The following is a 56935-nucleotide window of genomic DNA, read 5'->3' on the forward strand; positions in this document are numbered from 1 at the left end:
CTGGAAAACATCTCGCGTCATATCGAGAACGGCGTGCCGCGCATGAAGGCCGCGTTCCTCGGCGCGCGCGAAGTCGGCTTCACGGTGATGTCGATCAGCATCTCGCTCGTCGCCGTCTTTCTGCCGATTCTGCTGATGGGCGGCATCGTCGGACGGCTGTTCCGCGAATTCGCGCTGACGCTGTCGCTCGCAATCGGCGTGTCGCTGATCGTCTCGCTCACGCTCACGCCCATGATGTGCTCGCGCCTCTTGCGCGAGCCGCACGAACAGAAAGAGGAAGGCCGCTTCGGGCGCTGGCTCGAACGCGGCTTTGCGTCGATGCAGCGCGGCTACGAACGCACGCTCGGCTGGGCGCTGCTGCATCCGCGGCTGATCCTGATGGTGCTGCTCGCGACCATCGGCCTCAATGTGTGGCTCTACATCATCGTGCCCAAGGGCTTCTTTCCGCAGCAGGACACGGGGCGGCTGATCGGCGGCATTCAGGCGGACCAGAGCACGTCGTTCCAGGCGATGAAAGGCAAGTTCTCGCAAATGATGGACATCGTCGGCAAGAATCCGGCGGTGGATAGCGTGGTCGGTTTCACCGGCGGCCGGCAGACCAATTCGGGCTTCATGTTCGTCTCGCTGAAGCCCAAGAGCGAGCGCAAGATTTCCGCCGATCAGGTGATCCAGCAACTGCGCGCGCCGCTCGGCGACGTGGCGGGCGCGCGCACGTTCCTCCAAGCGGTGCAGGACATTCGCGTGGGCGGACGGCAGTCGAATGCGCAATACCAGTTCACGCTGCTCGCCGATTCCACGCCCGACCTGTACCTGTGGGGACCGAAGCTGACTGAGGCGCTACAAGCGCGCAAGGAACTGGCCGACGTCAACTCCGACCAGCAGCAAGGCGGCCTGGAAGCGATGGTGACGATCGACCGCGCGAGCGCCGCGCGCCTCGGCATCAAGCCCGCGCAGATCGACAACACGCTGTACGACGCGTTCGGCCAGCGCCAGGTGTCGACCATCTACAACCCGCTCAACCAGTATCACGTTGTGATGGAAGTCGCGCCGAAGTACTGGCAAAGCCCGGACATGCTCAAGCAGGTCTATATCAGCACGTCCGGCGGCAGCGCGAGCGGCGCGCAGACCACCAACGCGCCGGCCGGAACCGTGACGAAGGAGACCACGTCCACCTCGTCGTCCACTAGCGCTTCGGCGGGCGGCACGGCGGGCACGACTGCATCGAGCGCCGCCTCCATTGCCGCGGATTCCGCGCGCAACCAGGCGATCAACTCGATTGCGACGAGCGGCAAGTCGAGCGCATCGTCGGGCGCAGCGGTGTCCACATCGAAGGAAACGATGGTGCCGTTGTCGGCCATTGCGAGCTTCGGGCCCGGCAACACGCCGCTCTCGGTGAATCACCAGAGCCAGTTCGTCGCGTCGACCATCTCGTTCAATCTGCCGCCCGGCGTGTCGCTTTCCACGGCGACCGACGCGATTTACCAGACCATGGCCGAGATCGGCATGCCGGCGACGATACACGGCAGTTTCCAGGGCACCGCGCAGGCGTTCCAGCAGTCCATGTCGGATCAGCCGATCCTGATTCTGGCCGCGCTCGCCGCCGTGTATATCGTGCTCGGCATTCTTGTATGAGAGCTATTATCCACCCGCTCACATTCTTGTCGACGCTGCCCTCGGCGGGCGTCGCGCTTGCTCGCGCTGCTGCTCTTTCAGACGACTTCAGCATCATCGCGTTGATCGGCGTGATTCTGCTGATCGGCATCGTCAAGAAAAACGCGATCATGATGGTGGACTTCGCGATCGAAGCGTCGCGCCACGGCCGCTCGTCGAGCGACGCGATTCGCGAGGCGTGCCTGTTGCGCTTTCGCCCGATCATGATGACGACCTTCGCCGCGATGCTCGGCGCGTTGCCGCTCGCGTTTGGACGCGGCGAAGGCGCGGAGTTGCGCGCGCCGCTCGGCATTGCGATTGTCGGCGGGCTCATCATGAGCCAGATGCTCACGCTCTACACCACGCCGGTGGTCTACCTTTATATGGACCGGATTCGCGTGCGGTGGGAGTCGAGGAAGGCGCGCAGAGGCGGTGTCGCACCGTCTGCGTGAGGTTCTTGCATGGGATGCGCGGCGGGCTTTGAAGCCGGGCAACGCTAAAGCTTCTGCTCCATCGCGAGCAGAAAAATGCGCTGCCATTGCTTTGCCTGCCGCTCGTTCTGCATCGGCAGCAGCCATATGCCGTGAGCGGCGTCCTTCACCTTCAGCGCGAGTTGCCATTGCGTTTCGCGGCGCTCGACATCGGCGCCAAGCAGATCCGCGAAGATATACGCGCCGTGCTCGGCGCCGACGCGAATCTCGCAGAAGCGCTGACCCGAGGCGAGCCGCACCGAGCCCCAACTGCCGTCGAGCAAGTGCGTCCAGTTGCCGTCATGAATATTCGGCGCGACTTCCTTACGGCGGCGCAGCCAGTACGCAAGCGCGGCCATCAGCAGCAACGCTACAAGCACGGCGACGCCCACGGCCACCGCCGTCCCCGCCGCCGCTTGTAACGCGTCGAACGCACGCACGGCGCCATACACGAGCGCGATCAGCGCAAGTAGTGCAATCAGAATCGGCATCGCGAACTCTCGACAAAAATCCTTATTGCTTGTGCGCCGCGGCCCAATCCTTCACGGCCTTCAACGTGTTCTCGACATGCTTTTCGGGCGAAAGGCTCGTGTATTCGTAGATGATCTTGCCGTCCGGCGCGATCACGTACGACACGCGATTGGCCATCGAGCTATGCATCGGCAGGCCCGCGTCGTAGGCGCCGATCACCTTCGACTCCGCGTCCGCCGCCACCGGGAATTTGCTGCGGCACTCGCTGACGGAGAACTTCGTCAACGTGTCGATGTTGTCGTGCGACACGCCGATCACCGTCGCGCCGTATTTGCTGTATTCGTCGACGGCCTCGGCGAATTCATGCGCCTCGATCGTGCAGCCCTTCGTGAAAGCCGCCGGGTAGAAGTACAGCACCACCGGTCCTTTCTTGAGCTGGTCGGCGAGCGAATACGTGTACGTCTTGCCGCCGAGCGACGCCTGCGCGGTGAACTGCGGCGCGGTGTCGCCGGGCTTGAGCGTCGCGCCCGCGGTCAACGACCAGGCGGCGCATGCCACCGACACGGCAGCGGCCAGCACGGCAGGCAGGAGTTTTCGTTTCATCGGCTGATCCTTTGAGCGTTGCGTTGATGCACGGCGTCTCCCTCGCAAAGGAGTCCGTCGGCCTTGTGCTCTATTGGACCACGTACGCAAAAAACACGCGCGGAACGCAGCGCCGCATGCAGCAATCGGCGCAGATCAAAGAATCAGGGGCAAAGAATCAGGCGGCTTCCTGCACATGCGCGCCGAACCACGCGGCCGCCGACAGATTCAGCTCGGCCAGTATCTCCGGCGTGAGCGCGGCGAATTCCGGCGGCGCATCCGCCGAGCGCGCGATCGACGCCGCGTCGGCGCCCTCGCCGGCCGCCTCCGCGATACGCAACAGCATGCCGAGCGGCCCGCGCAGTTCGACGATCGCCTCGCGGATCTGCGCCGCGAGACCGAGCTTCTCGAGCACGGCCTTCGGCGTCGTGCCGAGCAGCACATGCACGAGCGAAAAGATGCCGGTCATGAACGCGGCGTCGGCGAATTCGTCGTCGGCGGGACGCATCCAGCTTGCCGCCAGCTCCATGAAGCGCGAGCGCGTGGCCGCCAGTTGCACGAGCGGATCGGCGCGCCACGGCAGATCGCCGCTGTCCGCGTAAAGCAGCAGTTGCGCCCAGCGCGCGATCTGCCGCGTGCCGGTCGCGATGATCGCCTCGCGCAACGACGCGATATTGCGCCCGAGACCAAACGCGCTCGAATTGACGAGCCGCAGCAGTTGCACGACCACGCTCGGATTCAGCTTCAGTTCGGCTTCGAGTTCGACGATGCCCGCATCGCGTGAAAGCAGCGCGAGCAGACGCAGCAGGCCCGGCCGCGGCGAGCGGTTGCGCGGCGCGGCCAGCACTTGCGGCCGCGCGAAAAAATAACCCTGGAACAGATCGAAGCCGAGCTCGCGGGCGAGCGCGAAGTCTTCGCGCGTCTCCACTTTCTCCGCGATCAGCGTCTTGCCCTGGCCGCGCATCGCGGCCGCAAGCTCGGGCAAATGCGCGCGCTCGGTCTGCAAAAAGTCGATCTTGACGATGTCCGCATGCGGCAGCATCGCGAGCAGTTCGTCGGACAGCGCGGTCACGTCGTCGAGCGCGACCTGGAAGCCGCCGCGCCGCAGCTCGCCGAGCCGGCGGCCGAGTTGCGCGTCGAACTGAACGGTTTCGAGGATCTCGAGCACGAAGCGCTCGGGCGGCATCACATGCACGATGTCGTCGAACAGCATGGTCCGGTCGATGTTCACGAAGCCGCGATGCGGGCCGAGCACGGCCGGCACGCCGATTCCGCCGAGCGCGCGCGCCACCACCTGCGCGGTCGCCTGCGCGTCGTTGGTCACCTCGGCGTAATTGTGGGCGCCGGCCCGGAACAGCAGCTCGTACGCGTTGAGCGCGCCCTGGCGATCGAGGATCGGCTGCCGGCCCAGATAAACGAACTGCGGGGCGGCAGCCGCGTCGGGATCGTCGCCGGACGCGTCGCGCACCTCGATGCGCCGGGCGGAGGCCCTGACCAGATGTAGTTCAGACATGGATCGTCGATGCAGCTTTCGAAGGACTGCACGGCAGCGGCGCGCGCCACCGCACAGGGGGTTTGCCGTATTAACGGACGTGAGGCAACTGCACTTTAACGGAATCGGCGGTTGGGAATTGCCGCCGCGCGCAGTCTCGTCCCTTACGGGATGTTTTTCTCGCGCAAGCACTAAAGATTCCAGGGCGCAGGCCGTTATCTAGTCCTGATGGGGCGGCCTGATAGTTTTTCACCGCCCTCACCTGGCGGACCGTCAAACCGCTCCGCCCGCAGACGAACACAGGTTGCCAGCGACAAACATGGAAGCGAACAGGATCACCGCGCCCCGCCGGGGCTCCTTGCGCACGGTCGTCGACCGGCTTCTGGCGCTTGGCCGGCGCGTCGAACAGAAGCCGCAATCCAGGCCGCAAGCCCGACCGCAAGCCGAGCCGCCCGCCGCGCTGCACTTCGAGCACGTGGTCGGCGCCGTGGACCTGCTGGCGCACGTGGACAGCGACCTGCGCTTTATCTATGTGTCCGACGCGAGCCTGCGCTTTATCGGCTATCACCGCGAGTATCTGGAGACGATCACGCTGCATGAGCTGGTTGCGCAGGCCGACGTCGCACGGCTCGACGCGCTGCTGGTCCGTGCCTCAGCCTCGGGCAATGTCGAGAAGGCGACGCTCGGGCTCATCAAGTCGCTGACCTATCCGATCACCGTCGAGCTGCGCGTGGTGCGCAACAGCCATAACGGCATCGACGGCTTTGCGATCGCCGGCTTCGACGTGTCCGCGTGGCGCGCGAGCGAGGAGCGCCTGATCCAGGCGCTGCATCTGGACCGGCTGACCAATCTCGCCAACCAGTCGGCGCTGATTCCCGCGCTGCTCGAGGCGCAACAGCAGGCCGACGCGCACGGCACGCCCGCCGCGCTGCTGCTGCTCGACATCGACGATTATCAGCGCGTGAACCGTGCGCTCGGCTACGACGCCGGCGACGACATGCTGCGCGACACGGCGCGGCGCATCCTGAACATGACGGGACCGAACGAGACGGTCGCGCGCGTGGCCAGCGACGAGTTCGCGATTCTCGTGAAGCCCGCCGCGAACCGCACCGACGCCGCGGCCGCCGCCGAAGCGCTGGCGCGGCGTCTGTTGACCGCGATCCAGCAGCCGTATGTCTTCAGCGGCCAGCAGGTGCATCTGTCCGCGAGCATCGGCATTGCGCTCTATCCGGACGTGCGTCACGCCAACGACACCGCCGCGCACGACACCCATCTGCTGCGCTGGGCCGATCACGCGCTGCTGCAGGCGAAGTCAGCGGGCGGCAACACGCTCGCGTTCTATGTGCCGGACGACAATCCCGCCGACGCCGAGCGCCTGAAGCTGGAGGCCGATCTGTACGACGGCGTGCGCAACGGCGAGTTCTCGCTGCACTTCCAGCCGATCACGAGCAGCCGCACGCACGGCGTGGTCGGCGTCGAGGCGTTGATCCGCTGGATGCATCCGGTGCATGGACTCGTGCCGCCGTCCATGTTCATTCCGCTCGCGGAGTCGGTCGGGCTCATCAACTTCCTCGGCAACTGGGTGCTCAAGGTCGCCTGCATGCAGTTGATCCAGTGGGACGCGCGCGGCATCTCGCTGCAATACGTCGCGGTCAACGTGTCGCCGCAGCAGTTCCGCGACCCGCGCTTCAAGGACGCCGTGCGCGAGGCGATCGAGTTGACCGGCATCGATCCGCGGCGCCTCGTGTTCGAGATCACCGAGAGCCTGCTGATGCACGACCCGGCGCACGCGAAGGTGCTGCTCGAAGATCTGACCGCGATGGGCATCCGCTTTGCCGTCGACGATTTCGGCACCGGCTATTCGAGCCTGGCTTACCTGCAACGGTTTCCCCTTGCAAAACTTAAGATCGACAGGAGTTTTGTCGAGAATCTGCTAACCTCCCGGAACGATCAGGCGATCGTCAGCGCCGTGGTCGGGCTCGCCCAGACACTCGACCTCGAACTGGTCGCCGAGGGCGTCGAAACGGAAGCGCAGCGCAGCCTGCTCACCGAAATGGGATGTGACCACATACAGGGATGGCTCGTCTGCAAGGCGCTGCCATCCGACGAACTGGCGCAGCGTTTCGAAGCGCGTTCGCTTCATCTGCACAGCGCATAGCGGTGCGGCTCAAGCGCTCAAGCAGCGGCATCAGCCGGCCTCGCGCCGGCATGGCATTCATTGGAACACGTATGGCTTTTGCGGGACTCACATGGTAAAGGCGGCGGTGCTCGACCGGCTCTGGACGCGAATGAGCGAGCGCGGCGATTTCCCCATGCTGTCGCAGTCGTTGCGCACCACCATGGCGGCAATGAACAACGACGACCTCGACTTCACCGGCCTCGTGCAGGTGGTGCTGTCGGACTTCGCATTGACGCAAAAAGTGCTGCGGCTCGCGAACTCGGCCATGTACATGGCGTTCGGCGGCAATATCACCACGGTGTCGCGCGCGTTGATGGTGCTCGGCATGGATGCGGTCGGTCATCTCGTCGTCGGCCTGAAGATCGTCGATCACTTTCATCACAGCGCGCCGCGCCGCATCGACGCGAAACTCGAACTGAACCGCACGCTGCTGTCGGGCTGCGTCGCGCGCAAGCTGACGGAGCGCGGCGATCTGCGTGCCGGCGAGGAAGCCGTGGTCTGCACGCTGATGCGGCAAATCGGCAAGCTGCTGGTGGTGTTCTATCTCGACGCGGAATGGGATCAGATTCGCCGGCACATCGAAGGCGGCACGCTCGAAGCGGATGCGTGCGTGCTCGTGCTCGGCGTGACGTTCGACGAGATCGGCGCGGAAGCCGCGGTGCGCTGGCGTCTGCCCGACATGATCCGCTCGGGCATGGGCGAGTTCGATCCGCAAGACACCGAACAGCCGCGCCAGGTGCAGTGGCTGCGCGCGATCACCAATTATTCGACGGCGGTCGCGGACGTCCTCACGCAGCAGAACATGCCCGACTTCGAGCGCGAGGAGCGCATCGCCGAACTCGCGCAGGAATATAGCCGCGCGCTCAACACCGATCCCGAAGTGCTGCTCGAAATGAGCGTGGCGTTGGCGCGCGAGGAAGGCGGCGACGGCGTGATGCGCGAGATCGTCGAGTTGCGCGCGAATGCGGACGCAATGGCGCGCGAGGCGCTCGACCCCGAGTCGCGCATTGCGGCGGGCGTCCAGGATTTGCGCAATCTGCCTGACAGCAGTTCGCTTGCGCCGGCGCTTGGCATGGCGTCGGAAACGGTGCTCGCGGCGCTCGGCTTTGCGCGCACCGTGGTATTCGTCAAGCACAGCAACGGCACGTTCCGCGCACGTCTCGGCCTCGGCCCGAAAATCGACGCCGCGCTGCCCAAGCTCACGTTCAGTTCCGCGTTCGAGCCCGACGTGTTCCACCTGGCCATCGCGAATTCGGTGGGCATCTTCATCGAAAATGCGCGCGATCCGAAAATGGTCGCGCGGCTGCCCGAGTGGTTCCGCCGTTCGTTCGACGACGCCCGCGCCTTCGTGCTGTTACCCGTGGTGGATGAAACTGACCAGACGGTCGCGTTGCTCTATGGCGACTGGTCTCATACGCAGGAGCCACGCCGCATCTCGCAGAAAGAGATGAGCGTGCTGAACGAACTGGCCAGGGAGTTAGGCCGTTTTTTCGGCCTGGGGCAGATGCGGGAAATGGAGACGATGTAAAGACGTGGCGTGATCGCTGATCACGTCGCGTGAGTCTGCAATTTCTGTGTTTGCCCGACGCCAGGTGTTTTTAAGCTGATTTGCGAAGCTGATTTCCAAGGCTGATTTAGAAGCCGGCATGCGCTGCATGCCGGCTTCGTCGCATTAGCGGGCTCAGTCCTCGATTCTTTCCAACCCTTCCGCGCTGCGGTCCGCGACGCCCGCCCAGGCGCCGGCCGCGAGTCCCATTTGCGCGACCTCTTCGATTGTCAACGGCGCAAGCTGCGCGCAGCGCGCGGCGAGCTTGTCCCACGCGCCGTTTTCCAACGCCTCGACGGCGGCGAGCAGTTGGCCGAGCACGCCCTCGCGATGCAGAATCGCCGCCTGAATCGGACGCGACAACGTCAGCACATTGAGCGTGCTTTCGAGCGAGCCGCCGAACACCGCATCGACGAATGAAAACACGCCCGTGAGAAACGCCGCGTCCGCTTCGTCGCGGCCCGCGTCAGGCAGACGCTCGATCGCCAGTTCCATGAAACGCGCGCGCGTGGCCGCGAGTTGCAGCAGAGGATCGTCTTCGAGCGCGACCTTGCGGCCGTCCGCATACAACAGCAACTGCGTCCAGCGCGCGATGCGGTCGGTGCCGGTTGCGTTGATCGCCTCGCGCAGCGTCGTGACCTTATGGCCGACCGCGAAGCCGCTCGAATTCGCGAGCTTCATCAGATGCATCACCAGCACCGGATTGAGCTTGAGCTCCGCTTCGAGCTGCGCGACCGTCGGGTCGCCGGCGAGCAGTTGCAGCAGATTGAGCAACGCGTGGCGCGGTGCGCTCACGCGGCGCGTCAACGAGGTTTGCGGACGCGCGAAGAAGTAACCCTGGAAGCGGTCGAAGCCGAGGCCGTGCGCCGTTTCGAAATCGGCTTGCGCGTCGAGCCCCGCTGCGATCAGCAGCTTGCCCGCCGATTTGAGCACGCTCGTCAGCTTGGGCAACAGCGCGGCGGGCGCGCGCGTGATGTCGATCTTGATGGCTTCCGCATAGGGCAAGAGCTTCGCGAAAGTCTCGTTGGGCTGCGTGACGTCGTCGAGCACGAAGCGATAGCGCCGGCCATGCAGCAGCACGATGCGCGCGATCAGCTCGTCGTCGACGTGCATGTCGGGCGGCAGTTCAAACAGAAAGCGCTCGGCGGGCAGCCGCTCGATCGCGTCGTCGAACAGCATGTCGCGGTTCGTGTCGATATACGCAGGATGCCCGGTCAGCGCGTTGCGCACATTGCTCTCGACGAGTCCGCGGATGATCGCGCGCGCCACGCGCTGCGCGGGCGTAGGCGCCCGGCCGGCTCGCGGGTCTTGATCGTCTTGATCGTCTGCGCCGTTTTTGGTGTCTGCCTCAGAGCCGAGGTCGAACTGCGCCTCTGCCGGCGCTTCCGGCGCGCGTATCTTGAGCTCGTAGCCGCACAGCATGCCGTCCCGATTAAGGATGGGCTGCCGCGCGAAGCTGGCGTTCAACTGCGCATCGTCCGTGGCGTCGCGGCGTCGCTGGCATATGCACGGCCCGGATTTTCGACTGCAATGGTGCTCATTGTGGTCCCCCGCGAGGCGCCGCCCCGGCGCTTGCTGCTGTCTTGTGGTTTTCGCCGCACGGCAACGCGCGCGGCGTGTTTATCGTTTGCGACGTCGCGTTGGCGACGGCCAGGTTCGCCATCGCAGTGCGCCCGGCGATTTTAGCGCAGGCTGTCTTGCGCGCACATGTCCGCAAAACAATATCTGGAAATATTTGGCGAGTGGAGAAAGCCGATAGCGCCCATGACGAGGCGGACAACCACGCGCTCCATGCAAAACGGCCGCAAGCAGCGGCCGTTTTTTGTCGAGGCGTCGAGCAACAGCGCGTTACTTCAGCACCACTTTCACGTCGAAGTATTTCGCCGCGAAACGGTCGATCGTGCCGTCGGCCTTCAGTTCCTTCAGCGCCTGGTTCAACGCGTCCTTCAACGCCTTGTCGCCGCGGCGAATGCCGAAGCCCACGCCCGCGCCGAGCAGCTTTTCGTCCGTGACGGCCGGTCCAGCGAACTCGAAGCCCGCGCCTTGCGGCTTCTTCAGAAAGCCCTTCGATGCCGCTTCCGCGTCCTGGAACGACGCATCCAGACGCCCGGACGAGAGGTCCGCGTAGATCTGATCCTGGGTCTGATACGGCACGACGTCGACACCGGCCGGCGCCCAACGCGCCTTCGCATAGGTTTCCTGGATCGTGCCCTGCAGCACGCCGACGTGCTTGCCCTTCAGCGACGCGGGCGTCGGCTGCAAGCCGCTGCCCTTCTTCGCGATCATCTGATTCGGGATCGTGTAGATCGGGTCGGTGAAGTCGATGGCCTGACGACGCTGCTCGGTGATCGTCATGTCCGAGTTGATCGCGTTGAACTTGCGCGCCTGCAACGCGGGAATCAGGCCGTCGAACGAATTCTCGACCCACACGCACTTTGCCTTCAACTTCGCGCACACGGCATTGCCGACGTCGATGTCGAAGCCCTGCAGTTCGCCCGACGGCGACTTCGATTCGAACGGCGCATACGACGCCTCGACACCGAAGCGCACTTCCTTGATGTCCGCCGCCGAAGCGGACGCTGCCGTGAGCGTTGCCATCGCGAATAGCGCGAGCGCAGCCGTGTTTCGCCAATTCATCTTCATTACGGGTGTTCCTCTACGGTATTGAACAGGACGGAGCCGAATCCGGACAGGCATGATTGCCGCGCCAAAAATGCGATTCAAACTCGCGCGGCCGTTGTGGTGCAGCGCAACAGCCGCGAGGCGGGGATTGTACAGGCTCGTTTGCCGCGGCTGCGTGGCGTTGGGGTGAAGGCTGCGTCGCGAGCGCGGGGCAGCGCTAAAGAGTAAAGCCGCAAGTTGATGTCGCGGTGGCGCAAGCAATGCAACGAGTTCAACCGACGCAAATAGCATGCGCTCTCGCGTCTTCAAACATCGTGCCGCTAGACGAGCGCGCCGTGCGTCTCTTCAGTCGTCTCGACCACCATCAAGCCCGCGCGCAAACCGGGCTTCACCGTCGCATTCGGAAACACGAGGCGCTCTTCGTCATGTTGCACGACGTAGCGATAGTCGCCATCGCGTGCGAGCAACGTGTGCTTCGCGAACGGCGTGAAGTTCGCGACATCGGGCGCGACCAGCAATTCGAACGCGTCGCTTTGCTTCGTGATCTGGTCGATCACCGTGAAGGCGCGCGGCAGTTCCGCTTGCGTATTGCCATTCGTGCCCGCGAGCAGATGACGCAACGCCTGATCCGCGCCTTCGAATCGCGTGAGGTCGTTCTGGCCGAACGGACGCACCTTGCCGAGTTCCAGCGTGCACGCGTCGGCAGCGCAAGCCTGCGCGGTGAAATGCGAGTACGTGTTGCCCTTCGTGGTATGCAGCAGCACTGCGCTAATGCGCGCCTCGCCGAGCCACTCGAACATCGCGCGCGAAAACGGCCTGCCCGTATGCGGCAGCAGCGCGAAGCGCTCGAACGCGGACGCGCGGATCGCCGTGTGCATGTCGATATGCCAGCGCGCGCCCGGCTCGTTCGAAGCGGCATCGAAGAACTGCACAGCGGCCCGCTCGAGCGCCGCGGCGCGCGGAGCCTCGTGACTGTGCGGCAGTTGCAGATGCCGGCCGCTGAAGAGGCGGTTCAGGTCGTCGTCGCGATAGCGGCACGCGTCGCGCATCGCATCGACATTGCCGAGAATCGCCAGCAGCCGGCAGGTCAACGTTGCCTCGCCGCGCGCGATGTCGCGCACGAGATGCGACAGCAGTTCGATCGGCGCGGTTTCGTCGCCATGCACGCCGGCCGATGCAAGCACGCTGCGTGTGTTGTTCAAAGACGCGGCCGGCTCCAGCAGCAGCACGCCGTCATCGAGCCACGACCAGCGCACGCCGCCGGCGCACGTGCCTTGCATGTCGTTCGCGGCAGGCCGCGTGCCCGCGAGCGTATAGGCGAGGAAATCGTCGAGCATTGCGACCGGCTCGCCGCGCTCAGCGCTGGAAGTCATAGAGCGATCCGAGGCCGAGAATCTGCGTGAGTTCATCGAGCGCGGTGCGCGACTCGACGAGCAGTTTAGGATCGGCGAGATCAGACGGTGCGAGACGGTCGCGATAATGCTTTTCGATCCACGTATCGAGCCGCCCGAACAACGTGTCGTCGATCCACACGCCGCGTGTGACCGCCGCGCGCTCCGCCTCGTTCAACACCACACGCAGACGCAGGCACGCCGGCCCGCCGCCGTTCTTCATGCTTTCGCGCAAATCGAACACGAGCACCTCGTCGATCGGACCCGTGTGCGACGTCAGATCGTCCAGATACGCGGCCACGCGCGGATTTTCGCGGCACTCCTGCGGCACCACCAGCACCTGCTTGCCGTCGGGGCGCGTCAGCAACTGGCTGTTGAACAGGTACGACGAGACCGCGTCCGCCACGTTCACCTGCGCATCGGGCACTTCGATCACGTTGAAATCCGCCTTCAGGCCAGCGAGTTTCGCGCGCAACTCGTCGTACACCGCCTGCTGTTCGACAAACGCAAGCTGATGACAGAACAGCGTGTTGCGATTGCCGACCGCGATCACGTCGTTATGAAAAACGCCTGCGTCGATGACCTCGGGATTCTGCTGCGCGTAGACAGTTGCTTCTTCCTGCAAGCCATGACGATGCGCGACCGCGCGGCTCGCCTCGAATGTCTGACGCGCGGGAAAGCGTTTCGGCTCGGGTCCGCGGCGATACTCGCTGCGGCCATACACGAAGAATTCGACGCCACGTGCGCCATATTCCGCGCTAAAGCGTGTGTGATTCGCCGCGCCTTCGTCGCCGAGTGCGGGCGTGCCGGGCAAAGCCTCATGCACGGCGAAGCGATCGGCGTCGCTGAAAATCGCGCGCAACGTGCGGCGCGTCGATTCGTGTTCGATCGCGCGATGCAGTTTGCTGCACAGATTGGCCGGCGTGAAATGCACGCGGCCGTCGTGCGTGTCGGCGGACGGACTCACGGTCGCGGCATTCGCGGTCCACATCGCCGAAGCCGAACTCGCGGCGGCCAGCAACTCGGGCGCATTCTTCGCCACGTTGGCGATCACCGTGGCATCGTCGCCGGAAAAACCCAGCTCGCGCAACAGACGCACCGACGGCCGCTCCTGCGGCGGCAGCACGCCCTGATGAAAGCCGAGATCGGCCAACTGCTTCATCTTGCGCAGACCCTGCTTCGCGGCCGCCTTCGGATTCGCAACCGACTTCTCGTTGTTCTGCGACGCGACGTTGCCGAACGACAGCCCCGCATAGTTGTGCGTCGGGCCGACCAGGCCGTCGAAATTGGCTTCAGTGGCTTGCATCGTCGATCCTTAGAATTGAAGGCCCGGCGAGACGCTCGCGGGCATTTGCAGTTGCGCGCTTTCAACCGACGCCATCGGATACGCGCAGTAATCGGCCGCGTAATAAGCGCTCGGCCGGTGATTGCCCGAACGCCCCGGCCCGCCGAACGGCGCACCCGACGACGCGCCGTTGGTCGGCCGGTTCCAGTTGACGATGCCCGCGCGGATGGTGCGCTGGAAATGCGTCCACAGCGATTCGTCGTCGGCGAGCAGGCCCGCCGAGAGACCGAACTCGGTGTCGTTGGCTTTTTCGAGCGCTTCGTTAAAGCTGTCGTAACGGATGATCTGCGCGAGCGGCCCGAAGTGTTCCTCGTCGGGCAGATTCTTCACGGCGCTCACGTCGAGAATGGCCGGCGTGACGAAGCCGAGCTTCGGATCGCGCTGCTCCATTTTCAGCAACGCATGTGCGCCATCCGCGAGCAAACGTTCCTGCGCCGCGACGAGGCGCGAGGCCGCGCGCGCCGAGATCACCGCGCCCATGAAAGGCTGCGGCTCGGCGTTATATTCGCCGACGCTGATGCGCGAACTCACCTCGACGAAGCGCGCGAGAAAGCGCTCGCCGAACGCGTCGTTCGGTACGAAAATGCGGCGTGCGCAAGTGCAGCGCTGCCCCGCCGACAGAAACGCCGACTGGATCGTGTGATGCACGGCGGCGTCGATGTCCGCGACCGGCCCGATCACGAGCGGATTGTTGCCGCCCATTTCGAGCGCGAGCACGATCTCCGGCCGTCCGCCGAACTGCTTGTGCAACAATGTTCCGGTATCCGAACTACCGGTGAAGAACAGACCGTCGATCTGCCGATGATTCGCGAGCGCAACGCCCGTGTCCTTCTCGCCCTGCACGAGGTTCAGCACGCCGGCCGGCAAGCCCGCATCGGCCCAGATTTGCACGGTCAGCGCGGCGACGCCCGGCGCAAGTTCGGACGGCTTGAACACGACCGCATTGCCCGCGATCAACGCCGGCACGATATGCCCGTTCGGCAGATGCCCAGGAAAGTTATACGGCCCGAACACGGCGACCACGCCATGCGGACGATGCCGCAACACCGCGGTGCCGTCCGCCATCGGCGAACGCTTTTCGCCGGTGCGCTCGTTGTACGCCTGAATCGAAATCTCGACTTTCGCGGCCATCGAAGCCGCCTCAGTGCGCGCTTCCCACAGTGGCTTGCCGGTCTCCCGGCCGATCGCTTCAGCGAGCGCTTCCTTGCGTTCGGTGACGAGCGCGGCGAAACGGCGCACCACCGCGCAACGCTCATCGAGACTCAGCGCCGACCATGCCGCGAACGCTCGCCGTGCGCCGCGCACCGCGCGATCCACGTCGTCCGCGGATGCGCTATTGCCTTCCCACACCGTCGCACCCGTACCGGGGTTGCGCGACGCGAATGCGGGTCCTGTGCCGGCAGCCCATTCGCCGCCGATGAAAAGCTCGCTCATGATCATCCCTGTTTATGTTTCAGCGGCAGCACCCGCACCGGGTCGCCTGCCTTGACGCCGAGTGCCGACGCTTCGATCGCGTTCATGCGGAACACGCCGTCTTGCGGCACGCCCGCCGCCACGCCCACGCGAAAATCGCCGAGCGATGTGTTCGATACCATCGAACGCGGCGCATCCTGCGGCGCGCCCGCCGGCACGTCGGCGATTTCGAGCGGCACCATCACGCTTTCGCGCACCGTGCGCAAGTCGGAGATATGGCATTCGAGCACCGGACCGGCATCGAAAATATCGACGTGGTTCTCGTAGCGCAGCCCTTCCGCTTCGAGCATGCGGCGCGCCGGAATCGTGTCGCTATGCGTGAGTCCGACGCATTGCTGTGCTTCTTCAGGCAGCAACTCGACATACACCGGATAGCGCGGCATCAGCTCGGCAAGGAACGCCTTGCGGCCGTGCGAGCTGAGATAGTCCGCCGCGTTGAAATCGATCTGATAGAAATGCGAGCCGACCGCGCGCCAGAACGGCGACGTGCCTTGCTCATCGAAATGGCCGCGCAATTCCGCGCACAAACGCTGCGGAAAGCGCTCGCGAAACTGCGCGAGAAACATGAAGCGCGAGCGCGACAGCAGGCCGCCCACTCCGCTCGTGCGATAACGCGGGCTCAGAAACAGCGAGCACACTTCGGCGTAACCCGTCAGGTCATGCGAGATGTTGAGCGCGCGCATGCGCGTCCAGATGCCGAGGTCCTGGCTCGCGTGCACCACCGTGCTCACGCGATAGTTGTAGAACGGCTGCTGCAGGCCGACCGCCGCTTCGATCCCGCAGACGCCGGCGACGTCGCCGGTTTGCGTGTCTTCCATCACGAAGAAGTAGCCTGCTTCATGCGGCGCGGCCTTGTCTTCCATCGTGCGGCGCGCCCGTTCGACGCGTGCGGCAAGCGCTTCGCGGTCGGGCTTGAAGGTGGTGAGGCCTGGGCCGGTTTCCTGCGCGAGCCGCATCAACGCGTCCACATCGCCTCGTTGCACAACGCGAACGACGATCATTGCGCGTCTCCCGATTGTTCGTGTTGCTGTTGATCTTCTTCGTCTCCCGGACGATGCAGCGGCGCGCAACGCACCGCATTGCCGTCGTGCACGCCGAGCGCCGCACGCGGCGCCTGCGCGAGCGGCGCACCTTCGCTTTTCGTCGACGGCAGATCGCCGAGCACGCAGCGGAATTCGCCGTCCGCGCCGTTGTGCGCGATCAGATACGCAGCGCCGCTCGCGGCTGCGGCGGTCTCGCGCACGACGCGCGTTTCATTGCGCGCGACCGACGCACTGCGGTCCACTTGCGCAGTGAGCACCGGGCCCGCGTCGAAAATATCGATGAAGCGGTCCGTCTCGAAGCCTTCTTCCAGATGGATTTCATACGCCAGTAGAGCGTTCGAATCCGGCTCGCCGAGCACGCGCTGCGCGGCTTCGGGCAGCAAAGGCACATAGATCGGATACGTCGGCATCACCTCGGCGATAAACGTTCGGCTGCGTCCGCCCGATTCGATTTCGATGTCGGCAAAATCGCGGCCGAAGAACTTGCGCCCCACCGCTTCCCAGAATGGCGACACGCCATGCTCGTCGGTCACGCCGAGCAGCAGCGAGAACACCTCGGACGTAAAGCGCCTGCGATTCGCGGCGATGTACATCATGCGCGCGCGCGACAGCAGATGCGCAGCGGCGTCGCCACGCAGCGACGGGTCGATGTAATAGCCCGCGAGCCGGCTCTTGCCCGTCAGTTCATGCGACATGGTGAGCGCGTGAATCTTGCGGTTCACGTGCAATTCGCGCGACGCATGAATCAGCGCGTCGTTACGAAACGCGTAGAACGGGTCCGAATAACCCGCCGCCGCAATGATGCTCGCCGTGCCCATCAGTTTGCCGGTCTCGCTGTCTTCGAGCACGAACAGATAGAACTCCTCGCCCGGAAAGTCGACGTCCGCGCGAAACGAATCTTCTGACAGCGCGACGCGTGCCTCGAGCGCGCGCCGGTCGTGCGGCAGGGAATGCAGCACCGGTTGCGCGGTGCGCGCCATATGTTCGAGCGCATCGAGATCGGCGAGGCGGCCGGGGCGTACGAAGAGCATCATCGTTCCTGTTGAATGTGACGCATGAGTTCCCCTATGCGTCGGTGCGAGGCGTTGAACGCGCCGTTTTATTTCGACGCCGCTTCGGCCTTCGCGCCGACCACTTCGGCAATCGCTTTCGCGAGCCGTTCGAAGCCTTCGTTCATGTCGTCGAGCGGCATGATCAGCGACGGCACGAAACGCAGCACGTCCGGTCCCGCCATCAGCATGATCACGCCATGCTGGCCCGCGGCCGTGACGAAGTCTTTCGCGCGGCCCTTGTACGCATCGGTCAATTCGGCGCCGATCAACAGGCCCTTGCCGCGCACTTCGGTGAAGAGGCCGAAGCGCTCGTTGAGCTTCGCGAGATGACCCCTCAGCACGTCGCTGCGCGTGCGCACGCCTTCGAGCAGTTTCGGATCGCTAACCAGTTCGACCACCTTCTCCGCGATGGCCGAGCCAAGCGGATTGCCGCCATACGTGGTGCCATGCACGCCGACCTTGAAATGCGCGGCCAGTTCGTTCGTGGTCAGCATCGCGCCGATCGGGAAGCCGTTGCCGAGCGCCTTCGCGGTGGTCAGGATGTCCGGCGTGACGCCCGTGTCCTGGTACGCGTAGAAGTAGCCGCTGCGGCCCACGCCGGTTTGCACTTCGTCGAAAATCAGCAGCGCGCCGTGCTGGTCGCAGGCTTCGCGCAGCGCTTTCAGGAACGCCGGATCGGCCGGAATCACCCCGCCCTCGCCCTGGATCGGCTCGACGATCACCGCGCAGGTCTTCGCGCCAATCGCCTTCTTTGCGGCCTCGATGTCGTTGTACGGCAAATGCACGATGCCTTGCGGCACCGGTCCGAAGCCTTCCGAATACTTCGGCTGACCGCCGACGCTGACGGTGAAGAACGTGCGGCCATGAAACGACTGAGTGAACGAGATCACTTGGAATTTCTCGGCGCCGTGGCGGTCGAACGCGACTCGGCGTGCGAGCTTCAGCGCCGCTTCGTTTGCTTCGGCACCCGAGTTCGCGAAGAACGCGCGGTCCGCGAAGGTCAGGTCTTCGAGACGTTTCGCAAGACGCAACACCGGCTCGTTCGTGTAGCCATTGCCGATATGCCACAGCTTGCTGCCCTGCTCCTGCAAAACTTTCAGCAGTTCGGGATGCGCGTGACCGAGCGCGGTGACGGCGATGCCGCCGGCGAAGTCGATATAGTCGCGGCCCTGCGTATCCCAGACGCGTGAGCCGAGACCGCGATCCGGCACGAAGGCGGCGGGCGCGAATACCGGCACCATGACTTCGTCGAAGGTCTTGCGTGTCACAGTCAGGTCGTTCATGGCAAATCCTCGTTACGGTGAGAGGTAATACAGGTAGTGTAGGAAACCGCGCGCGATACGTCTTGCGCATACGCGACGCTTTCTATGAGCTTCCACCTCGTTGCGTGCTGCGAGCGGCGCCCGCCGAGGCGCTTTCAATCCGCGAGATCCGGCCGCTCGATCAATGCGCCCGCGCGCGGTTCGCTCGCCGCGGCGCCGCCCGCGCCCGTCTGCCGGTCGAGCCAGTTGCGGCGATCCTCGCGCGGCGTCACGCCGAAGCGCTCGCGGTATGCATTCGAAAAGTGCGCCGCCGACGAAAATCCGCACGCGAGGCTGATCTGCACGACCGATTTGCTGGTGCGCTGCAATTGCGTGCGCGCTTTCGAAAGGCGCAGACCCAGGTAGTATTTGGACGGCATCGAGCCGAGATACTGGCGAAAGAGGCGCTCCAGTTGCCGCCGCGAAACGCCGACGAGACCGGCGATTTCGTCGGTGGTGAGCGGGTCTTCGATATTCGCTTCCATCAGCATCAACGCATCGTTCAGACGCGGATGGCGCTCGCCCGGCGCGGTCACGAACGGAATGCGCTGACGTTCCTCGCCCGCGCGCAACACGCCGACGCCGAGCGTATCCGCGATGCGATCCGCGAGTTCGGGGCCGTGTTCGCGGCCGATCATCGCGAGCATGAAGTCGACGGTGGCCTGACCGCCCGCGCAAGTCGCGCGATCGCGGTCGATTTCGAAAATCTGCTGCGTGACGATGGAGCGCTCGAACTGCTCGGCGAACTGCTGATAGGTTTCCCAGTTCACGCTCACGCGATAGCCGGACAATTGCCCCGCCATCGCGAGCCACCACACGCCGTGATGAATCCCCGTGACGAGCGGCGTGCGTTGCCCGACGCGCGCAAGGCTCGCGAGAAACAGCCGATAGTCGGCAAATTGCTGAAAGCGTTCCGTGATGACGATCAGCCAGTCGCACGCAATCGCGTCGCCGAATGCGGCGTCCGCAGGCCACTGCGCGCCGCCTGCGAGCGGCACCGCACGGCCGTCCCACGAGCAGACCTGCACGCGATACAGCGCGCGGCCGTCGATTTCGTTGGCGAGATTGAGCGCGTCGACAATCGGCCCGACGCCCGACATCGACACGGGCGGCAATGCGACGATTGCAACCTGCGTGGTGCGTGCGGGACTGGACGTGCGGGCCATCAGCGGATCACAACGCGGCGAGCGGGCGAACGGGCGGACGCGGCGCGCGTTACTTCAGGCTGCCGGAGAGGAACTGCTTGAGCCGCTCGCTGCGCGGCGCGCTCAGCACTTCGGCGGGCAAGCCTTCTTCTTCGGTGCGGCCTTGATGCAGGAACATCACATGGTTCGACACGTTGCGCGCAAAACCCATTTCGTGCGTGACGACGATCATCGTGCGCCCTTCTTCCGCGAGCTTCTGCATGACCTTCAATACTTCGCCGACGAGTTCGGGATCGAGCGCCGAAGTCGGCTCGTCGAACAGCATCACATCGGGATCCATCGCGAGCGCGCGGGCAATCGCCACGCGCTGCTGCTGACCGCCGGACAAATGCGCCGGATACTGTTTTTCGACGCGCGGCGCGAGGCCCACCTTCTCGAGATATTCGCGGGCTCGCTCTTCGGCTTCGCGACGCGGCAGGCCGAGCACGTGAATCGGCGCCTCGACGACGTTCTCGATCACGTTCATATGCGCCCACAAATTGAAGTGCTGGAACACCATCGCGAGCTTCGTGCGAATGCGTTGCAACTGCTTGTGATCCGCGACTTCGAGATTGCCGGCGCGGTCGGCCTTGGTCTTCACCGCTTCGCCGTCGACGACAATCTGCCCCGCGTTCGGCCGCTCGAGAAAGTTAATGCAGCGCAGGAAGGTGCTCTTGCCCGAACCGCTCGCGCCGATGATGCTGATCACGTCGCCCTTGTTCGCGTTCAGCGACACGCCCTTGAGCACTTCGTTGTCGCCGTAGCGCTTGTGGATGTCCTGCACGGCGAGCTTGCAAGCCTGGGTTTGCGTGGTGTGGAGCAAGGTGCTCTCCCTTTGAAAATACGATCGAACTTGCGACGGCGCGCTCAATGCGTGCGGACCGCCAGATAACCGAGCCAGTGACGCTCGGCGCGGCGGAACAGCGCGACGAGAGCAAACGACACCACGAGGTAGATCAACGCCGCGAGGCCGAATGCGTCGAACGAACGATAGGTTGCCGAATTCGCGTCGCGCGCCACCTTCAGGATATCCGGCACGGTAGCCGTGAACGCGACGGTGGTCGCGTGCAGCATCAGGATTACTTCGTTACTGTACAACGGCAAGGCGCGGCGCAGCGCGGACGGTATCACAATGCGGCGGTACATCGTGAACCAGCTCATGCCATAGGCACGGGCCGCTTCCACTTCGCCATGCGAGGTCGAACGAATTGCGCCCGCGAAAATCTCCGTCGTGTACGCGCAGGTGTTGAGCGCGAATGCGAGAATCGCGCAGTGAAAGCCGCTGCGGAAAAACGCATCCAGCAGTTGGTGCGAACGCACGAATTCGAGGCTGTACATGCCGGTGTAGATAAGCAGCAGTTGCACGTACAGCGGCGTGCCGCGAAACACATATGTATAGAGACGCACGGGCGTCGACAGCCAGCGCTTTTTCGACACGCGCGCGACCGCGAGCGGAATCGCAAGACAAAAGCCGATGCCGACGGACACGACCAGCAGCCACAACGTGACCGCGAGGCCGGACATGCGCTGGCCGTCCCAGTAGAGAAACGCGCGCCAGAAGTCGTTGAGAATGTCGATCATGGTCTTAAAGCTCCGCGTGCCGAACGCCGATCGAATAGCGGCGTTCCAGCCAGATCAGCGCGAGGTTCGAGACGGTCGTCAGCGCGAGATAGATGAGCGCCGCGATCAGGATGAAGAAGAACATGTTGAAGGTGCTTTTGCCCGCGTCCTGCGCGGCCTTGACGACATCCGCGAGACCGATGATCGACACCAGCGCCGTCGCTTTCACGAGCACCTGCCAGTTGTTGCCGATGCCGGGCAGCGCGAAACGCATCATCTGCGGAAAGAGAATGCGCGCGAACACGCGCACGCCGCTCATGCCGTAGGCGCTGCCCGCTTCGAGCTGGCCGCGCGGCACGGCGAGAAACGCGCCGCGAAACGTTTCGGTGAAATACGCGCCGTAAATGAAGCCGAGCGTCAGCACGCCGGCGACGAAGGGGTCGATGTCGAACTGCGCCACATCGAGCGCGTCGGTCAGATTGTTGACCGCGATCTGGATGCTGTAGAAAAGCAGCAGCATCAGCACGAGGTCAGGCACCGAGCGGATCAAGGTCGTGTAGCCGGTGGCGAGCGCGCGCAACGGCCGGTTCAAGGAGAGTTTCGCCGCCGCGCCCGCGAGGCCGAGCAGCACGGCGGCCGCGAGCGACAGCACCGACAGTTCGACCGTCTGGATCGTGCCGGCCAGCAGGACCGGACCAAAGCCGTATAGCACCACGCGTGTCTCCATCCAGTTTGGTTTGAGAACGCCTCGATGCAGCCGGCTCGTCGGACCCCGGCTCATCAGGCATGGCGCGGAGTCTCCCAAGCGAAAATTAATTTCTCAAAGGCCGACGCAAAGTTTGCTGCGCCGCAGCAGGGCGCGCGGAAAGCGCCGGGCGGCTCGCGGCGCTTGGTGTTGGGGGGCGCGGCGGGATGCAGTCACCAGCGCGGCGCGGACGCGCCGCCGCGATTTAGCAAGTTTGAGGTCGCTTTTTCGATAGACGGCGCGCGCTTCGCGTAAGGCGAAGCGCGGCCGTGCGAAGATCAGGAGCGGGCCGCCGCTAGTCCATGCCGAGCCGCGCGCGGATCGCGGGCAGCATGTATTCGACCGCCGCGCGCCCTTCCTCGATGGCCGGCGCCGCGCGATGAAAATCGAAGATGCCCATGCCGCCCAGGCGCGGCTGGATCAGGATGTCTGCGGGCTCGCCCGCGAGACGGCTGCGCGTGATCCGCACCTGCATGATGTCGATGCTTTGCGCGATCGAACTCAGCATGGACGGCACGCGCGCGCTCGGCGCGGGCGGCACGCGCACGTCGTCGGTCGCGCGCTCTTCGGCGGGCGCGAGCCAGCGCGGCCAGGGCTTGCCGTTGCGGCGCATCGAAACCGGCGTCGGCGCGTTCGGGTCGATGGCGGGCGTGTCCACGACCGCGCCGCCGAAATCGCGTCCGTTGAGAATGTCGTTGTTCAGATCGACGGCAATCACGCAGTCGGCCCGCATGCCGCGCGCGACCGACACCGGAACCGGATTGCTCAAGCCGCCGTCGACGAGCCATACGCCGTTGTGCCAAACCGGCGTGAAAATGCCGGGAATCGCAATCGACGCACGCACCGCGTCGACCACGCTGCCGTCCTGCAGCCAGCTTTCGCGGCCCGTGTCGAGTTCGGTGGCGACCGCGGCGAACGGCATGTTCAGTTGCGCGATGGACCGGCCGTTGAATTTGTCGGCGAATAACTGGATCACCTTGCGCCCGCCAAGCAGACCGCCCGACAAACGCAAGTCGAGCAGGCGCACGACCGTCTGCCACGTGAGCCGCGACACCCACTCCTCGAGCCAGTCCAGATCGCCGTTCGCATAGACGGCGCCGACCAGCGCGCCAATCGACGTGCCGCATACCACGTCGGGCTTGATGCCCGCGTCGTGCAGCGCGCGGATCGCGCCGATATGCGCCCAGCCGCGCGCGGCGCCGCCTCCCAACACCAGCCCGATACGGCTGTATCGACGTCGACGTATCATGATGCCCCCCCGTCTTTCTTCGTCTGCTTCTCGTTGTTTACAGCGTTTCTAGCGCCCGCGCATGACGTCCGAACGCGATGTCGTGTACACCGTGTGATTCTGGTCGAAGTGCACGTTGAAAATGCCTTCTTCCGTCACGCCGCCCTCGCGCCACTTCCAGCTCCACACCGTTTCCGGCTTGAGCGGAAACACCGCGACCTGGCCCGGTTTGCCGAGCAGCCGCCGCACCTCGTCCTCGCTCATGCCGATGCGGATCTTGCCGAAGTTCGCCGCGGTCAACACTTGCGTGATGGATTGCAGTTTACCGTCACGGTCAACGTCCACCATGTACGTATTCATACCTTGCGGACCACGTGGATACTCGAAGCGCTTCGAGCCGTCCGTAAAGGTGCGTTCGGTTTCGGGCTTGCCCATCTGCTCGCGGATCTGCGCTTCGGTCGTGACGCCCGGCGTCATGTCCTTGAGCAGCAGCGCGTCGGGCTTGACGGCGTTAAACAGGTCCTTGATTTTTTGCACGGCGTGCTCGCTCTGTTGGTCGTCGCACGCAGTGAGCGCGAGGCATGCAGCCAGCATGGCGACAAGAGGCAGTTTCAGGCTCACAGCAAATTTCCTGTAGCGATGCGGACGCGAATGACCGCATCGGTCGTGTAGTGATTCCCCGCTGGAGTTCCCGCTCGACATCCGCTGGACGTTCCTTAGGGCGCGCTACAGGATAACCGCGTGACGCAAAAACCGCGAGCGCGCACACGGCGCGCAAAGACACGGCGAAACCGGCCTCGCAGGCGAAAAATGCAGGACGTAAAGCGCTTTTCCGACGATGACGCCCTCTGCGCGCCAATTATTGCAAAGCGCAACAGACGCAACAGAAAGCAAAAAAGCGACGCTGTGCAAAGCGTCGCCCATGCCGGACGGCAGTGAAGCGGTGGTCGTGACGGCGGGTACGGTCAGTACGCCGGTCTTGAAGATGTGCGAAAACCGCGTGAAGGACGACGCGCAGCGGTCCGTTCCGGCGCGGCGATGAACGGCCTTGGCCGTACACCTTGCGCCATCGCCGGAAGTGGCGAACCGCTGCTTGACTGGCCGCCCTGGTCCCCTCAATAAGCCTTCCAAGTGACGTTAATCTAACGGGATTGGAAGCGCTAGACGAGAGCGCGTTTACACCGAATTTGCAGAGGATTTCGCGGCGCCGGAAGGCTCGGCGCCATCGCGGTCAGGGCAACGGGAAACTGCGGTCGAAACTTGCACGCACATCCAGATGCGCGCGAATCACGTTGGCCGCTTCGTAGGTGTCCGCGGTGCGCTGCTGCGCGGCCACGACCGTATCGTCGATTGCGACCGGATGCACCTGGCCGCGCTGATAGACCGTCTTCAACACATCGGTGGGCAAGCCCGTCACGCGCGATTGCATCGCCGCGACTTCGTCGGGATGCGTGAGCGCCCAGCGCTGGCCGATCGCCACGCGCCGCAGGAAGTCCGCCAATTGCGCGCGTTTGCCGGCAATCGCCGCCTCGGTCGCGACCTGATAGCTGAGCCCTTCCGACAAACCCACGCCGTTCGCGATGATGCGGTCGTGATCGCGCGACTCGCCGAGCGCCGTGTACGGGTCCCACACCGACCACGCGTCGACGCTGCCGGACGCGAGCGCGGCCTTGGCGTCGGCGGGCGCGAGGAACACGAACGCGACGTCGCTTGCGGACAGGTTGGCCTTTTTCAGCGCGGCGAGCGCGAGATAGTGGCCGATGGAGCCGCGCGTCGTCGCGAGACGCTTGCCCTTCAGACTCGCGACGTCCGTGAGCGGCGAATGCGGGCCGACGACGATCGCCAGATCGAGCGGATTCGAGCGCGTCGCGGCGACCGCCCTCACACGCGCGCCCGCTGCGAGCGCGAAAACGAGCGGCGCGTCGCCGAGGCCGCCGACGTCCACGGCGCCCGCGTTCAGTGCTTCGCCAAGCGGCTGCGCTGCCGGAAAATTGAACCATTCGATCTTGTACGGCAGGTCTTTCAACTGGCCGGACGCTTCGAGAATGCCGCGCGTCTGCAACGACTGGTCGCCGACCTTGAGCACGGGTAAGTCGGCCGCGGCGGCGGGCCTCGCGCACAACACCAACATCGCGGGAATGGCCACGATAATTGCGGCAAGCGGTTTGACAAGTGCCCGAGGCACGACGGAGAAAATCGCAAAAGACATGATGAGGATGACGTTCCAGGAAGGTGTCGAGCAATAGATTCGACGACGATAAGCGAGCGTCTTGTATAAGACAAACGCATTATCGTGCTAAGCAAATATGCGAATTTTTGTTGCTTGCAAAGTATGCGGGAACAGCGATGCAGGTATCATCGGGCGCACGAACCACCTCATCGCTCATCATGAAGATCGACGAAATCGACGCCTACGTCACCGTTATTCGCTGTCAGTCGCTGCAGCAGGCGGCGCTCTCGCTCGGGCTCACGCAACCGGCCATCACGCGCCGTTTGCAGAATTTCGAGGAAGCGCTCGGCGTCGAATTGCTCGACCGCAACACGCGTCCGCTGAAGGCGACCGCGACCGGCCGGATCGTCTACGAGCAATGCCGCGCGATTCAGCGCGAACTCGACGTGCTGCGCGAAATGGTCGCGACCGACACGCCGCCCACCGGCACGCTGCGCGTGGGCGTCGCACAGACCATCGCCGATGTCGCGCTCGGCGAGGCGCTGCGCGTGGTGAAAGACGCGTACCCCGATTTGCAGGCGCGCGCGTCGACTGGTTGGGGCAGCCAGTTACTCGAACGGCTGCAAGACGGCGAACTGGATGTCGCCGCGATCCTGCTCCCGGCCAACAAAACCTTCGACGACACGCTGTCGGCGCGCTCGCTCGGCCGCATCAAACTCGCGGTGGTCGCGCGCAAGGGTTTGCTCACGAAACGCGCGCATACGCTCGCGCAGTGTCAGTCGATTGGCTGGGTGTTGAATCCGGACGGCTGCGGCTTCCGCGACGGTCTGCAACGCGCGCTGACGGGTCTCGGTCTCGCGCTCAAGCTGAATCTGGAAACGCTCGGCACGGAGTTGCAGTTGCAACTCGTGGCGGACGGTCATGGTCTTGGACTCGTGCCGCTGCCACTCCTGAATGCGAGCGCCTATGCCGACAGGCTCGACGTGGTGTCGGTCAGCGACTTCAAGCCGGTCATCGACATCTGGCTCGTGCAGCCGCGCGCGCTCGGCAAATTGCAGCAGCCGGTGGAGCGGTTCGGCACCGCGATCGCGCGGCAATTCAAGGACACGCGCGCAGCCGCGGGCGCGCGCCGTCAGTCGCCGTCCCTGTCCCCGCGATCCGCCGAACCCCGTCAGATCACATGAAAACCATGCGTGCCGTCGCGAGCCAGTTGCGCGACGAGCCCGTATTCCCACTCCAGATAGGCATTCATCGCTTCGCGCGCGTTATCGGTGCCCTCATAAGGACGCCGGTAACGGTCGATGCGCGGTGACGCCAGCCGCGTCTCGCCGCTTTCCACCGGCAGGCCCGCTTCGATCCACGCCGCCGTGCCGCCCGTCAGCACCTGCACCGGCTTGCCGGCGAGCGCCGCCACGTCGGGCGCGGCGAAGCGCGCGAGCAGACTGCTGCCGCACGTCAGCACATAGCGGCGCGCGTCGGGCAGCTTGTGCAATGCCGTTTCCAACTGACTGCGGATCACGAACCACGCGCCCGGTATGTGGCGCTTCACGTAGTTCGCGCTGCTCGTGAAGTCGAGCACCACCGTGCCCGGCGACTGAAGCAGCGCGGCCAGTTCGGCGGGCGCGATTTCATCGGCGTCGGGCGGCTGCGGGGCCAGGCGCGCCGCAGGCGCCGCGCCCTTTTCCGCGAAGTCGGCGGCCGTCAAACCGTCGACCACGTAGACCTCGATGTTCATCTGCGCGAGCCACGACGCGGTCATGTTCGCGCGCACGCCGTCGCTGTCCGCGAGAATCACGCGTGCGCCGCGCACCGGCGCGAACATTTCGGTTTCCTGCACAAGCTGGCCGCCTGGCGCGGAACGAAAGCCCGGCACGTGGCCCGCTTCGTATTCCTCCGGCGTGCGTACGTCGAAGCGGTACACGGTGCGCACCGCTTCGTCGGCCCAGCGGCGCGCTTCATCGCGTGACGTGCGGCCCACTTTCGCACGGTCGGCGACGGCGCGCGCGCCATCGGCTGCGATGAGACGCAACGCGTCGTCGACGACGGGACCAGGCCGCCGCGAACTGCCGTGCGCGAGCGGCTGCCCCGCGAGCGTCCAGCCGATGGTGCCGTTGCGCAGCGCGGCAACCGGGTTCGGCAAACCCGCGTTGATCAGCGACTGCGCGCCGATGATGCTGCGCGTGCGCCCCGCGCAATTGACGATGATCCGCGTGGCCGGGTCCGGCGCCAGTTCGCGCGCGCGCAGCACGAGTTCCGCCCCCGGCACGCTGATGCTGCCGGGAATGTTCATGGTCTGGTATTCATCGAAACGGCGCGCGTCGAGCACGACCACGTTCTCTTCGCGGTCGAGCAGCGCCTGCACCTGCTGTGCCGGGAGCGACGGCGTGTGGCGCACGCTTTCGACCAGTTCGCCGAACGCCTTGCTCGGCACGTTGACATCCTGGAACAACTCGCCGCCGGCTTTGCGCCAGCCTTGCAGGCCGCCTTCGAGCAGCGCGACGTCGCTATAGCCGAGGCTTTCGAAACGTTCAGCGGCGCGCGCGGCGAGCCCTTCGCCGTCGTCGAGCACGACGATCGGCACGTCGCGGCGCGGCAAGCGCACCGGTGCATCGAGTTCGAGCCGCGACAGCGGCAGATTCGCGGCAAAGAGCGGATGACTGCGCGCGTGCGGATCTTCCTCGCGCACATCGACGAGCGCGATTTCCTCGCGTTCGAGCAGTGCGCGGCGCACGTCTGCATAAGATCGGGTACGAAAATCTTTCACGAAAGTCATGGGATCGGAGACTCCTTCGACACATTCCAGATGTTCGGCAACACGTCGTTCGAGTAGCCGGACACAAACTTTTTTCGACGGGCGCCGCCCGGGTACACCGAGCGGTTCACTGCGCCGATATTTCCACCGTACACGTGAATGCTGATCGACGTACGGTCACCAAATGCGTTGCTCACGCGATGAATATCGCCGATGCGTGGCGACACGGCATCCACTGCGCCGGCGCCAAGGCGCTCGGGGGCGCCCTCGGCGAGGACTTCGCCGTGCGCCGCGACACGGTAACGCTGCGCAATTTCCGCGCCACGCAGCACGCCGATCAAGCCCCAAACCGTGTGGTCGTGAACCGGCGTCGCCTGCCCCGGCCCCCACACGAAACTGACGACCGAAAAGCGCTGCCGCGAGTCCGCGTGCAACAGGTACTGCTGATAGCGCTCGGGATCGGGCCGCGCGAATGCGTCGGGCAGCCAGTCGTCGTGAGCGATCAGGCCGCGCAGCGCGTTGGCGCCGGCGTCGAGCAGCGCCGCTTCCGGTGTGTCGCCGTCGACGAGCGCCGCGATCTGGCCGACGAACGTGCGCAGCCGGTCCGGCCGCAGGGTCTGGGTCATCGCTAACATTGAAGGATAGGTCCGAAGATTGATGCGCGCGAGTTCTCTTCGTCTTTTACGCACATCGAGAGAGCATCGCGCGGCAGCGGCGGCCCAAAGCGGTGCAACATCGACCGCGAACGGCTGCCGCCTGCACGACGTGGCGCGCAGCGTCTCGCGAAGAAACGCTGCGCGTGGCATGCGTACGCGCGCTTCAATTCAGCACGTCGGGCTCCGCTTCGACGAGCCCTTCCAGCAGGCTCTGAAACGCGAACAATGCGCCATTCGCGCGGCCCACCTGCTCGTGCGTGAGCTTGGCAACGTCGTGCGGGATACGTTGCGGCGTGCCGGCCGCTTCGGCGAGCAGTTGTGCATGACACGCGTTATCGAGCGCGATGTACCACCACGCGGCCGCCTCGACGCTCGGACCTGCCGTGAGAATGCCGTGGTTCTTGAGGATCACCGCCTTGTGCGTGCCGAGCGACGCCGCGATGCGCGCGCCTTCGCCGGTATCGAGCACCACGCCGCGGAAATCGTCGAACAGCGCGTGGTCCTCGTAGAACGCGCATGAATCCTGCGTCAGCGGATTGAGCGTGCGGCCCAGCGTGGACCACGCCTTGCCGTAGAGCGAATGCGTGTGCGCCGCCGCGATGACATCGGGACGCGCCTCGTGAATCGCCGCATGAATCGCAAACGCCGCCTGATTCACGGGCCCTTCTCCCACCACGATCTCGCCTTGCGCATTCACGAGCAGCAGATCCGACACGCGGATGCGGCTGAAATGCTTGCCGAACGGATTGACCCAGAAGTGATCGGTCCATTCCGGATCGCGTGCGGTGATGTGACCGGCGAGCCCCTGATCGAAGCCGTAGCGCGCAAAGAGACGAAACGCGACGGCAAGCCGCTCCTGGCGATACCGGCGCTCGGCGGCGAGATCCGTGCGCGGCGGCACGTCGTCGAACCAGAATTTGCGCAGCGGCGCGTGGCGTTGCAGGGTCGAGAGCGTGCTGGCCGGCGAACGTGCTTCGTCAGCCCGTGGATGCGCGTGAGAAAGGTCGGTCATCGCGGCTCCGTTCACGCGGCCAGCGCAACGCGCGCCACGCGTTCGCGTGTTGCGGGAATCAGTTCGCGGCCATAGTCGATGGCGTCTTCGAGCGGATCGAAGCCGCGCACGAGGAACGTCGTGACGCCGAGCGCGTAGTACTCGGCGAGCGTGTCGGCGACCTGTTGCGGCGTGCCGACGAGCGCCGTCGAATTCGAACGTCCGCCGATTTCCTTCGCGATGCCGGTCCACAAGCGCTCGTCGGCGCGATCCGATTCACCGGATGCCGCGAGCAAGCGCCGCGCGCCTTCGCTTTGCGCGGGGCCGCCCACGCCGAGTCCTTGCAGCGCGCGCAGCCGCTTCGTCTCGGCGAGGATGCGCTCGGCGCGCTCCCATGCCGCGCTTTCTGTCGCGGCGAGGATCGGCCTGAACGACACGGAAAAGCGCACGGTGCGCCCGTGCTTCGCGGCCTCGGCACGCACGCGCGTCACCTGCTCGCGCACTTGCGCCTTCGACTCGCCCCATAGCGCGTAGACGTCCGCATGACGTCCAGCGATTTCGAGTGCGGGCGCCGATGCGCCGCCGAAATACACCGGGATATGCGGCTGCTGAACCGGCTTCACTTCCGAGAAGCCCTGTTCGAAACGATAGTATTGGCCGTGGTGATCGAACGGCTTCGCTTCGGTCCAGAGACGGCGCAGGATCTGCAGATACTCGTCCGTGCGCGCGTAGCGTTCGTCGTGCGAGAGGAAGTCGCCGTCGCGGCGTTGCTCCGCGTCGTCGCCGCCCGAGATGATGTGCACCGCGAGACGGCCGCGCGAATAATGATCGAGCGTCGCCAGTTGCCGTGCGGCGAGCGTCGGCGCCACGAAGCCCGGACGATGCGCGAGCATGAAGTGCACGTTGCTCGTCACGCTCGCGGCGTGCGCGACGGTGAGCAACGCATCGGGGCTCGTCGAATGATGCGGCACGAGAATGCGGTCGAAGCCCGCCGCTTCATGCGCGCGCGCGAACTGTTCGAGGTAGCCGACATCGATAGCCGGCCCTTGCGGCGCGTGCGTTTCCGATACCTTGCGAGTCTGGATCATGCCGATGAATTCGATGGACACGCGAGTGCCTCCATGAATGATTGCTGCCCGGCGAGGCCGCGGCGTTGCGGGCCGAATGCAATGGCAGTGCATTGTTCGAGGCGTTCACGGTAGCAGGCCGTCATGCGCTTGTTAAATATTGATCGGCCATATCTATATCGAACTTGCATGTAACGGCAGAGGTGCCGGGGAAAGCGCTGCGGCGGTTCAGTGCCCATGATGCCGCCGACAAACCCTTTCGCAAACGTGGACATCCCGGCGTCGCCAGCAGAAAGCCGGAAGCTTTGCGAGAATGCCCCATCGCGTGAAAGCGCCAGAAACAGCAAGCCAACAGACAATGATCCCTTTTTCGGTCCTCGACCTTTCGCCGGTCATCGCGGGCGCCACGCCAGCGGATGCCTTCAGGAACACGCTCGATCTCGCACAGCACGCCGAGCGGTGGAACTACCGCCGCTTCTGGCTTGCCGAGCATCACAACATGACCGGCATTGCGAGCGCGGCCACTTCGGTCGTGATCGGCTATGTGGCGGGCGGCACGAAGACGATCCGCGTCGGTTCGGGCGGCGTAATGCTGCCCAATCACGCGCCGCTCGTGATCGCCGAACAGTTCGGCACGCTCGAATCGCTTTATCCCGGCCGCATCGACCTGGGACTCGGACGCGCGCCCGGCACCGACCAAAGCACGGCGCGCGCGCTGCGCCGCGATCTGCAAAACAGCGCCGACTCGTTCCCCGACGACGTCGCCGAATTGCAGCGTTATTTCGCGGACCCCGTCGCCGGCCAGCGCATTCGCGCGGTGCCCGGCGCGGGCTTGCATGTGCCGCTGTGGCTGCTCGGGTCGTCGCTTTTCAGCGCGCAGCTTGCGGCGGCGCTCGGCTTGCCGTTTGCATTCGCGTCGCACTTCGCGCCGGATTACATGCTGACGGCGTTGCAGGTTTATCGCGCGCAATTCCGTCCGTCGGAGACGCTCGACAAGCCGTATGCGATGGTCGGCGTGAACCTCTTCGCAGCCGACACCAATGAAGAAGCGCGGCGGCTGTTTACGTCGCTTCAGCAGCAGTTCATCAATTTGCGGCGTGGCACGCCGGGGCAATTGCAGCCGCCGGTGGACCGGGTTGCGGCTTCGGAAATGGAATTGAACTCGGTCGCGCATTCGCTCGCGTGCACGGCGATCGGCGATCGCGATGCGGTGCGCGAGGGCTTGAAGTCGATCATCGAACAGACCGGCGCCGATGAGTTGATGCTCACCGCGCAGATCTATGATCATGAGGCGCGGTTGCGGTCGTTTGAGATTGGGGCGGAGATTTGGGAGGAAATGGCTGGGGGGAAGTGAGGCTTTCGAGGTGTATGAAGACGGCGGTGCGTCGACGCGCCGCCGTTTTGCTTTGGTCGATCCCCTCAGCGGCTGCCCGTTGCAGTGGCCGCCCGCTCGATCACCCGGGCGACTTCTGCCGGATGCGACAGATAGGCGACATGGCTCGACGGAACCTCCACGACCGTGCTCTTCGCGCGGCCCGCCATCCAGCGTTCGAGATCGGGATTCACAGTTCGGTCCTGAGTCGCCACGACGGCCCAGCTCGGCTTCGTTTTCCAGGCCGGCTGGCTCACCGGCGCGGTGAACGACTCATGTGCCGGCATGACCTGCGAACTCGCCATGAATGCGGCCTCCGCGGCGGGTACGTCGGCAGCGAAGTCGGCTCTGAAGTGCTCTGCGTCGAAGTAGAGGTGGCCATCGTCGGTTGCCTTGATGGCTTTTGTCGCGGCCGGCATTTTCGTCGTCAGGTCCTTGAGGCTTTCGCCCGCATCCGGTTCGAACGCGGCGATGTAGACGAGGCCCGCCACGCGCGCATTGTTGCCCGCCTCGGTAATCACCGCTCCGCCATAACTATGGCCGACGAGGATTGCCGGGCCGTCCTGCGCATCGACGATACGCGTAGTCGCGGCGACGTCTTCCTTGAACGAGGTCTCCGGCTCCTGAACCACCGAGACGTTATAGCCGTCCCGCGCGAGGATCTTCGACACGGCTTGCCAGCCCGAGCCGTCGGCGAAATAGCCGTGAACCAGGACGATGTTCTTGACAGGTGCGGCTTCGGCGAATTGCGTGGCGAATGCGCCGGCGCCAATGGCCAAGGCTGCGGCAAAACGGCGAATATTGTTGATGGTTTTCATTTTCGACTCCAGAAGTTAACGATGATTGGACAATTGGTTGCAATGGTTCAGCTTGCAGGCTGCCGCCGATGACCCGTTAGCGTACGGGTCATGCGCAAGCCTGCGCGAATGTTTTGGATGCCTTAACGATACGCGAGGTGATCGGGCGAACCGGGGAACGTCGGATCAATCGACGGTCTTGGCCCACACCGCCTGAGCGTTGGTGAACTCGCGCAGACCGAAGTGCGACAGTTCACGGCCGTATCCGCTCTTCTTGACCCCGCCCACCGGAATGCGCGGATTCGAAGCGGAGAAGCCGTTGATAAAGACGCCGCCCGTTTCCAGCCGGCGCGCGATTCGCTGTGCACGGGCGACGTCGCTCGTCCACAGGCTGCCGCCGAGACCGTAGTCGCTCGTGTTGGCAAGTTCGATAGCGTGCTCGGCGTCGTCGGCAACGGTGATTGCGGCGACCGGGCCAAAGGTTTCTTCGTCGAAAGCAGCCATGCCGGGGGCGACATCCGCGAGCACGGTCGGCTCGTAATAATTCCCGGCGCCTTCCACCTTGCTGCCTCCGAGCAGCAGCGTCGCGCCTGCTTCGATGGTGCGTTGCACCTGGCCGTGCAGTTCGTCGCGCAAGTCGGCGCGCGCCATCGGCCCGATGGTGCTTGCCGGATCGTGCGGATCGCCCGCCACGACCTGACGCGCGGCGGCCACGAACTTGCGCGTGAACTCTTCTGCAACGGGCCTCTCGACAATGAACCGCTTGGCCGCGAGACAAACCTGGCCGGCGTTTTGAAAGCGAGCCTCGATGGCCGCTTTCACGGCCAGGTCGATGTTCGCATCGGCCAAGACGATGAAGGCGTCGGCGCCGCCGAGTTCCAGCAGCGTCTTCTTTAGCGCCCGGCCCGCCGTGGATGCGACGGCGGACCCGGCCCGCATGCTGCCGGTCAGCGTGACGGCGGCAACGCGCGGATCTTCGATCACGTGGGCCACGGTTTCGTTATCGGCATTCAGGTTGGCGAAGAGTCCGACCGGGAAGCCGGCGGCTTCATAAGCGTCCTGCAACGCGTACGCCGAGCCCATCACATTGGCGGCATGCTTGAGGATGAAGCCGTTGCCCGAGAGCATGATCGGACCCGATGCGCGAATCACCTGCCACAACGGGAAGTTCCACGGCATCACGGCGAGGATGGAACCGATCGGCAGATAGGAGACATGCACCTGATCGTCGCCTTCGACAGGCGCCGGTTCGTCGGCGAGGAAAGCGGGACCATGCTCTGCGATCCAGTCGATCGCGCTGGCGCACTTGGCAATTTCGGCTCGTGCGGCGGCGAGCGTCTTGCCCATCTCCTGAGTAATCAGCGCGGCCAACGCTTCCGAGCGCTCGCGCAACGTCGCGGCCAGGCGGCGGTAAGTTGCCACGCGCACAGCCATGGGCGTCCCGCGCCACAGCCGGTAGGCCGCGGCGTTGTCCTCCAGCATGCGCTCGACTTCGTCGGCGGTCTGAAACGGATAGTGCGCGATGAACTCGCCGGTTGCGGGATTGCGCGACGTTGCGCCGATGGCGGTGGGAAGGTTCAGGTTCGACATGTTTGCCTCGATTGAGTGAAGTGACGAGCAGTGGAAAGTCGCTGCAGTGGTGTCACTTTATGCAAACCGGGGCGGGTCAAGAAGGCGTCTTGTGATCCTATGAGTCGGACTCACTGGCAGAGTGCCGGGGAATGTAAGTCACGAGCGACAGGTCCGGTCTGCCGGTGGGCGTCAACGCAACGTAGGTGAATTCGATGTGGCCGCCGGCTGGATGACGAAGCCGTTTGTCGCCTTCATCGAAACCTTTGACCTCGGTGTCCTGCCACCAGTCGCTGAACTCGGGGCTCAGTGCCGTGAGCTCGTCGATGAGGCTATCGAACGGCGCCTTGTCCGGCGCCTGCGCGCGCGCGGCGCGGAACGCGGAGATCATGCCGCGTGTCATCTGCTCCCAGTCGAGAATCAGCGTGCGATAAGGCTTGTAGAGAAACAGCAGGCGTAAGGTATTGCGCTCATGCGGCTCCAGCGATCCATAGTCGACGAACAGGTCGGCAATGGCATCGTTCCACGCCAGAATGTCGAGCCGCGTGTTGCGGACATAGGCCGGAACGTTGATCGAGCGAACCAGTCGTTCGAGGCCTTCGGTGACGCCGCTGCCGGTTGCTACCTGCGAAAGCTCGCGCGATGAAAGCGCGAACAGATGCGCCGACTCCACGGTGTCGAGCTTGAGCACGCGCGAGATTCTGCGCAGCGCATCGGCCGACGGTTGAATGTCGCGGCCCTGTTCGAGCCAGGTGTACCAGCTAACGCTGACGCCCGCGAGTACGGCGACCTCTTCGCGGCGCAGGCCGGGGGTACGGCGGGGGCCGTCGGGCAGGCCGAATTCGGCAGGTTGCAGGCGGCCGCGGCGGCTTGAAAGAAACGCGCCAAGTTCGCGTCGCTGCTCGGCAGAGGGTCTTCTGGACATAGTGTCTCGGTTAACGGCGAATGGGCAGGCGGGCGGACGTGCCGGGCATCGTCGCGAGGCAGCATACGACCAGCCCACTGACGGCCCGGACATGCGTGGCTCGACCGGGAATGCGAACACTATCACGGCAAAATGTCCAGGTTGTGCCACGACGACTAGCGGCGCTTCATACGAACGCGTCGAAGCCGCTCTCGTATGAAGCGCCGCATTTGCGTGATGGCCACGCACAATGTCTTGCGCGTGGCCCTGTCGCTGGAAAGTGTGAGTCAGCGTTCGCTCAGAACTCCTGGCTCGTGGGACGAAGCACGATCTCGTCGATGTCGACGTCGTCGGGCTGCCCGATCGCACAGGCGACGGCCCGCTTCGATCCCTTGCTCATGCGATCACCTCGTCTGCCTGAACGGATAACGATTCCGCGTAGGCCGGATAGTCCGTGAGTCCTTCGTCCCCGCCGCCATACAACGTTGCCGGATTCACGGCATTGAGCGGCCAGCCGTTCGCGATGCGCTCAGGCAGATCCGGGTTCGCGATGTACGGGCGGCCGAATGCAATCAGGTCCGCAAGGTTCGCTTCGATCAGGCGCGCGCCGCGCTCGGCCGTGTAGCGACCCGCGTAGATGATGCGGCCGCTGAACACCCGGCGGACTTCCTCGCGAAACGCCGTCGGCAGATCGGGTGCGTTATCCCAGTCGGCTTCCGCTATTGACACATAGGCCGCACCGGCAGCTTCCAGCACCTTGATTGCTTCGATATACGTGTGGTGAGGATCGTCTTCGACGAGGCCGATGTACACGCGATCCTGATCGGTGCTCGTGAACAGCGGCGTGAAGCGCACGCCCAGCCGTTCAGGCCCGACCACCGCGGCGACCGCCCCGACGATCTCGCGCAGAAAGCGCAAGCGGTTGTGCAGCGAGCCGCCGTACTCGTCCTCACGCCTGTTCGAGTGTGCCGAGATGAACTGATTCACGAGGTAGCCATTGGCCGCGTGAATCTCGACACCGTCGAAGCCCGCACGCAGCGCGTTCTGCGCTGCCTTTGCGTAGAGGCCGACTAACTCGCCGATCTCGGCGACCCTCAACTCGCGTGGCACCGATGGTCCGACCAGCGCGCCGGTGCCGGGACCGGTCTGGATGAACGCCTTGACCTTCTGTGCCGCGATCGGCGAAGGCGCAACCGGCGCTGCGCCGTAGGGCTGCAACGCGGTATGCGAGACGCGGCCCACATGCCACAACTGCGCGAAGATCACGCCGCCTTCGGCGTGCACCGCGTCGGTCACGCGAGCCCAGCCTTCGACCTGTTCGTCGCTGTAGATGCCGGGCGTCCACGCGTAGCCCTGACCGCGCGGTTCGATCTGCGCTCCTTCGCTGATCATGAAGCCCGCGCCGGCGCGCTGGCCGTAATAGAGCGCGCTCGATGCGGCCGGTATGTCGCCGGGCTGGGCGGCTCTCTGGCGCGTCAGCGGCGGCAGCACGATACGGTTGCGCAAGGTGTGCCGCCCGAGCTTGAGCGGCGTGAAGAGTGAAGGATATTCCATGTTCTTTTCGCTCCCGAATGGACCCAGGTCGCGCATTGCGACGGGCTCGATCGAGCCGGCTGCGCGCGATCATCGCGACCTTGCGCGATCAGCTAGCTGGCTCTTTGGTGGAAACGCCGCGCGCGTGCCCGAGGGCAATGCGCGTCGGCGGATAGGCGGCTGTTATTGCGCGGCGAGCGCCGGGTGCTGCATCAAGGTTGCGGCAGCGGAAGACGACGAAGCCGGGTTTTGTCCGGTGATGAGCAGGCCGTCGGTGACCACGTACGGCGCCCAGTCCTCGATCTTCGAGTAGATGCCGCCCTTGGCCTTCAGTTCGTCTTCGACGAGGAACGGCACGATTTCGGTCAGGCCGACCGCGGCTTCTTCCGAATTCGTGAAGCCCGTCACCTTCTTGCCTTCGACCAGCGGCTTGCCGTCCGGCGTGGTGACGTGGCGCAGCACGCCCGGTGCATGACACACGAGTGCAACGGGTTTGCCGGCGGCGATGAACGACTGGATCAGCGCGATAGAATGCGAGTCTTCGGCCAGGTCCCACAACGGGCCGTGGCCGCCGGGATAGAACACCGTGTCGAAGTCCGCCTGCGAGACGCTGTCGAGGCGCACGGTTGCCGCGAGTTGCGCTTTGGCCGCCGCGTCGTTTTCAAAGCGGTGTGTCTCGTCGGTCTGATTGGCCGGCTCGTTGCTTTTCGGATCGAGCGGCGGCTGGCCGCCCTGCGGCGAGGCCAGCACGATCTCGGCGCCCGCGTCCTTGAACGTGTAGTAAGGCGCCGCGAGTTCTTCCAGCCAGAAGCCGGTCTTGCGGCCGGTGTTGCCCAATTGATCGTGCGAGGTCAAAACCATCAGTACTTTCATGTCGTTCTCCAATGCGTGATAGGTGAGTTGCGAATTTGAGTTGCGAATTGCCGGCAACGCTGTCATGACGACACGGCTATGTAGTCAGTGCTTCGCCTCTGCAATCGGTTAGGGCGCAGCAAGGTCCGTTCATTTCGTCGTGACATCGTTCGCAGCGTTGAATCAACGGCCGGAATACAGAGACCGGACGCCGTTGGTCGCCGGTGCGCCACTGGCGGAGGAACCGCTGTTTACACCGCCGAAGCCGCTCGCGGACTTTTCCTCCGCAGCCACACGTGCAGTGGCGGCCTCGATCTGAGCCGGATAGAACGCTTGATCGCCTTGGCCAGCACGGTATCCAGCCTTCTGGAGTTGCACCAGTTCATGGCGAACCTGCGCACGGGTGACCTGATCGTTCGACTGAGCGAACGATGCTGCGGGGATGGCAAGGGCGGCGGCGACTGCAACAGCATTGATGAGCGATTTCATGATTTCTTCCAAAGGTTGTCGTTGAATAAAGTGGCGAAGTAACTGTGCTTGCAGCAGCGGGACAGAAGAAAAGCTGCTGCAGTGGTGTCACTTTAAGCAAACGAAACCGAGGCAAGAAGGCGTCTTGTGATCCTATGAGTGAGGGTCACAGGCAGGAGCATCGTGGAGTTAGAAGGCGCACGAAGTCTGGGTCGTCGCACCCGTACACGACCAGAATGGAACGTCGAATTCCATAAGCCTGCATTCGCCGCTGCGCATTTCGCGTCAGAGGCAGCGGCCCTTCGGCGTGCAACGCACGCCCGGCGATTGCGTCGTAATGCTCGTGAACAGGTGCGAACTGAAACGACAAACAAGAATGTGTATCGCTTTCAATCGTTACAAAAAATTCCCGCAACGTCCGTTGCCGCGACCTAAAGTCCAATCCACGCATCTGACAAAAGACGGTCTTCGCAAAGCGTCCGCTCATACCGTGACGACGTTTTCCGATGCGTGAAAAAACCACTTGATCTTGCGTAGTGAAACTGTGACCGACGCGCTGGCGGTGATCAGCGCTCGCGGTCTGTGGCAGTTGAAGCGGTAGTGAGTATGGCGAGCGAATAATGGCGGAAACAAGGCGCGCCGACGATGCCATCGTTAAGACTTCCGGCGAAGGTGCAACGCCACTCCACTTCTTTCGCAACTGCCGGCGCGCTACCGTGGGCTGCTACAGGTCGCAATGGAGAAGGAGCCTTCCATGCGTTGCAACAAGCCCCGTGCATTTCTGAGCAGCGTTCCGCTCGCTCTTGTACTCGCCGCAATCATTCCGACCAGTCGGGCCGCGCCCGTCCTCGTGTCCGGCCCCAGCCTTTTTGCCACTTGCACCATCGGCGGCCCCGGCACGAACTATGTGAATGCCGAAGTCGAGCCGTGGGTCGCCACGAACCCGAAAAATCCGTCGAACCTGATCGGCGTATGGCAGCAGGACCGATGGGACAACGGCGGCGCACACGGCCTGGTTGCCCGCCCATCATTCGATGGCGGTTTGACATGGGCCACGCCGGCTGCACTGCCTTTCACCGCATGCGCGGGCGGGACTGATTACGAGCGCGCGTCCGATCCGTGGGTGTCGATCGGCCCCGATGGAACCGCGTACGCCGTGTCGATCTCCTTCAACCAATCCAACAACAGCAACGCGGTGCTCGCTTCGGTTTCGAAGGACGGCGGCCTGACGTGGGCAAACCCGCGCACCATCATCGCCAACAACGAACCGACCTTGCAATTCTTCAACGACAAGGAATCGGTGACGGCCAATCCGATCAAGGCAGGCGTCGCCTACGCCGTGTGGGACCGGCTCGAATTGCCGAACGGCAATCCGTACGCCAACACGCACACGGCCGCCTTCCGCGGGCCATCGATGTTCTCGAAGACATCCGATGGCGGCCTGACATGGAGTCCGCCATCGGTGATCGTGACGGTGCCCTCCCGGCAGCAGACGATCGGCAACCAGATCGTCGTCAACTCGCAGAACGGAACGCTCTATGACTTCTTCGACCTGATCTCTCCGCCGTTTTCGAAAGCGGCCGGCAAGGTGGCGTTCATCAAATCGACCGACGACGGCGCGACATGGACGAAGCCGAAAATCATCTCGGGTTTGCAGACCGTATCGGTGTTCGATCCGAACACCGGCGAAGCGGTGCGTTCGGGAGACATCATTCCCGAGCCCGCGATCGATCCGAAGACGGGGCAACTGTATGTCGTCTGGCAGGATTCGCGCTTCAATGGCGGGCTCTACGACGAGATCGCGCTTTCTACCTCAAAAGATGGCGGCAGCACGTGGAGCGCACCAATCCGCGTTAATACGCCCACGGGACGGCCGGCATTCAATCCGAGCATCAACGTCAATTCGTCGGGGACCGTTGCAGTGACGTACTACGATTTCCGCAATCTGGCGGATGGCAACACCACGACGTTACCGACGGATATCTGGCAGACGACATCGACGGACAAGGGAGCGACGTTCGCCAATGAAACACACGTGGCGGGCGCATTCGATCTCAAGACCGCGCCCGATGCCGAGGGCTTCTTCGTCGGGGATTATCAGGGGTTGGCCGCGATCGGCTCGAGCTTCGTGCCGTTCTTCGTGCAGACGAACTCCGGGAACCTTGGCAATCGCACTGATGTGTTTGCTCAGCCTCAGCCGTAACGGTTTTGCGCGGGAGTGGTTGGCTCGCAGCGTGGACTTCGCGCTGCGAGCGAAGAAGGACAAACGCGGGTACTGCGAGCGAGACGCTTAGCTTCTCATTGCTCTTACTGCCCGTTCCAGATTGGCCCGCACAATCGCGCGATGAAACGGCGCGATCGTCGCAAGATAGATTCGCCCGAGTCTGTTGTGGCAATGCACCACCGTGGCCGCGAGCAGTTCTCGCCCGTTTGCCGCGTCGCCGCGTAGTTGGATGGTCGCGCGGAAGTCGAGATGCCGGTCGTCCGCGCCGACTACCAGCTCCGTCGCGCTCTTCGACAGCAGCGGCAAGTAGCCGATAACCGGCCCACGCGCCGCCGCCGCAAGACCGACGTCGCGAGACGATTTGACGCCGACCGTCGCCATCGTCAGATCGCGGACACGCGTGAGCGCACGAATCCACCACGCCTGCCGCTCGAACGCGGCGCGTGCCAACACCTCAAGATCATCGCTGGCCCCCGCGGGCAGTCGGATTGCAAAGGCGTCCAAAAGATCCGCGCCCGCGTAGAGCGGCGCGAGTACGCTGTTGCCAGGCATGGGTACGGCGCGCGCTTTGGTCAAGGTCGTACTTCGGGGTTGGTTCATCGTGTGCAGCAGTCGAGCCGCTGCCGGTTAGCAAAATAGAAGCACGATCTCGAGACAAAGAGCCGTTTAAACCCTCACCGACTCCCCTGCACCGCCGCCAACCCCTCCAGCAGCGCCTTATGAAACGCGTCCGGGTCCTGCATCTGCGGCGCGTGGCCCAGGTCAGCGAACTCAACCAGCGTCGCATCCGGAATCGCTTTCGCCGCGGCCTTCCCCAACTCCGGATAATGACCGATCTTCGCGCGCACTTCGGGTGAAGCCGCGTCCTTGCCAATCGCGGTCGTGTCCTTCTGCCCGATCAGCAACAGCGTCGGCATGCTCAACTGCCCGAACTCATAGACCACCGGCTGCGTATAAATCATGTCGTATAGCAACGCCGAATTCCACGCGACGATCTGCTTGCCCGGCCCCCGGTACATGCCCGCGAGCATCTGCACCCACGGTTCGTAATCGGCGCGCCATTGGCCGGCATAGTACGTCGACTGCTCGTAGCGGCGAATGCCGTCCGCGCTGGTCTTCAGTTCGCGCCGATACCAGTCGTCCACCGACAACGACGGCACGCCCTTCGCCTTCCAGTCCTCGAGCCCGATCGGATTGACGAGCACCAGTTGCTGCGTCTCGCGCGGATACATCAGCGCATAGCGAACGGCGAGCATGCCGCCCGTCGAATGTCCGACGATGGTCGCGTCTTTCACACCGAGCGACTCGAGCAGCGCATGAGTATTGCGCGCGAGCTGCTGGAAACTGTACTGATAGTGCTCCGGTTTGCTCGACTTGCAAAAGCCGATCTGATCCGGCGCGATCACGCGATAACCCGCTTCGCTCAGACGATGAATCGTCGCCTCCCACGTCGCGCCGCAAAAGTTCTTGCCATGCAGAAGGACGACCGTGCGGCCGTTCGCGTGCGCCGGTTTGACGTCCATGTAGGCCATATGCAGCGCAACGCCTTGCGAAGTGAAGTCGTATTGGCCGACAGGTTCGGGATAGGTGAAGCCCTGCAACTCGGGGCCATAGGCCGGGCCTGCATTGCCGCCGGCTGCGGCGGTTTCGGATGCGCCGCTGGTTGAAGCGGCCGTGGATACGGTCGACGACGCGCCGACCGAGCCCGTCGCCAGCGTTTCGGCAGAAGCCGCAGATGCGGCACAAACCGTGACCGGCGCGGCGCCGAATGCGGCGGCGCTCAACGTTGCAAGCAATGAAAGACGGCGAAAGCTGATGGACATTTTTCTATCGAAGAAGCCGGGAAAAGGATGCGGATGGAGGCGGCTGCCAGCGCACATTAAAAGTTCGCCGCAAGCGGCCGCCGACATGCCGCGCAATCGCGGACGATTCTACGACGCCCATCGCGACCGCGCAGCGGCACGCACACAGCCCGCTTCTCCAGGAGGCGCCGCGATACGCCGCGCCGTGCGGCACATCGCGTGGCACGCATATTGCGCACGGAACCTCGCTCGCTATGTGCCGTGGCGCACGGAGCGTCGGCGCGCCTCGGCCGAAGGTTCGCAGTTGGGCGCGTCGGCGGCTCGCAGCCGAGAAACGTCGCCCGCGCGAGGCCATTCAGTGCTAGAACTACGGGACGGGCTCGCCAGCGCAGCAGCCGCAATACGCGAATCAAAAGCGAATCAAACGCGGATCAATGTAGAAGCGATCGACCAGCCGCATCGGGGAAGTAAGCGAGGCATTCATTGCATGGCACAACGGAACGATTACATGGGACCGCAGTAAGCGCTAAAGCGCTAACTGCGGTCGACAAAGGAGACAGACATGGATACGCCGGCACGGTTGAACGATCTGCAACGCACCACTCTCGCCATCGTACTGGCCGGCGGACGCGGCACCCGGCTCGGTCCGCTCACCAACAAACGCGTCAAGCCAGCCGTACATTTCGGCGGCAAATTCCGCATCATCGACTTCGCGCTGTCCAATTGCCTGAACTCCGGCATCCGGCGCATCGCCGTCGTCACGCAGTACAAGGCGCACTCGCTGTTGCGTCATCTGCAGCGCGGCTGGGGTTTTCTGCGCGGCGAGTTCGGCGAGTTCATCGATCTGTGGCCCGCGCAACAGCGCGTCGAAGGCGCGCACTGGTATCGCGGCACGGCCGACGCGGTGTTCCAGAACCTCGACATCATCCGCTCGATTCGTCCAAAGTATGTCGTCGTGCTGGCGGGCGATCACATCTACAAGATGGACTACACGCGCATGATCGCGGACCACGCGGAGAGCGGCGCCGATTGCACGGTCGGCTGCATCGAAGTGCCGCGCATGGACGCGGTGGCCTTCGGCGTGATGGCCGTCGACGAAAACCGCCGCGTCACCGGCTTCGTCGAAAAACCGGCCGACCCGCCGGCGATTCCCGGCCGGCCCGACACCGCCCTCGCAAGCATGGGCATCTACGTGTTCGACGCCGACTACCTGTACGCATTGCTCGAACAAAACATCTCGAGCGTCGATACCGATCACGACTTCGGCAAGGACATTCTGCCGCGCGTCGTCACGCAAGGCACCGCGATCGCGCATCCGTTCAGCATGTCGTGCGTGTCCTCGGACCCGAACGTCGAGCCGTACTGGCGCGACGTCGGCACCATCGACGCCTATTGGGCCGCCAATCTCGACCTCGCCTCCACGATCCCGACGCTGGACCTCTACGACCGCAGTTGGCCGATCTGGACTTACCAGGAGCAACTGCCGCCCGCCAAGTTCGTGCGCGACCTGAAGGGACTGCAAGGCTCGGGCAACAATCTGATCGTGTGCGGCGGCTGCGTGATCTCGGGTTCGCAGATTTCGCGCTCGGTGTTGTCGTCGAACGTCAAGGTGAGTTCGTTCTGTAATATCAATGAGGCAGTCTTGTTGCCGCAGGTCACCGTCGGCGCGAGTTGCCGCTTGCAGAAGGTGGTCGTGGACCGCGGCTGCACGATCCCGGACGGCACGGTAATCGGCGAAGATCCGGTGCGCGACGCCGAACGTTTCTATCGTACCGACGACGGCGTCGTGCTCGTCACGCCCGAGGCGCTGCGGCAGGACGTGAACTAATGAGCGCTGGTGCCGCGCGGCCGTCCGCAGCGGCCCAGCGCAGCCCGCAAGCATCGACCGTCCACATCTTTAAAGGAACGAGACCGAGCCTATGACGATTCGCGCCCTACACGTCGCCAGCGAGCTGTATCCCCTCCTGAAAACGGGCGGTCTCGCCGACGTCGCGGGCGCGCTGCCGTCCGCGCTGGTCGAGCGCGGCGCCGACGTGCGCGTGCTGCTGCCCGGCTTTCCCGCGGTCGCGGCCGGCCTGCACGACCTGCGTCCGGTCGCGCAACTGGGCCGCCGCTTCGATGCGCCTGGCGTGACGCTCGAACAGGGCACGTTGCCGTCGAACGGACTCGTCGTCTACATGATTCGGGCGGCCACGTTGTACGACCGGCCAGGCAATCCGTATCTGAACGACGAGCACGTACCCTACGGCGATAACGCGCAGCGTTTCGCGCTGCTCGGCTGGGTCGCCGCGCAACTCGCGCAGCAGCTCGACCCGGCGTGGTCGCCGCAGATCGTCCACGCGCACGACTGGCACGCGGGGCTCGCCGCCGCCTATCTGAAAGCGGCCGAACGGCAGCACGGCCGGGCGCCCGCGCGCAGCGTCTTTACCGTGCACAACCTCGCGTATCAGGGCGTTTTTCCCGCGCATCAGTTCGGCCAGCTCGGCCTGCCGGATGATTTCTTCAACATGCGCGGCGTCGAATTCTATGGACAACTGTCGTTTTTGAAGGCGGGGCTCTATTACAGCGACCGCATCACGACCGTGAGCCCGACGTACGCGCGCGAAATTCAAACGCTCGCGCAAGGCGGCGGACTGGACGGCCTGCTGCGCAGCCGCGCGCATGACCTGTGCGGCATCCTGAACGGCGTCGACTATACGGTCTGGAACCCCGCGAACGACGCGCTCCTCGAGCACCGCTACACCGCGACGCGGCTCGCCGGCAAACTCGCGTGCAAGGAGGCGTTGCAAAAACGCTTCGGCCTCGCGCAAAAAAGCGATGCGCTGCTGTTCGGCGTGGTGAGCCGCCTGACCGAGCAGAAGGGTCTCGACCTGCTGCTCGAAACCGTGCCGGAGATCGTCAAGCGCGGCGGTCAGCTCGTCGTGTTCGGCACTGGCGACCCGGCGCTCGAAAACGGCCTGAAGCGCGTCGCGCAGACGCACCCGGAATCGGTCGCGGTGGAACTCGGCTTCGACGAAAAACTCGCACACACGATCATCGCCGGCAGCGACGTGATTGCCGTGCCGTCGCGCTTCGAGCCGTGCGGTCTCACGCAGCTTTACGCGCTGGCTTACGGATCGCTGCCGCTCGTGCATCGCGTGGGCGGTCTCGCGGACACCGTCGCGGACGCATCGCTTGAAAATCTCGCCGAGGATCTCGCGACCGGCTTCGTGTTCGACGACTTCACGCCGCGCAGCCTGACCGCCGCGATCCGCCGCGCATTCGCGCTGCACGGCCGGCGCACCGAATGGAAGGCGGCGCAGCGCCGCGCGATGCGCCAGGATTTCGGCTGGGGCGCGTCGGCGGACCGCTATCTCGCGCTCTATCGCGAGCTGGCCTGATCCTGCCCGAGCCGTCGCCGGTGATGGTTCGGCGCAACAGCACGGGGACGGATCAACTGGCTTGCGGCAAACTCCTGTATTGTTTCCCTACGATGCAGACCGTGCATTGTTCTTGCAATACATGAAGCAGTCCTGCGCGCGGCGTAGCGGGTTCATGCCCGAACAGCGCCGCCGCGCATCCCTCCCGTTTTCACCGATCGCGCACGTCCGCCTGCGCGAGCCATACCATGACGAAGAACGTTCTCAGCATTCAGTCACATGTCGTTTTCGGGCACGCGGGCAATAGCGCGGCCGTGTTTCCGATGCGTCGGCTTGGCGTGAACGTGTGGCCGCTGAACACCGTGCAGTTCTCGAACCACACGCAATACGGCCACTGGACCGGCACCGCCATCAACGCCGCGCAGATGGAAGAACTCGCCGAAGGCATCGGCGCAATCGGCATGCTGCCGCGCTGCGACGCGGTGCTCTCGGGCTACCTCGGCACGCCGGAGCAGGCGCAGTCGGTGCTGGAAATCGTCAAGGCCGTGAAGGCCGCCAATCCGCGCGCCTGGTACTTCTGCGATCCGGTGATGGGCGCGGCAAGCGGCTGCAAGGTCGAGCCCGGCATCCAGCAGTTTCTCGTCGACACCATGCCGGAAGTGGCCGACGCGATGGCGCCGAATCACACGGAGTTGCAGCGGCTCGTGGGCCGCGAGATCGAGACGCTCGAGGAAGCCGTCGCCGCGTGCCGCGAGATCATCGCGCGCGGACCGAAGCTCGTGCTGGTCAAACATCTGCTCGATCGCAACAGTCCCGCGGATCGTTTCAACATGCTCGTCGTCACCGAACGCGAGGCGTGGATGGGCCAGCGCCCGCTGTATCCGTTCGCGCGGCAGCCGGTCGGCGTCGGCGATCTGACGAGTGCGGTGTTCGTCGCGCGCACGCTGCTCGGCGACACGATTCGCGGCGCGTTCGAGCACACGCTCGCCGCGGTCAACGCGGTCGTCAAGGCGACGTGGCAAGCCGGGCGCTACGAACTGGAACTGGTGCCCGCGCAAAACGAAATCGCGCAGCCGCGCGAATGGTTCGACGCGTGGGTGGCAGAGACCGCCTAGCTTGCGCATCGTGCGGTGCGGTGCGGTGCGGTGCGGTGCGGGCCGCAGCTTGCCGGCATTGCGTCGCCAGGAACCTTGTCAGCCGGCCGGTCGTCCTATAATGCGTGCCGCACGCGCGAGCCGATAATGGCTTCGCGGCTTTGCGGCTTCGCGCGGCGACTTTCTCAGGCATCCGGCATTCAGCAGACGAGGCATCGATGGACGGTTATATCCGCAGCGAGCGGGAAGAGTATTTTGAGCAGTTGTGCATCAGCGTCGACGCCGACGAGGTGCATGAACAGGAAGCCATCGAGTTCTTCGAGAACCAGTTCGATCAGCCCGACTTCGACCCCGCGCAGTGGCTCGACATCGCGCTTTACTACTCGCCGGCCGTCGCGCGCGGCATCATCGACATGGTGACGCCCGACGACAAGGCGCGCAGCAACATCGCCGAAGTGATCGCGGACAACCTCGACATTTCGTACGGCGAGGACGACTGCCAGCAGTTCGCCGAGACGATCGAATTCGCGCTGAACAACGGCGTGCCGGTGGACCTCGACCTCGTGCTCGACGGCTGCCAGCGCGCGATCGACGATCTCGACACCTGGGCCGACGACGAAACCAAAGCGCCGCTGCTGCGTCTGCGTGAAGAAGTGCTGCGTCAGCAAGGCGAGCGGTAACGCTGGTGACTTAGGCGAGCGCGCGGGCATGGGCTCGCGCGTCCTGTTGCTCGCTTCTCTCGCATTCCTCTTGCACCCCGCGGCCATCGTGTTCGCGCGCATCTTCGTGCCGTGTGTTGAACACATAGCTTCGACACCTGCATCCAGTTAAGCCCACCACTTCGCCACATGTCTCCATGCATGTGTGCGCCAATCCGCACTCCCGCTTCGGCACCCATCAACGCTCGCGCCCCCCTCGCGAGCTTATGCCGAAATCCTCATTCAAAGCGCCGCGAACTGCCAAGACGGCCGCATATTGGCTTCCTATATTCGCGCCACATGACCGGCGTGCGAATACAACCACACGTACTCCGCACGGTGTATCGCGAGCCTTCGTGCCCGCGGGAACCCGCTCGCTTTGTCAGCGCCGAGCCGCGTCATCGCTTTGCCGCTTTCATCACTCGAACTGTCGAAGTAAGGAGAGACCATGAGTCACCACACCACGCTCAAACCGCTTGCCCTGTTCGTCGGCGCCCTCTTTGCGGTCGCGCCGCTCGCCAGTTTCGCCGACGACATGCCCGTGAAAATCGGCTTCGCCGCGCCGATGACGGGCGCGAACGCCGGCTACGGCAAGGACCTCGAAAACGGCGTGCGGCTCGCCATCGAGGAAGCCAACGCGCAGAAGATCAGGATCGGCGACAAGGTTGCGCAGTTCCAGATCGTCTCGCAGGACGACCAGGCGGACCCGCGCATCGGCGTGCAGGTCGCGCAGAAACTGGTGGACTCGGGCGTCTCGGTGGTGGTCGGCCACTTCAATTCGGGCACGACGATTCCCGCCTCGCAGATCTACGAGCAGGCCGGCATCCCCGTGATCGATCCGGCGGCGACCAACCCGATCATCACCGGACGCGGCTTCGCGAACACGTTCATGGTGATTTCGACGGACGCGCAAAACGCCGGCAACGCAGGCGTCTATGCGGTCGAAGTGAGCAAGGCGAAGCGCATCGCGATCATCGACGACCGCACGGCTTTCGGTCAGGGCGAAGCCGACGAGTTCGAGAAGGCGGTGAAGGCGCATGGCGGCACGATCGTCGCGCGCGAGTACACCGACAATCACGCGGTCGACTTCAGCACGCAGATCACCAAGATCAAGGCGGCGAACGCGGACCTGGTCTTCTTCGGCGGGCTCGATACGCAGGCCGCCGGTTTCGCGCGGCGCATGAAGCAGCTCGGCGTGACGGCGCAACTGGTGGGCGGCGGCGGCGTGGAAGACCCCGAGTTCATCAAGCTCGCCGGCGACGCGGCCGAAGGCGTGATGGCCTGGGAATACGGCCGCCCGCTCGCGCAACTGCCCGGCGGCAAGGACTTCTCCGCGAAGTTCAAGAAGCGCTTCGGCGGCGAGATTCTGTCGTATGCGCCGTTCGGTTACGACGGCGCGTGGGCCGCGATCAAGGCGATGCAGCAGGCGAAATCGACGTCGCCGAACGACTACCGTCCGATGCTCAAGACGATCGACTTCGAAGGCGTGACCGGCAAGATTTCGTTCGACAACACCGGCGCGCTGAAAAGCGGCGCGTCGACGTTGTATCAGGTGAAGAACGGCGCGTGGGTTCCGGTCGTGACGAAGAGCGGGAGCTGAGCGTCCTTAGTTTCCGTTAGCGGTTCAACGCAGGCCGCGCGGCGTTGACGACGATCTGTGCGTCGAGGTCGCGCTCGATCCGCACGAGGTCGTCCTTCATCGCGGCAAACTCTTCTGCCGAACACATCTGGTGTCCGAAGGCGGCGCGAAACTGCCGCCTGATCTGCAGCACGCGCGCCGCCGGGTCGAATACATAGCGCGACGAAAACGCGACGAACTTGTCGTGGACATCGGTATCGACGGGCATGTCCGTTATCTTCGCGAAGCGCGGCAGCGTGATTTCGAGCGTCTCGTCGAACGCGCCGCCGATGCAGGTCCACGGCTGCGTGCGAGCCGGCTCCGCGAGCCATGCCTGCACCTGCGAACCCATGCCGCCGGAGAAGCTCGTCAGCGACGGCACAGCGGTCGTGCCGTCGCTCCAGATGAAGTGCTCGAGCTTGCCCTCTATCGACGTCGCGAACGGCCCGTCGGTCGCGGCCACGTCGCCCGTGCGCAATTGCGCGCTGCCATGCAGGCCGGTTTGCAACAGACGATTGCCGGCGATCTGCTGCGTGCGCTGCCGCGACGCACGTCGAAAGATATTGCGCTCGATCTCAGCGGTGAAGCCCGCATCTTCCACGCGATAGGCGTAATTCGCGGTGCCGTTTTCATCGACGTCGATCTGCACGCGCGCCGTGCGCTCGCGCGTTTGAGTGGCGGGCGTGCGCGACAGCGTTCCTTCGCCGACCAGCAACACGGGCCGGTCCATCACGGCGGCGGGCATATAGCCGAAGCCCACGCCGCCCGCGGTCGTGTCCGCGTACAGCGATAGTTCAGGAATCCAGATAATCGCGTGATTGATCGCGCTCGCGCCATAACCGGGCACGTCCGGCAGACTATAGTACGGCCCGAGATTGAGCAGCACCGCCTCGCTGCGAATGCCGACCGCGGCCAGCAGCGCACTATACAGCGCGACGTGGTCCTTGCAGTCGCCATAGCGATTGCGCAGGATGTCGGCCGCCTTGTGCGGAATCGCCGCTGTCTCGCCGAGAAAGAGCGCGACGTAGCGGATATTCATGCGCACCCAGTCGTAGAGTATCCGCGCCTTCTCGCGCGGGTCCGCGGCGCGCGCGGTGAGCGACTGCGCAAGCCGCACTATGGCGGGATCGTCGAAGGTGGCGTCGGTCGCGGGACCGCGATAACGCGCGGCGAAGCTCGCGAAGTCCGGCACGGTCGACACCATCAGACGATCGCCCCAATTCGCATAGCCGAGCGCGCCCGCTTCGAGCCGCGCATACGGTCCATGCTGGTAGCGAAATTCGTAACGCGTGCGGCCATTCGCACTGACGGGCGGCAATGCCGTGTAGCCGCGCGCGTCGGCATACAGCGGCACATCGGCGGGAAGATCGAAGATCAGGCGTTGATCCTCGACCGGTTCGCGCGTCGGCTCGACGAGATACGCGAACGTGCCCGCCTGCAACGGCTTCGCGCGCGTCTTGCGAAACGCCAGATGGACGCGCGAGCCGGGCTCGACGCCCGGAAAAATCACCGTGCGCAACACACCGTCCTGGAAGCTCGGCGCGCCCGCCGAGCGCGGCTCCTGAATGTCGCGGATCGCTTCGGGACCGACCGTGTGCGTCGCGCCGTCCGGGTCGATCGTCTCGGCGGCGAGCAACTGCACCTGTTCGATGTCCTTGTTGAACCAGACGTAGCGTTGCGCGATGTCGTCGACGCCGCTCGCCGTGTTCGCGCGCAACACGCTGTCGTCGTGTTCCTCGATGGAACCGTCTTTCTGGATCACGAAGAGATGAACGTCGCGCTCCGTTGTGTAGGGCGCGCGGTCGTCGCTGAGGGGATCGGGGGTTGCGCCGTCGGCGAAAGCGGCGGACGCTGCCGCGCCTAGTGCGAGCGCGGTGGCGATCCTCAGGCAGCGCAGCAGCTTCATGCAACTCAGGACGCTCACGCACCGCGTCATGACCGCTCTTTCCCGCGTAATGCCCCCTTGAGCAGGCCACCGGCCGCGCCGCTCATCCGTCGCCCTCGCCGAGTTGCGTGAGCAAGGCCTGGAGGCTCTCCACATGCCGCAACAGCAAATGCCGATGCTTCTCGATCTGTTCGAGCCGCCCGGCAAGATCGGCCTGTATCGGACCGTCGGGATCGGCGGCGGCAATCACCTCTTCGACCTTGGCGCGCAACGACGGCAGTTCGACAGGCGCATGCGCGAGATGCCGCTCGAAACGCCGGACCTCCTGAAGCGCAAGCTCGCGGACCTTGCGAAAGTATGCCTGGCGCCGATGCGCTTCCGCGTCCAGCGCTTCGTCCTCGATACGTTTGGCAGGCGCGCTCTGGCCAAAAATCGGCTCGGGCGGCCGCAGCACGGTCTTTTTTCGCGCGGGATGCGCGGTGCCGCGAAAGCGCGCCTGCGGCTCTTCGTTGTCGATCGCGGCGCGCGCGTTGGGCGGAATCTCCTCTTCGGTATGCGGCGCGTTCATCCAGCCATTCGGCAAGCCGGTCACCGCTTCGATGCCGCGCACGAACTCCTCGCTGAATTCGCGCTGGCCCGACAACATCAACTTCAGATAGCTCGCGGAAAACGTCATCATGCGCGCGAGACGACTCGCCGCGCCGACCTCGCGCGTGAGCAGCACGAGATTCGCGCGCCAGACGGGAAGCAGCAATTCGTCGGAATCTTCCATTGCGGGGTCTTCCATCTTTTTGCCCGATGTCAAGACGACGCCGTGACGAGCGTCATCATTCTGAAAGGGTAGCCGTTGCCCGGCCTCGCTTGCAAGCGGCACGCCGCACATCACGCGAACTTTGTGCGGAGACCGGCTCGCGTTGCTCCACGTCAACGCGGACGGCCTTTTGCGCCATCCGCCGTGAGGATTGACACCGGCGGAGCGGCGGCGTTCCTCCGCAGCAGCCGTCGATGTGGCATGCTTGCGTGCCGTGCGGCATACGTCCTGCTGCACCGCCAACTCCACAACACTGATTAAGGGTTTTGTAATGAAGAAGATCGTCCTGGCTCTTGCCGCAGCCGCTGCTGCTTTCAGCGCAATCGCTCCCGCACAGGCCGCTGGGCACCATCACGAAGTTTGCAAGAAGGTGCGCGTGCATCACCACTGGGAACGCCACTGCCGTTAAGCTATGCCTCGCATAGAGGGTAACGGCGGCGGACGCTCACGCCAAGCGTCGCGCGAATGAAAATGGCCTCGCATTTTTTGCGAGGCCATTCTTTTTGGTTGTCTATCTCGCGCGCGAGAGGTCCGCGCCCGCGATCACGCCGTCTTCACGCGCTCCAACGCGGTCGCGACGAGTTGCTCGAGCAAAGGCTCGATCTTCGCGGCAAGCGTTTCATCGTACGCGTACGGCAACTGTTCCTGCATATACGTGATTTGCGACAGCTCGAGTTGCACCGCATGCACGCCTTGCGAAGGCTGACCATACTCGCGCGTGATGTAGCCGCCCTTGAAGCGCCCATTCGCGACAGCCGAATAAACGCCATGCCGTTCGACGATCGCAGCCAATTCCTCGGCGAGACCCGCCATCGCACTCGCGCCGTTCGACGTGCCGAAGTTGAAGTCCGGCAAGCGCCCTTCGAAGAAACGCGGCACGCGCGAGCGGATCGAATGCGCTTCCCATAGCAGCACTTTGCCGTGCTGCGCCTTGAGCGCGGCGAGTTCGCCTGCGAGCGCGCTGTGATAAGGCATCCAGTAAGCGTCGCGACGGCGGGCCACCTCAGTATCGTCCGGCAGATGACCTTCGCGATACAACGGCTCCTTGTCGAACGTATCGACGGGCAGCAAGCCCGTGGTGTCCTGCCCCGGATACAGGTTCGCGCCGTCGGGCGGACGGTTCAGGTCGATCACGTAACGCGCGTAAGTCGGCGCGATGATCGACGCGCCCATGCGCTTCGCAAATGCGTAGAGCCGGTCGAGATGCCAGTCGCAATCGTCGGTGCGAAGCGCCGTGGGCGTCATCGTCGCGGCGATGTCCGCGGGGATCTGCGTGCCCAGATGCGGGATGGAGATCAGCATCGGCAGGTTGCCGCGATGCAGCGTGAAAACCGGTGGAGTGTTCGAAGCAGTCATGTCAGTCCTGAATCGGAAGAACGTTGCGGTGACGCGGGCGCGGCGCGCATGCGGTTGCGTGCATCGCGTCAACTCATTTGAGCAGTTCCGCGAGCGCGATGCGATAGCGCGCGTAAGCGCCCTCTTCGTCGCGATGCCGGCGATTCTCGACGAGCTTGTCGCCGCCTGCGTACACGTCGCGGATCGGCGTCTCGCCATGCTCGCAGAAAACGACGCCCGAGAGCCAGTTATTCGGCGCGTGTCCGGCAATGCTCGCGTGATCCGGGTCCAGCACGAGCCAATCCGCGCGATGGCCGGCTTGCAATGCACCGGTCGCGCGACCCGTGGCGCGCGCGCCGCCTTCGAGCGCCGCGTCGAAAAGACGATCGGCCACATAGGGCGTGTGTGCCGATGCCAGCACGTTGCGTTGCCGGCGCGTCAGACGCTGCCCGTATTCGAGCAGGCGCAATTCCGCGCGCCAGTCGACGCCGATGTGGCTATCCGAGCCGACGCCGATGCGCCCTTGCGCGTCGAGATACTCGTGCGCCGGAAAAATACCGTCGCCGAGATTCGCTTCCGTGGTCAGACACAGGCCCGCAACGGCACCGCTCTTCGCGAGCGCGAGCGTCTCGTTTGCATCGACATGCGTGGCGTGCACGAGGCACCATCTTCCGTCGACGTCGAAGCGATCCAGCAGCCACTGCACCGGACGCGCGCCTTCCGTTTCGATGCACGCGTCGACTTCGGCGGTCTGTTCGGCGATATGGATATGAACCGGCGCGCTGCGGTCCAGGCCGTCGAGCAAGGCACGCAGCGATTGCTCCGACACCGCGCGCAACGAATGCGGCGCCACGCCATAGCGCAACGCCGCGTTTTCAGGGCGAGCGGCGCGCAACGCGGCGAGCAGTTCGTGCAAACTTTCCGGCGTGTTGATGAAGCGCCGCTGATCGTCGCGCGGCGCGCGCGCGCCGAAACCACTGTACTGATAGAGCACCGGCAGCATCGTCATGCCGATGCCGGCCGCCGACGCCGCATCCACGACACGTTGTGCAAGTTCCGCCTGGTTCGTGTAGCGCTTGCCTTCCGGCGTGTGATGCACGTAATGAAACTCGCACACCGACGTATAGCCCGCCTTCAGCATTTCGATGTAGAGCCATTGCGCGACGCTCGCCAATCCTTCGGGCGTGATGCGCGCGGCAAAGCGATACATCAGATCGCGCCAGCTCCAGAAGTTGTCGGTGGCGCCGTTGCCGGAAGCGGCGCGATATTCGGTGAGGCCCGCCATCGCGCGCTGGAACGCATGCGAGTGAAGGTTCGGCATGCCAGGTAATATCGGACCCGCGGCTTTCTGCACGTCTGCGGGAATTTCCGCAGTGTCCGGCGTGACCGCCGTCAACGTGCCGTCCGCGTCCCATTCGAGCAGCACGTTGCGGCGCCAGCCGTCCGGCAGATACGCGTGTTCGGCGAATAGCGACTGTTTTTCTGGTGTCATCTCTCAGGTCCTGACTCAGTTCGCGCCGCGTGTAGAAGAACTCGAAGCACGAGAAGCACGCGAAGGCGCGGCATAAACCGTCTCGCCTGCACGCACGACCCGCGAGCACAGCGGACGCCCGATCCAGTAAGCGAGCTCCGCGAGCGAGTCGACCGACCACACCGCGAAGTCGGCAGCGCGCCCTGCTTCGAGCGAACCATGACGGTCCGCCTTGCCGAGCGCGCGCGCCGCGTTCGACGTCACGCCCTTCAGCACTTCGGGCACGGTCATGCGGAATAGCGTCGTCGCCATGTTCATCATCAGCAGCAACGACGTGGCGGGTGACGTGCCCGGATTGCTGTCGGTCGAAATTGCAATCGGCACTTCATAACGCCGCAGCAGATCGAGCGGCGGCAGTTGCGTCTCGCGAATGAAGTAGTACGCGCCGGGCAGCAACACGGCGACGGTGCCGGCTTCTTTCATCGCGGCGACGCCGGCCTCATCGAGAAACTCGAGATGATCCGCGGATAACGCGCGATGGCGCGCGGCAAGCGCGGTGCCGCCGCCATTCGACAACTGCTCCGCGTGCATCTTCACGGGCAGCTTATAGCGCGCCGCTGCATTGAACACGCGCTCGCTTTGTTCGAGCGAAAAGCCGATGCGCTCGCAGAACACATCGACGGCGTCGACGAGACCTTCGTCCGCGAGCGCGGGCAGCATCGTGTTGCAGACTTCGTCGATATACGCATCGGCGCGGCCCGCGAATTCGGGCGGCAATGCGTGCGCGCCGAGGAACGTCGTGTAGACGCTCACCGGATAGCGTTCGCCCAACTGGCGCGCGACGCGCAGCATCTTGCGCTCGCTGTCGAGGTCGAGCCCGTAACCGGATTTGATTTCGATTGCGGTCAAGCCTTCGGCAAGCAAGGGCTCGAGCCGCGCGGCCGACTGATTAAACAACGCATCTTCGCTCGCAGCACGTGTCGCGCGCACTGTCGACACAATGCCGCCGCCCTGGCGCGCGATCTCTTCATAGCTGACGCCCGCGAGACGCTGCGCGAATTCATCGGCGCGTTGCCCGCCGTACACCAGATGCGTATGGCAATCGACGAGGCCCGGCGTCACCCACGCGCCGTGCAACTCTTCGCGCGGCCATGCCGCGTATTGCGCAGGCAGATCGGCGGACGCGCCGAGCCACGCGATCGTGCCGTTTTCTACGGCGATCGCGGCGTCGGGCAGCGTATGGTCGGGGTCGCCCTGTGGGCACAGTTTCAGTTGATGCCAGACAGTTTGCTTCATCGGATGCTCGCTGCTGCTGGTTGCGTGGCTGGTTGCGTGTAGCGAATGCGGATTGCCAGCAACGCGCCTTCGCCTTTTATCCTGCATGAGAGATTGTTCGGGGCGTCGATGCGCAACGTGTCGCCTGGTTCGAGCCGTTGCGCTTGTGAATCTGCTTGTGAATCTGCTTGTGCGTCGCCCAACGCGACTGCAATGGCGCCGCTCGCGCAATACAGCAGCGCGACATCCGCGGATAACGTGCGTTCGCCTGGCGCCTGCTGCTGCGTCGTGTGCCACACGTCCAGCTCGCCTTGCGCGCGGTCACGGCGCACCATCAGATTGAAGTCGCGCGTCGGACCGTCGACGAGACGTGCGTCGATGTGCGCCTCGCCAGCAAAGCGCGCGGTATCGAACGCCTGCGTCAACGCATGCGTGGCCACAGCTTCGCCGCTTTGCGCTTCATCGAGCAGCATGCCCGCGCCGGACAACAGCACCAGCGTGCGATCGATTCCGGCGAAGCGCGAAAACGGTCCCGCTTGCGCAACGTCCGCGACGCTCACGCGCCATACGAACGTGTCGAGCCCGGCATCCGCGGGAAACGCTGCGACCTCGCGCGTCATGCCGCCGCCGTTCTTCCACGGCGACGCCACGAGTTGCGCGCCGCGGATCAGCGTGAGCGTCGCCATGCTGCCCGCGAACGTCATGCTCAACGGCCCAGCATCGGCAGATTGAGACCCGCCTCGCGCGCGGTTTGCTGCGCGAGTTCATAGCCCGCATCCGCGTGACGCATCACGCCCGTTGCCGGATCGTTGAACAGCACGCGGCCGAGGCGTTCCTTCGCGGCGTCCGTGCCGTCCGCGACGATCACGACGCCCGAGTGCTGGCTAAAGCCCATGCC

47 protein-coding genes and 2 pseudogenes (1 of these 49 cut by a window edge) are annotated in these 56935 nt (G+C 64.4%); 12 read left to right on the forward strand and 37 right to left on the reverse strand.

Translation table 11 applies throughout. The annotated features are described in order from the left end of the window. Positions 1-2102, forward strand: a pseudogene (locus BGRAMDRAFT_RS22205) (efflux RND transporter permease subunit); the annotation flags it as partial. Between the two features lie 44 nt (positions 2103-2146). Here the strand turns inward: BGRAMDRAFT_RS22205 and BGRAMDRAFT_RS22210 are convergent. From BGRAMDRAFT_RS22210 to BGRAMDRAFT_RS22220, 3 genes are all read right to left on the reverse strand, one after another. Next, positions 2147-2611, reverse strand: a complete 465-nt coding sequence (locus tag BGRAMDRAFT_RS22210) for a hypothetical protein (protein ID WP_006051081.1) — start codon at positions 2609-2611, stop codon at positions 2147-2149. A 22-nt stretch (positions 2612-2633) separates the two neighbouring features. After that, positions 2634-3194 carry a peroxiredoxin gene (locus BGRAMDRAFT_RS22215; RefSeq protein ID WP_006051082.1) on the reverse strand — a complete coding sequence of 187 codons (561 nt, stop codon included), beginning with the start codon at positions 3192-3194 and terminating at the stop codon, positions 2634-2636. Positions 3195-3351: 157 nt separating this feature from the next. Further along, entirely contained in the window at positions 3352-4686 is a 1335-nt protein-coding gene (locus BGRAMDRAFT_RS22220) for an EAL and HDOD domain-containing protein (RefSeq protein ID WP_006051083.1), read from the reverse strand. Positions 4687-4984: 298 nt separating this feature from the next. Between BGRAMDRAFT_RS22220 and BGRAMDRAFT_RS22225 the strand changes: the two genes are divergently transcribed. After that, complete coding sequence (locus tag BGRAMDRAFT_RS22225; protein WP_006051084.1) at positions 4985-6823, forward strand: putative bifunctional diguanylate cyclase/phosphodiesterase; 1839 nt, start codon at positions 4985-4987, stop codon at positions 6821-6823. A 91-nt stretch (positions 6824-6914) separates the two neighbouring features. After that, positions 6915-8372 carry an HDOD domain-containing protein gene (locus BGRAMDRAFT_RS22230; RefSeq protein WP_006051085.1) on the forward strand — a complete coding sequence of 486 codons (1458 nt, stop codon included), beginning with the start codon at positions 6915-6917 and terminating at the stop codon, positions 8370-8372. Between the two features lie 153 nt (positions 8373-8525). On the opposite strand, the gene BGRAMDRAFT_RS22235 is transcribed toward BGRAMDRAFT_RS22230, so the two are convergent. The 15 genes from BGRAMDRAFT_RS22235 to BGRAMDRAFT_RS22320 all read right to left on the reverse strand — a co-directional run bounded on the left by BGRAMDRAFT_RS22235 (position 8526) and on the right by BGRAMDRAFT_RS22320 (position 25543). After that, positions 8526-9812 carry an EAL and HDOD domain-containing protein gene (locus BGRAMDRAFT_RS22235; protein ID WP_006051086.1) on the reverse strand — a complete coding sequence of 429 codons (1287 nt, stop codon included), beginning with the start codon at positions 9810-9812 and terminating at the stop codon, positions 8526-8528. 426 nt (positions 9813-10238) lie between these two features. Next, complete coding sequence (locus BGRAMDRAFT_RS22240) at positions 10239-11033, reverse strand: ABC transporter substrate-binding protein (RefSeq protein WP_006051087.1); 795 nt, start codon at positions 11031-11033, stop codon at positions 10239-10241. A 299-nt stretch (positions 11034-11332) separates the two neighbouring features. After that, on the reverse strand, positions 11333-12385 hold the full coding sequence (astE, locus tag BGRAMDRAFT_RS22245) for a succinylglutamate desuccinylase (protein ID WP_006051088.1): 1053 nt from the start codon (positions 12383-12385) through the stop codon (positions 11333-11335). Continuing rightward, the gene (astB, locus tag BGRAMDRAFT_RS22250; RefSeq protein WP_006051089.1) at positions 12369-13709 is read right to left on the reverse strand and encodes an N-succinylarginine dihydrolase; all 1341 of its coding nucleotides are present in this window, start codon (positions 13707-13709) and stop codon (positions 12369-12371) included. Before astB ends, astE begins: the two co-directional genes overlap by 17 nt. A 9-nt stretch (positions 13710-13718) precedes the next feature. Beyond that, positions 13719-15182, reverse strand: coding sequence for a succinylglutamate-semialdehyde dehydrogenase (astD, locus tag BGRAMDRAFT_RS22255; RefSeq protein ID WP_006051090.1), 1464 nt, complete (start codon positions 15180-15182; stop codon positions 13719-13721). A 2-nt stretch (positions 15183-15184) separates the two neighbouring features. Then, complete coding sequence (gene astA / locus BGRAMDRAFT_RS22260) at positions 15185-16222, reverse strand: arginine N-succinyltransferase (protein WP_006051091.1); 1038 nt, start codon at positions 16220-16222, stop codon at positions 15185-15187. Beyond that, the gene (gene aruF, locus BGRAMDRAFT_RS22265) at positions 16219-17295 is read right to left on the reverse strand and encodes an arginine/ornithine succinyltransferase subunit alpha (RefSeq protein WP_006051092.1); all 1077 of its coding nucleotides are present in this window, start codon (positions 17293-17295) and stop codon (positions 16219-16221) included. The genes astA and aruF overlap by 4 nt, the downstream gene beginning before the upstream one ends. A gap of 68 nt (positions 17296-17363) precedes the next feature. Beyond that, a complete protein-coding gene (locus BGRAMDRAFT_RS22270) occupies positions 17364-18599 on the reverse strand; it encodes an aspartate aminotransferase family protein (RefSeq protein WP_006051093.1) in 1236 nt (411 codons plus the stop codon). A gap of 134 nt (positions 18600-18733) precedes the next feature. Then, the gene (locus BGRAMDRAFT_RS22280) at positions 18734-19783 is read right to left on the reverse strand and encodes a GlxA family transcriptional regulator (protein ID WP_006051094.1); all 1050 of its coding nucleotides are present in this window, start codon (positions 19781-19783) and stop codon (positions 18734-18736) included. A 49-nt stretch (positions 19784-19832) separates the two neighbouring features. Beyond that, positions 19833-20624 (reverse strand): ABC transporter ATP-binding protein, encoded by a 792-nt coding sequence (locus BGRAMDRAFT_RS22285; RefSeq protein WP_006051095.1) that lies wholly within the window; start codon positions 20622-20624, stop codon positions 19833-19835. 44 nt (positions 20625-20668) lie between these two features. After that, positions 20669-21382 carry an ABC transporter permease gene (locus BGRAMDRAFT_RS22290; RefSeq protein ID WP_006051096.1) on the reverse strand — a complete coding sequence of 238 codons (714 nt, stop codon included), beginning with the start codon at positions 21380-21382 and terminating at the stop codon, positions 20669-20671. 4 nt (positions 21383-21386) lie between these two features. Then, positions 21387-22076 (reverse strand): ABC transporter permease, encoded by a 690-nt coding sequence (locus tag BGRAMDRAFT_RS22295; RefSeq protein WP_006051097.1) that lies wholly within the window; start codon positions 22074-22076, stop codon positions 21387-21389. A gap of 325 nt (positions 22077-22401) precedes the next feature. Next, positions 22402-23355: a patatin-like phospholipase family protein gene (locus BGRAMDRAFT_RS22305; RefSeq protein ID WP_006051098.1), complete on the reverse strand. Its 954-nt coding sequence runs from the start codon at positions 23353-23355 to the stop codon at positions 22402-22404. Positions 23356-23403: 48 nt separating this feature from the next. Continuing rightward, positions 23404-23955 (reverse strand): outer membrane protein assembly factor BamE domain-containing protein, encoded by a 552-nt coding sequence (bamE, locus tag BGRAMDRAFT_RS22310; RefSeq protein ID WP_006051099.1) that lies wholly within the window; start codon positions 23953-23955, stop codon positions 23404-23406. Positions 23956-24565: 610 nt separating this feature from the next. Then, the gene (locus tag BGRAMDRAFT_RS22320) at positions 24566-25543 is read right to left on the reverse strand and encodes an ABC transporter substrate-binding protein (RefSeq protein ID WP_006051101.1); all 978 of its coding nucleotides are present in this window, start codon (positions 25541-25543) and stop codon (positions 24566-24568) included. Between the two features lie 179 nt (positions 25544-25722). Between BGRAMDRAFT_RS22320 and BGRAMDRAFT_RS22325 the strand changes: the two genes are divergently transcribed. Continuing rightward, positions 25723-26688, forward strand: coding sequence for a LysR family transcriptional regulator (locus BGRAMDRAFT_RS22325; RefSeq protein ID WP_083803842.1), 966 nt, complete (start codon positions 25723-25725; stop codon positions 26686-26688). Here the strand turns inward: BGRAMDRAFT_RS22325 and BGRAMDRAFT_RS22330 are convergent. The 4 genes from BGRAMDRAFT_RS22330 to BGRAMDRAFT_RS22345 all read right to left on the reverse strand — a co-directional run bounded on the left by BGRAMDRAFT_RS22330 (position 26676) and on the right by BGRAMDRAFT_RS22345 (position 31012). Further along, complete coding sequence (locus tag BGRAMDRAFT_RS22330) at positions 26676-28277, reverse strand: rhodanese-related sulfurtransferase (RefSeq protein ID WP_006051103.1); 1602 nt, start codon at positions 28275-28277, stop codon at positions 26676-26678. The two genes, BGRAMDRAFT_RS22325 and BGRAMDRAFT_RS22330, sit on opposite strands and share 13 nt — an antisense overlap. Next, the gene (locus BGRAMDRAFT_RS22335; protein ID WP_044021701.1) at positions 28274-28882 is read right to left on the reverse strand and encodes a cysteine dioxygenase family protein; all 609 of its coding nucleotides are present in this window, start codon (positions 28880-28882) and stop codon (positions 28274-28276) included. Before BGRAMDRAFT_RS22335 ends, BGRAMDRAFT_RS22330 begins: the two co-directional genes overlap by 4 nt. 193 nt (positions 28883-29075) lie before the next feature. Then, positions 29076-29924, reverse strand: a complete 849-nt coding sequence (locus BGRAMDRAFT_RS22340; RefSeq protein WP_006051105.1) for a class II aldolase/adducin family protein — start codon at positions 29922-29924, stop codon at positions 29076-29078. Between the two features lie 11 nt (positions 29925-29935). Next, positions 29936-31012, reverse strand: a complete 1077-nt coding sequence (locus BGRAMDRAFT_RS22345) for an LLM class flavin-dependent oxidoreductase (protein WP_006051106.1) — start codon at positions 31010-31012, stop codon at positions 29936-29938. Positions 31013-31328: 316 nt separating this feature from the next. Between BGRAMDRAFT_RS22345 and BGRAMDRAFT_RS22350 the strand changes: the two genes are divergently transcribed. Further along, positions 31329-32324, forward strand: a complete 996-nt coding sequence (locus tag BGRAMDRAFT_RS22350) for an LLM class flavin-dependent oxidoreductase (RefSeq protein ID WP_006051107.1) — start codon at positions 31329-31331, stop codon at positions 32322-32324. A 65-nt stretch (positions 32325-32389) separates the two neighbouring features. Here BGRAMDRAFT_RS22350 and BGRAMDRAFT_RS22355 read toward each other — a convergent pair whose 3' ends face one another. From BGRAMDRAFT_RS22355 to BGRAMDRAFT_RS22380, 6 genes are all read right to left on the reverse strand, one after another. After that, the gene (locus BGRAMDRAFT_RS22355) at positions 32390-33160 is read right to left on the reverse strand and encodes an alpha/beta hydrolase (protein WP_006051108.1); all 771 of its coding nucleotides are present in this window, start codon (positions 33158-33160) and stop codon (positions 32390-32392) included. A gap of 165 nt (positions 33161-33325) precedes the next feature. Beyond that, complete coding sequence (locus tag BGRAMDRAFT_RS22360; protein ID WP_006051109.1) at positions 33326-34729, reverse strand: NAD-dependent succinate-semialdehyde dehydrogenase; 1404 nt, start codon at positions 34727-34729, stop codon at positions 33326-33328. A 97-nt stretch (positions 34730-34826) separates the two neighbouring features. After that, on the reverse strand, positions 34827-35726 hold the full coding sequence (locus BGRAMDRAFT_RS22365; protein WP_232292334.1) for a helix-turn-helix transcriptional regulator: 900 nt from the start codon (positions 35724-35726) through the stop codon (positions 34827-34829). Between the two features lie 282 nt (positions 35727-36008). Continuing rightward, positions 36009-37166, reverse strand: coding sequence for an alkene reductase (locus BGRAMDRAFT_RS22370; protein WP_006051112.1), 1158 nt, complete (start codon positions 37164-37166; stop codon positions 36009-36011). A 162-nt stretch (positions 37167-37328) separates the two neighbouring features. Next, positions 37329-38018, reverse strand: a complete 690-nt coding sequence (locus tag BGRAMDRAFT_RS22375) for a type 1 glutamine amidotransferase domain-containing protein (RefSeq protein WP_006051113.1) — start codon at positions 38016-38018, stop codon at positions 37329-37331. A gap of 162 nt (positions 38019-38180) precedes the next feature. Then, positions 38181-38486 (reverse strand): DUF4148 domain-containing protein, encoded by a 306-nt coding sequence (locus tag BGRAMDRAFT_RS22380; RefSeq protein ID WP_006051114.1) that lies wholly within the window; start codon positions 38484-38486, stop codon positions 38181-38183. A gap of 175 nt (positions 38487-38661) precedes the next feature. On the opposite strand from BGRAMDRAFT_RS22380, the pseudogene BGRAMDRAFT_RS36145 reads away from it, so the two are divergent. After that, positions 38662-38862: pseudogene (locus BGRAMDRAFT_RS36145) on the forward strand (5'/3'-nucleotidase SurE); the annotation flags it as partial. Positions 38863-39219: 357 nt separating this feature from the next. Further along, the gene (locus tag BGRAMDRAFT_RS22385) at positions 39220-40668 is read left to right on the forward strand and encodes a sialidase family protein (protein ID WP_006051115.1); all 1449 of its coding nucleotides are present in this window, start codon (positions 39220-39222) and stop codon (positions 40666-40668) included. A gap of 87 nt (positions 40669-40755) precedes the next feature. Here the strand turns inward: BGRAMDRAFT_RS22385 and BGRAMDRAFT_RS22390 are convergent, their stop codons facing one another. Further along, on the reverse strand, positions 40756-41289 hold the full coding sequence (locus BGRAMDRAFT_RS22390) for a DUF2867 domain-containing protein (RefSeq protein WP_198143933.1): 534 nt from the start codon (positions 41287-41289) through the stop codon (positions 40756-40758). Between the two features lie 74 nt (positions 41290-41363). After that, the gene (locus tag BGRAMDRAFT_RS22395; RefSeq protein ID WP_006051117.1) at positions 41364-42512 is read right to left on the reverse strand and encodes an alpha/beta fold hydrolase; all 1149 of its coding nucleotides are present in this window, start codon (positions 42510-42512) and stop codon (positions 41364-41366) included. Positions 42513-43053: 541 nt separating this feature from the next. Between BGRAMDRAFT_RS22395 and glgC the strand changes: the two genes are divergently transcribed. The 5 genes from glgC (at position 43054) to BGRAMDRAFT_RS22420 (ending at position 49242) form a co-directional block, all read left to right on the forward strand. Then, entirely contained in the window at positions 43054-44319 is a 1266-nt protein-coding gene (gene glgC, locus BGRAMDRAFT_RS22400; RefSeq protein WP_006051118.1) for a glucose-1-phosphate adenylyltransferase, read from the forward strand. Positions 44320-44410: 91 nt separating this feature from the next. Continuing rightward, positions 44411-45871: a glycogen synthase GlgA gene (gene glgA, locus BGRAMDRAFT_RS22405; protein ID WP_006051119.1), complete on the forward strand. Its 1461-nt coding sequence runs from the start codon at positions 44411-44413 to the stop codon at positions 45869-45871. Between the two features lie 227 nt (positions 45872-46098). Continuing rightward, the gene (gene pdxY / locus BGRAMDRAFT_RS22410; RefSeq protein ID WP_006051120.1) at positions 46099-46965 is read left to right on the forward strand and encodes a pyridoxal kinase PdxY; all 867 of its coding nucleotides are present in this window, start codon (positions 46099-46101) and stop codon (positions 46963-46965) included. Between the two features lie 197 nt (positions 46966-47162). Beyond that, positions 47163-47624: a hypothetical protein gene (locus tag BGRAMDRAFT_RS22415; RefSeq protein ID WP_006051121.1), complete on the forward strand. Its 462-nt coding sequence runs from the start codon at positions 47163-47165 to the stop codon at positions 47622-47624. 466 nt (positions 47625-48090) lie between these two features. Continuing rightward, entirely contained in the window at positions 48091-49242 is a 1152-nt protein-coding gene (locus BGRAMDRAFT_RS22420; protein WP_006051122.1) for a branched-chain amino acid ABC transporter substrate-binding protein, read from the forward strand. Positions 49243-49258: 16 nt separating this feature from the next. Here the strand turns inward: BGRAMDRAFT_RS22420 and BGRAMDRAFT_RS22425 are convergent, their stop codons facing one another. The 7 genes from BGRAMDRAFT_RS22425 to hutU all read right to left on the reverse strand — a co-directional run. Continuing rightward, positions 49259-51166, reverse strand: a complete 1908-nt coding sequence (locus BGRAMDRAFT_RS22425) for a DUF3857 domain-containing transglutaminase family protein (protein WP_232292335.1) — start codon at positions 51164-51166, stop codon at positions 49259-49261. Between the two features lie 82 nt (positions 51167-51248). Continuing rightward, positions 51249-51917 carry a hypothetical protein gene (locus tag BGRAMDRAFT_RS22430; protein WP_044021704.1) on the reverse strand — a complete coding sequence of 223 codons (669 nt, stop codon included), beginning with the start codon at positions 51915-51917 and terminating at the stop codon, positions 51249-51251. Positions 51918-52499: 582 nt separating this feature from the next. After that, on the reverse strand, positions 52500-53312 hold the full coding sequence (hutG, locus tag BGRAMDRAFT_RS22435) for an N-formylglutamate deformylase (RefSeq protein ID WP_006051125.1): 813 nt from the start codon (positions 53310-53312) through the stop codon (positions 52500-52502). A 73-nt stretch (positions 53313-53385) separates the two neighbouring features. Then, positions 53386-54783, reverse strand: coding sequence for a formimidoylglutamate deiminase (locus BGRAMDRAFT_RS22440; protein WP_006051127.1), 1398 nt, complete (start codon positions 54781-54783; stop codon positions 53386-53388). Positions 54784-54798: 15 nt separating this feature from the next. Then, positions 54799-56058 (reverse strand): imidazolonepropionase, encoded by a 1260-nt coding sequence (hutI, locus tag BGRAMDRAFT_RS22445; protein ID WP_006051128.1) that lies wholly within the window; start codon positions 56056-56058, stop codon positions 54799-54801. After that, the gene (locus BGRAMDRAFT_RS22450) at positions 56055-56741 is read right to left on the reverse strand and encodes a HutD/Ves family protein (protein WP_006051129.1); all 687 of its coding nucleotides are present in this window, start codon (positions 56739-56741) and stop codon (positions 56055-56057) included. Before BGRAMDRAFT_RS22450 ends, hutI begins: the two co-directional genes overlap by 4 nt. Positions 56742-56743: 2 nt before the next feature. Continuing rightward, positions 56744-56935, reverse strand: partial view of a urocanate hydratase gene (hutU, locus tag BGRAMDRAFT_RS22455; RefSeq protein ID WP_006051130.1) — the end only. Its footprint extends 1497 nt past the window's final position; the window shows 192 of its 1689 coding nt (coding positions 1498-1689); the start codon falls outside the window, past its right edge — the gene reads right to left on this strand; its stop codon occupies positions 56744-56746.

It is taken from the genome of Paraburkholderia graminis C4D1M, assembly GCF_000172415.1.
GTDB classification, from domain to species: domain Bacteria; phylum Pseudomonadota; class Gammaproteobacteria; order Burkholderiales; family Burkholderiaceae; genus Paraburkholderia; species Paraburkholderia graminis.

What these genes read in the sequence shown, in the direction of transcription:
- BGRAMDRAFT_RS22210 (WP_006051081.1), bottom strand. Translation starts at nt 2,611, where the DNA reads ATGCCGATTCTGATTGCACTACTTGCGCTGATCGCGCTCGTGTATGGC.
- BGRAMDRAFT_RS22215 (WP_006051082.1), bottom strand. Translation starts at nt 3,194, where the DNA reads ATGAAACGAAAACTCCTGCCTGCCGTGCTGGCCGCTGCCGTGTCGGTG.
- BGRAMDRAFT_RS22220 (WP_006051083.1), bottom strand. Translation starts at nt 4,686, where the DNA reads ATGTCTGAACTACATCTGGTCAGGGCCTCCGCCCGGCGCATCGAGGTG.
- BGRAMDRAFT_RS22225 (WP_006051084.1), top strand. Translation starts at nt 4,985, where the DNA reads ATGGAAGCGAACAGGATCACCGCGCCCCGCCGGGGCTCCTTGCGCACG.
- BGRAMDRAFT_RS22230 (WP_006051085.1), top strand. Translation starts at nt 6,915, where the DNA reads ATGGTAAAGGCGGCGGTGCTCGACCGGCTCTGGACGCGAATGAGCGAG.
- BGRAMDRAFT_RS22235 (WP_006051086.1), bottom strand. Translation starts at nt 9,812, where the DNA reads ATGCTGTGCGGCTACGAGCTCAAGATACGCGCGCCGGAAGCGCCGGCA.
- BGRAMDRAFT_RS22240 (WP_006051087.1), bottom strand. Translation starts at nt 11,033, where the DNA reads ATGAAGATGAATTGGCGAAACACGGCTGCGCTCGCGCTATTCGCGATG.
- astE (WP_006051088.1), bottom strand. Translation starts at nt 12,385, where the DNA reads ATGACTTCCAGCGCTGAGCGCGGCGAGCCGGTCGCAATGCTCGACGAT.
- astB (WP_006051089.1), bottom strand. Translation starts at nt 13,709, where the DNA reads ATGCAAGCCACTGAAGCCAATTTCGACGGCCTGGTCGGCCCGACGCAC.
- astD (WP_006051090.1), bottom strand. Translation starts at nt 15,182, where the DNA reads ATGAGCGAGCTTTTCATCGGCGGCGAATGGGCTGCCGGCACAGGACCC.
- astA (WP_006051091.1), bottom strand. Translation starts at nt 16,222, where the DNA reads ATGATCGTCGTTCGCGTTGTGCAACGAGGCGATGTGGACGCGTTGATG.
- aruF (WP_006051092.1), bottom strand. Translation starts at nt 17,295, where the DNA reads ATGCTCTTCGTACGCCCCGGCCGCCTCGCCGATCTCGATGCGCTCGAA.
- BGRAMDRAFT_RS22270 (WP_006051093.1), bottom strand. Translation starts at nt 18,599, where the DNA reads ATGAACGACCTGACTGTGACACGCAAGACCTTCGACGAAGTCATGGTG.
- BGRAMDRAFT_RS22280 (WP_006051094.1), bottom strand. Translation starts at nt 19,783, where the DNA reads ATGGCCCGCACGTCCAGTCCCGCACGCACCACGCAGGTTGCAATCGTC.
- BGRAMDRAFT_RS22290 (WP_006051096.1), bottom strand. Translation starts at nt 21,382, where the DNA reads ATGATCGACATTCTCAACGACTTCTGGCGCGCGTTTCTCTACTGGGAC.
- BGRAMDRAFT_RS22305 (WP_006051098.1), bottom strand. Translation starts at nt 23,355, where the DNA reads ATGATACGTCGACGTCGATACAGCCGTATCGGGCTGGTGTTGGGAGGC.
- BGRAMDRAFT_RS22320 (WP_006051101.1), bottom strand. Translation starts at nt 25,543, where the DNA reads ATGTCTTTTGCGATTTTCTCCGTCGTGCCTCGGGCACTTGTCAAACCG.
- BGRAMDRAFT_RS22325 (WP_083803842.1), top strand. Translation starts at nt 25,723, where the DNA reads ATGAAGATCGACGAAATCGACGCCTACGTCACCGTTATTCGCTGTCAG.
- BGRAMDRAFT_RS22330 (WP_006051103.1), bottom strand. Translation starts at nt 28,277, where the DNA reads ATGACTTTCGTGAAAGATTTTCGTACCCGATCTTATGCAGACGTGCGC.
- BGRAMDRAFT_RS22335 (WP_044021701.1), bottom strand. Translation starts at nt 28,882, where the DNA reads ATGACCCAGACCCTGCGGCCGGACCGGCTGCGCACGTTCGTCGGCCAG.
- BGRAMDRAFT_RS22340 (WP_006051105.1), bottom strand. Translation starts at nt 29,924, where the DNA reads ATGACCGACCTTTCTCACGCGCATCCACGGGCTGACGAAGCACGTTCG.
- BGRAMDRAFT_RS22350 (WP_006051107.1), top strand. Translation starts at nt 31,329, where the DNA reads ATGATCCCTTTTTCGGTCCTCGACCTTTCGCCGGTCATCGCGGGCGCC.
- BGRAMDRAFT_RS22355 (WP_006051108.1), bottom strand. Translation starts at nt 33,160, where the DNA reads ATGAAAACCATCAACAATATTCGCCGTTTTGCCGCAGCCTTGGCCATT.
- BGRAMDRAFT_RS22360 (WP_006051109.1), bottom strand. Translation starts at nt 34,729, where the DNA reads ATGTCGAACCTGAACCTTCCCACCGCCATCGGCGCAACGTCGCGCAAT.
- BGRAMDRAFT_RS22365 (WP_232292334.1), bottom strand. Translation starts at nt 35,726, where the DNA reads ATGTCCGGGCCGTCAGTGGGCTGGTCGTATGCTGCCTCGCGACGATGC.
- BGRAMDRAFT_RS22370 (WP_006051112.1), bottom strand. Translation starts at nt 37,166, where the DNA reads ATGGAATATCCTTCACTCTTCACGCCGCTCAAGCTCGGGCGGCACACC.
- BGRAMDRAFT_RS22375 (WP_006051113.1), bottom strand. Translation starts at nt 38,018, where the DNA reads ATGAAAGTACTGATGGTTTTGACCTCGCACGATCAATTGGGCAACACC.
- BGRAMDRAFT_RS22380 (WP_006051114.1), bottom strand. Translation starts at nt 38,486, where the DNA reads ATGAAATCGCTCATCAATGCTGTTGCAGTCGCCGCCGCCCTTGCCATC.
- BGRAMDRAFT_RS22385 (WP_006051115.1), top strand. Translation starts at nt 39,220, where the DNA reads ATGCGTTGCAACAAGCCCCGTGCATTTCTGAGCAGCGTTCCGCTCGCT.
- BGRAMDRAFT_RS22390 (WP_198143933.1), bottom strand. Translation starts at nt 41,289, where the DNA reads ATGAACCAACCCCGAAGTACGACCTTGACCAAAGCGCGCGCCGTACCC.
- BGRAMDRAFT_RS22395 (WP_006051117.1), bottom strand. Translation starts at nt 42,512, where the DNA reads ATGTCCATCAGCTTTCGCCGTCTTTCATTGCTTGCAACGTTGAGCGCC.
- glgC (WP_006051118.1), top strand. Translation starts at nt 43,054, where the DNA reads ATGGATACGCCGGCACGGTTGAACGATCTGCAACGCACCACTCTCGCC.
- glgA (WP_006051119.1), top strand. Translation starts at nt 44,411, where the DNA reads ATGACGATTCGCGCCCTACACGTCGCCAGCGAGCTGTATCCCCTCCTG.
- pdxY (WP_006051120.1), top strand. Translation starts at nt 46,099, where the DNA reads ATGACGAAGAACGTTCTCAGCATTCAGTCACATGTCGTTTTCGGGCAC.
- BGRAMDRAFT_RS22415 (WP_006051121.1), top strand. Translation starts at nt 47,163, where the DNA reads ATGGACGGTTATATCCGCAGCGAGCGGGAAGAGTATTTTGAGCAGTTG.
- BGRAMDRAFT_RS22420 (WP_006051122.1), top strand. Translation starts at nt 48,091, where the DNA reads ATGAGTCACCACACCACGCTCAAACCGCTTGCCCTGTTCGTCGGCGCC.
- BGRAMDRAFT_RS22425 (WP_232292335.1), bottom strand. Translation starts at nt 51,166, where the DNA reads ATGAAGCTGCTGCGCTGCCTGAGGATCGCCACCGCGCTCGCACTAGGC.
- BGRAMDRAFT_RS22430 (WP_044021704.1), bottom strand. Translation starts at nt 51,917, where the DNA reads ATGGAAGATTCCGACGAATTGCTGCTTCCCGTCTGGCGCGCGAATCTC.
- hutG (WP_006051125.1), bottom strand. Translation starts at nt 53,312, where the DNA reads ATGACTGCTTCGAACACTCCACCGGTTTTCACGCTGCATCGCGGCAAC.
- BGRAMDRAFT_RS22440 (WP_006051127.1), bottom strand. Translation starts at nt 54,783, where the DNA reads ATGACACCAGAAAAACAGTCGCTATTCGCCGAACACGCGTATCTGCCG.
- hutI (WP_006051128.1), bottom strand. Translation starts at nt 56,058, where the DNA reads ATGAAGCAAACTGTCTGGCATCAACTGAAACTGTGCCCACAGGGCGAC.
- BGRAMDRAFT_RS22450 (WP_006051129.1), bottom strand. Translation starts at nt 56,741, where the DNA reads ATGACGTTCGCGGGCAGCATGGCGACGCTCACGCTGATCCGCGGCGCG.